The sequence below is a fragment of the uncultured Schumannella sp. genome (assembly GCF_905479755.1).
In the GTDB taxonomy this organism is placed as follows: domain Bacteria; phylum Actinomycetota; class Actinomycetes; order Actinomycetales; family Microbacteriaceae; genus DCRR01.
This window is the reverse complement of record NZ_CAJQNT010000004.1, coordinates 1-53,742: the sequence shown is the minus strand read 5'-3', so window position 1 is coordinate 53,742 and position 53,742 is coordinate 1. Positions and strand designations below refer to the sequence as shown.

The window sequence follows — 53,742 nt, the reverse complement described above, 5'->3', positions numbered from 1 at the left end:
GGGTCTCCTCGTCGACCAGCCGCGCCCGGTCGATCGTGAAGTGGGCCAAGGCGATGAAGACGGCGCAGAACATGAACGAGTACAGGCCGTCCTGGATCCCGGCGACGAAGCCGCTCATGTCCGGGCCCCGCGTGCGCGAGGCGATCACGATGATCGAAATCAGGGCGTTGTACATCCAGCCGAGGCTGCGTGGCGCCGCGAGGGCGACCGCCGAGGTCGCGGCGGCGGTGTTGTTGAGCACCCACTGCGTTTCGGGAACGGGGAGCGGGTCGACGAGGAACAAGGAACTGAAAGCCGCGGCGAGGTAGCCGGTGCCTGCAACCGCGAGCAGGATGCGCGCCGCCCGAAGCGAGGCGACCGGCATGGCGAGCGCGGCGAGGACGGGAAGTTCGAACACCGCGATCGCGGCAGCCACGGTCCACCAGGCCGGAGCAAAGTCCTGTTGCACCCGGATCGACCCGATCGCGAGGAGCGCATACAGTGCCGCGCCGATCGCCACGACGACCGCCATGCTGCGGACCAGCCGCAACTCGGCGCTGTCCGCCGTCACTCGCGCCTCGCGCCCGGCCCCGCGACGTAGCCGTCTTCGACCGCGCGCTTGTAGAGGTCGACGCGGGAGGCGGCCGGCCGCCCGACGGCCGCGTACTTCATCCGAATCCGGCGAACGTATTCGGCGACCGTCTTCTCGGACAGGCCGGCGGCGTATGCCACGCTTACGGACTTCTCGCCCGAGGCGTAGAGGGCGAGGACTTCGCGCTCCTTGGGGCTCAGTCGGGCGTCGCTGAGTCGCGGGTCGGCGTCGATCGCCGCGGCCCACTCGATGGTCGCAACGGCGTCGCCACTGGCGGCGGCGCGAAGCGCGGCGAGCAGCACGTCGGAGGTGTCGGTCTTGCGGACGATCCCGAGCGCGCCGGCGGCGGCCGCGTCGCGCACCCCGTCGGCGTCCTCCGCTCCCGTGAAGCACAGCGCGGGCAGGCCGGCGGCGTGGAGTCGATTCAGGTTGCTCGTGATGCCCGAACCGTCGGCGAGGCGGATGTCGAGGACGACGAGATCGATCTCGGCCGATGCCTCGAGCACCGGCTCGATCGTCGCGGCGGACACGACCAGGCGGAAGTCGGGGTGATCGTCGAGGATCGCGGCGAGCCCGCGGCGCATCGCCTCGTGATCGTCGACGTGCGCCAGGCGCACGGGGCGGAGCGGGGCGTCCATCCGCGTCTCTCCCTTGGCATCCCGATCGGTGTGGCGCTCGAAGTCGGTTTGAGCCTACCGGCCACGGGGTTCGGCCGTCCGCATCCTGGGGGACGCCGAGCCGATTTTGTCCCCCAAACGGGTGTCAGGAAAGCGACGACTGGGGCGAACGGTCTGTGTCGCCCACACTGTTAGTCACAAAGCTTGACTAATTCGCCCGCGCTCAGGGGAGCAGACATGATTGTGCACCGCGACCTCATCTCGACGATTGCCGATGAGTGGAGTGCGTCCGCCGGGGACGCCTTCGACGCCGTGACCGGCGGAGTGATGTGCCGCGGATGCGCGACCTCCGACCTGGTGTCCGAACTGGGTGCCGCGGTGTGGCCGCACGGGGCCCTGCACCGACTGCTCGCGCCGATCGAAGAGGTCCTGGACTCGGCGGTTGAGACGTACATCGCGACCTCGCCCGACCGCGAGGCGACGCTGCACCTCGTCGACGCGTATCGCACCGAACTCCGATCAACCGCGCGCTCGGTCGTTGACCAGGCGCTGTTGCGAGGCAACTTTCTCGGCGCCGTTCCGGTCTAGGCCACCCGGAGGAAACCCGCCCGTCGCGCCTGGGGGTCAACTTGGTAGAGTGACCCCGAGACGTGAAGGAGACCTCCATGGCTGACGACTCCGAAGGACAGAAGCGCTCAACGCCGACCGCGGCGGACGGCGCCGAGAAGACGTTGTCTGACGCCGTCGAACTCGACCGTGACGGTCTCGCCGGCGCCGACGAGGTCGAACCGTTGACCGACGTCGAGACCGCGGCCGAGGCGGAGGTCGAGGTCGCCGAACCCGCAGAAAGCGGGGGCGAGGCTCCGGCTCGCGTCGTCTTCGTCGAGACGCCCGCCCCGCCAAGGAACCGCGGCAATCGCGTCGCGGGCGCGGCGCTGGCGCTGTTGGGCGCCGTGGTCTACGCGCTCGTGTACGCGCTCGCCGTCTTCATCCTGATTTTCGCCACCGAGCCCTCGGAGTTCGTCGCTGCGACGTTCTCCGCCTTCCTGAGCGGTGCTGCGCTCTGGATTCCGGTGCTGTTCTTCGCCCTGAGCTTCCTGCTCGCCGTGCTGGTGCTCAACCGCGCCGGCTGGTGGGTGCACATCGTGGTGAGTCTCATCGTGGGCGCCGCGACCTACTTCGGATCGATCGGCCTGCTGCTGGTGGTCGACAACGTCGTGTTGATGTCGCCCAGCGAGGCGAGCGATGCGTTCGTGGCGCTGGCGCTGGATCCGCGGGTCATCATCGCGGCGCTTGCGGCGCGTGAGGTGTCGATCTGGATCGGTCTGGCCGTCGCCGCACGTGGTCGGCGCGTGAAAGCGCGCAACCTCGAGCGTCGCGCCGCCTTCGAGCTCGAACTCGCCGAGAAGAAGGCGGAGCGTGAGCGGGCCGCGGCCAGCTCGACCTGAGTTCTTCCTGGCGCTGCTCACGACGGTCTTGTGGGCAGCGAGCACATTCGCGGCGATCGGGGTGCTGGCGTTCGCGCTTGACCGTGAACCGGTCATGCGACCGGTCGGTCCCGCCTACGCCTTCCTCGCCCTCGCCGGGGCCGGCGGATACCTCTGGCTGCTCACGGCGTTGGCCGTCCGAGCCACGAAACCGTGGCTCGCGATGGGGGCGGCGGGGGTGGGGGTGTACCTGGCGATCGTCGCGACGGCGTTCGTCGTTGATTTCGGGCTGCTGATCGAGCAGGCGACGAGCGTATTCGTCGTCACCGCCGCCCTCCTGGCGCCGCCGACGACCGCGCTCGCCTGGGGGCTCGCGACCGTCCGGGCCCCCCGGACGCGGGACTAGTACCGCTCGGATGCCCGGGATAGCCTGACGACCACAGAGCAGACGAGTCGGAGAACTTCCGGCGTCGCATCCGCTCTGGCACTGGCCGATTCGGGGGGAACGACCAGAGCAGTGAGCCCGTAGGGGGTGACATGGCCTCCCTTTCCGAGATTCTCATCATCCGTGGGCTGATGCCGATCCAGAGCCTGGATCAGGTGACCGGCGATCCCGCGCGTGATGATCAGCACGTCCGCGAGCTCATCGACAGCGGCATCGTGACCGAGAGCCAGGTGGCCTCGGCCCGCGCGGCGCAGCTCGGGCTGCCGTTCGTGGACCTGACCGAGTATCCGGTCGACCGTGCCGCCGTTGCGCTCGTGCCGATCCCCGTTCTGCGCCGATACAACGTCCTGCCGATCGGTCGTGACGCCGACCGCCTGCTGCTGGCGATGTCCGACCCGAGCAACGTCCTCGCGATCGACGATGTGCGCGCCGCGGTGCGGATGCAGGTGCGGCCGGTCATGGCCGAAGCCTCCGATCTGGCCGCTGCCCTCGATCGTTTCGTGCGCTCCGACGGCGAACTCGACGAGTTGAGCACCGCGATCGTTGAGGAGTCGAGCTCGTCGACCGATGTCGCGGTCAACGAGCCGGTCGAAGACGATGCGCCGATCGTGCGGTTCGTGAATCTGTTGATCAGCCAGGCGATTCAGGATCACGCCTCCGACATCCACATCGAGCCGGCCGAGAACGATCTCAACGTTCGCTACCGCATCGACGGCGTGCTGCACGAGATGAATCGGGCGCCCAAGAACATCCAGAACGGCGTGATCTCGCGACTCAAGATCATGTCCGATATCGACATCGCCGAGCGGCGCAAGCCGCAGGACGGCCGGATGTCGGTCATGCACTCCGGCCGGCGCATCGACCTGCGCGTCGCGACGCTGCCCACGGTGTACGGCGAAAAGGTCGTCATGCGTATCCTCGACAACTCGTCGACGGGGCTCGGCATGGACCAGCTGCGTCTGCTCGGCCGCAACGCCGAGGTGTACAAGAGGTCGTACACCAAGCCCTACGGAATGATTCTGGTCACGGGGCCGACCGGCTCCGGAAAGTCGACGACGCTCTACACGACGCTCAATGAGGTTTCGCGGCCGGAGATCAACGTGATCACCGTCGAGGATCCGGTCGAGTACCGTCTTGCCGGCATCAACCAGGTGCAGGTCAACCCGAAGGCCGGACTGACCTTCGCGAGCGCACTGCGGTCGATCCTGCGATCGGACCCCGACGTGGTGCTCATCGGTGAGATCCGTGACCACGAGACCGCACAGATTGCGATCGAGGCCTCGCTCACCGGCCACCTCGTCCTGTCGACGCTGCACACGAATGACGCCCCGAGCGCCATCACCCGACTCATCGAGATGGAGATCGAACCGTTCCTCGTCGGCTCCGCGATCGACTGCGTCGTCGCGCAACGACTGGCTCGTCGCCTGTGCGACCGTTGCAAAGAGCCGTACCAGCACGACGCGGCGGAGCTCGAGCACATGCGCTTCGGCTTCAACCCGATGGCCGGGGCGCCGACCCTGTACCGCGCGGTCGGCTGCGCGGCATGCTCGAAGACCGGCTACCGGGGGCGAATCGGCCTGCACGAAGTGATGCCGGTCACCGAAGAGATCGAACGCCTCGCCGTGTCGCGGGCGTCGGCTGCCGAGATCGGCCGCACCGCCGAGCAGCAGGGCATGATCACGCTTCGCCAAGACGGGTGGGCCAAGGTGCAACTCGGCCTCACTTCCATCGAAGAGATTCTGCGAGTCGTTGCCTGAGGCGACGAGCTCGCGTGCGAAAAGGAGGGGCCATGGACAAGCCCATTTACGAACTTCCGGTCACTGACGAGGGCGCGCCGCCATTCGGCGCACCCGGAGCCGGCGGGGCGACGCAGCCTCGGCACGGCGCGGTGCCGAACCAGATGTCGGGGCCGACAACGATCGACTACTCGCAACTCCCGCCCCCCGCGGACGCGCCTGTCGCATCGTACTTGTCGGCCCCGGCGCCGACCGCAGGCCCCGCGCCGGCCGCGGCAGCCCCGCACGGGGCGAGCCAGGGTGGCGCCCCGGTTCCGCCGCCCGGAACCGCGTCGGTCGGAGCCCCGACCGGCCCGATGGAGCCCGGGGCCTCGGGCTTCGCGCCGCCGCTTCCCGGATTCACCCCGGCGCCCGCGGCGATGTCCGCGCCCCCGGAGGCGAGGACGGCCGCTGCGCCTCCGGGCTACACGCCCGCTCCTGAGTCGACGCCCGGCTTCGAGCCCGCCTCGGGTGCCATGCCCGGGTTCACGCCGGCTCCGCAGGCTGCCGCTCTTCCGGTTCCGGAATTCCAGGAGGCCCCGAGCCTGAACTCGGCGCTGCTGCCGGACGCTCCCGCGTTCATCGACGACGAGTTCACCGCTGCCGCGCGGCAGACGGTCGACGCCGACCTGATCTCGGCGATGCAGCAGGTCCTCATGCTCGGTGCGTCCGACCTCCACGTCTCCGCCGGCAGTCCGCCGATGCTCCGCATCGACGGGGCGCTCCGGCCGGTCGAGAACGCCGAAGTCTGGGATCGCGTCCGGGTCTCCGAGGCCCTGCGATCGCTGCTCACCGACGCGCAAACCGAGCAGTTCGAGCGGGTGCTCGAACTCGACTTCGCGTTCACCCTGTCGGCCAATGCGCGGTTCCGCGTCAACTTCTACCAGCAGCGCGGCGCCATCGGAGCGGCGTTCCGACTCATCCCGACCGAGATCAAGCAGTTGGCTCAGCTCGGGGTCCCCGACAAGGTTGGCGACTTCGCCAAGCTCCCCCGCGGGCTCGTGCTCGTGACCGGGCCTACCGGATCGGGGAAGTCGACGACGCTCGCGGCGCTCATCGATCTCGTGAACCAGACGCGCACGGACCACATCGTGACGGTCGAAGACCCGATCGAGTTCTTGCATCGCAACCGGCGTTCGCTCGTCAATCAGCGCGAGGTCGGTCACGACACGCACGACTTCGGGAGTGCCTTGAAGCACGTGCTGCGTCAAGACCCCGATGTGATCCTCATCGGTGAGCTGCGAGACCTGGAGACGATCTCGGTCGCGCTCACCGCGGCCGAGACCGGCCACCTCGTCTTCGCGACCTTGCACACGCAGGACGCCGCGCAGACGATCGACCGTGTGATCGACGTGTTCCCGCCGCATCAGCAGGCGCAGGTGCGGGCCCAATTGGCGAGCACGCTTCAGGGCGTCGTGTGTCAGACGCTCGTCAAGCGCGCGAGTGGAACCGGGCGCGCGGTGGCCACCGAACTTCTGGTGACGACCTCGGCGATCGCCAACCTCATCCGCGAGGGCAAGACCTACCAGGTGCGCTCGGCGCTGCAGGCGGGCCGCGGGCTCGGGATGCACACGATGGACCAGCATCTCGCTGAACTCGTCAACACCGGCCAGGTCAGTTTCGGCGCCGCGGTCGAGAAGGCTCAAGATCTCGAAGACTTCAAGCGGCTCGTCAACCGTTCGGGTGAAGCCGACGCGGGCGCCCCGACGTTCTCGAGCCAGATGTGACTCGGAAGGACCAGACATGTCGAACACATTGACCTACGCGTACAAGGGTCGCGACGCCGCGGGCAAGCTCGTCAAGGGACGCGTCGAAGCCCCGAGCGAAGCCGCGGTGGTGAGCCGTCTGCGCACGATGTCGATCGCGCCGATCGAGATCAGCCAGTCCGCCGCGGCAACCGGCCTCCAGATGGAGCTGAGCTTCGGCAGTCGCGACAAGAAGATCAATCTGAAGGATCTCGCGGTCATGTCGCGCCAGTTGGCCACCATGATCGCGGCAGGTCTGTCGCTGTTGAAAGCGCTCACCATCCTGTCGGAGCAGACCGATAACAAGGCGCTCGCGCGCTCGCTCGGCGCCGTGCGCCAGCAGGTCGAGACCGGGAGTTCGTTCTCGGACGCCCTCGCACGCCAGGGCCGGGTGTTCCCGCCGCTCATGATCCACCTGGTGCGCGCAGGCGAGACGGGCGGCTTCCTCGATCAGTCCCTCGAGTCGACCGCCCACACCTTCGAAAAGGACGTGCAGCTGCGTCAGACGATCAAGTCGGCCATGACGTACCCGGTCGTCGTCCTCGTGATGGCGATCGTGGCCGTGATCGGAATGCTGCTGTTCGTTGTTCCGGTTTTCAAGACGATGTTCGCCGACCTCGGGGGAGAGCTGCCGCTTCCGACGCAGATTCTCGTCGTGCTGTCCGAGAACATGTACTGGATTCTGCCGATCGTGCTCGCGGCCGGCGGTGCGGGTGCCTGGTGGTGGAGCAAGAACAAGTATGAAGACAAGGTGCGCTCGGTCGTCGACCCGTGGCGTCTCAAGATCCCGGTGTTCGGCGAGCTCTTCCGCAAGGTGGCGATCGCCCGCTTCGCGCGCAACTTCGCCACGATGACGCGGTCAGGGGTTCCGATTCTTCAGTCGCTCGCGATCGTCGGCGACACCTCGGGCAACTGGGTGATCGAGGAGGCGCTGCGCAAGATCCAGGACTCGGTCCGCTCGGGCAAGTCGGTGTCCGGCCCGATGGGGCAGGAGGCGGTGTTTCCGCCGATGGTGGTCCAGATGGTCGCCGTCGGCGAGGACTCGGGGTCGATGGAGCAGATGCTGGGCAAGATCGCGGACTTCTACGAAGACGAGGTCCAGTCGATGACCGAACAGCTCACGGCACTCATCGAGCCGCTCATGATCGCCTTCATCGGCGTCATCATCGGCGGCATCATCCTGGCGCTCTACATGCCGATGTTCGCGCTGTACGACCAGATCGGCGCGTCGTAGGCCCCCGTACTGGGGCCGGGATTCGACCAGTCTCCCCCCGTTCGCGGGATTCCGGAGGCGAACTCGATAACTGAACATTGTTGTGGGGGGTCAAGCACCATGGGGGGCCGCCCATCCAAATCTCGATAACTCGAACAGGATGGCAAAGAAATGATGTCTGCAATTCACAAGTCGATCGCCGCGAAGCGCGACGCGATCAAGAACGACGAAAAGGGCTTCACGCTCATCGAGCTCCTCGTCGTCGTCCTCATCATCGGAATCCTGACCGCGATCGCCGTTCCGGTGTTCATCGGTCAGCAGGACCAGGCCAAGGACGCCGCGGCGAAGTCGGACCTCGGGGTCGCCAAGGTGGCGCTCGTGTCGTACTTCACCGCGAACCCGAGCGCCGCGACGCCGGCTGCCGGCGATCTGGCCACCTACGGCTACGTCGCGTCGTCCGGTGTCGGCACGATCGCGATCACCGCGGGTTCGACCTCGTCGGACTTCTGCATCTCGGCCGCCTCGGCCACCGGCACCACGTACTACATCTCTGAGAGCGCTGCGGTGAGCACCACCGCGTGCTCCGTCGGCTAAGTCCCGACCACGCTGTGGGGCGTCGGAGGATCTCCGGCGCCCCACAGCATCAGCATCACGATCCGAGAGGGGGGCTCGATCGCATGGACAACGCAACTCGCACCGAGACTCGTCTCGGCACCGGAAACACCACCGGCGACGACCAGGGCTTCGGCCTGGTGGAGATCGTCGTCTCGATGTTCGTGTTGGCAGCGCTCTCGCTCGCCTTCATTCCCCTGCTCGTGCAGGGACTCAAACTTTCCGCCGAGAACACGTCGCTCGCGACCGCCAATCAGCTCGTCAACGAGCAACTGGCTCTGGTTCAAGATGCGGGTCCGTATTGTGACGCGGTTCAGGTGCTCGCCGGCGAGGCCGACACGGTCGACCCGCGCGGCGTCACGATCCGCATTACCACCGTGATCGATGCCTGTCCGACGTCCGCCGTCGGGACGGTCAAGGCGAACGTGACCGCGACGCGCATGGACTCCGGCGAGACGGTCGTCTCGGCGGCGACTCTGGTGTACGTGACGACATGATCCGACTCCGCCTTCGCCGTGATGACGGCTTCACCCTGACCGAGATGATCGCCGCAGCGGCTATCTTCTCGCTCGTCTCTCTCGCGCTCGGCGGCGTGATGATCAGCATCACGAACGCCCAGGCGCAGGTGACGACCTCGACCTCGGCGACAAGCATGGCGCAGGCGACCGCCGACAGCATCGACTCCGGGGTGCGCAACGCCTCGGCGCTGAACCTGGAGGCGTCCGGCAGCGATCAGCTGCTCGTCGCCAAGGTGGCTGGCGCGGGCACCACGCTCACGTGGCACTGCCGGGGTTGGTTCTACTCGAGCTCTGATGGCGGCAAGATCTGGATGACCCAGACCGCGGACGGGACCAAGATCACGGTTCCCGATGCCGCAGAGCTCGCCAGTTGGACGCTGTTGGTCGACGGCGTGACGCCGAGCTCGGGGAGCACGGTGTTCACGCGATCCGGATCCAGCGTTGAGGTCGGTTTTCTCGTTGCCGTGACGGGGACAAGTCCCGTTCAGATGGACTTCACGACGACATCGCTGCTGGGTGTATCGGAGGACGCATCATGCTTTTGACTCGTGTGAATTCTCGGCTGGCCGCGTGGCGCGATGAGGAGCGCGGCGCGGCGATGGCGTCCGTGATGGCGCTGCTCGCCGTGTCGTTGCTGCTGTCGACGCTTGTTGCCAGCTCGGTGGTGACGGCGACCGGCGTGACGTCGAGCGCCCGAGCCAACGTCCAGTCGCAGGCGGCCGCGGAGGCGGGCGTCGCCGCGGCGAGGGCCGGTCTGGTCGCTGGCACCTGCTCCGCCTCGGGCAACCAGTACGCGAGTGCGTCGGGCGCGACTCCGAGCTACCTGGCGACGATCTGGGTGCCGCTCGGCTCCGGCTGGACGCGAGGATGCCCGGCGAGCCTCACCACTCAGGTGCGCATCCTCTCGACGGGGTATGCCTCGGCCGAAGGCGTCGCGGGCAACTCGGCTCACGACTCCAGCCATCTCGAAGTGGTGCTGTCGAACGCGACGACGTCGGCCCAGATCAACGCGACCGGGCCGGCCGTCTACGCGTTCAGCGCGACCGGGTTCTCCGGCGGCGGCTCCTTGGTCGGTGTCGACGGCTCGAACCCCGCGATCTTGATCAAGACCGGCGACGTGGACTGCACGGGTGGCGCCGACGGCGAAACCGATATCGTCGTCGCCAACGGTGACCTGAAAGTCGCCGGCGGATGCCTGATCACGGGGAATGCGTGGGCGACCGGCGTCATCACCATGCCGGGTGGCCCAGACATCGGCGGCAACGCCGTGGCGACCGCCATCTCGATCACGGGAGGTAGTTCGGTCGGCGGGAGCGTGTGGGTCACCAACGACGTCAGCATGTCGGGCGGAGCGACGGTCGGCGGCAACGTCTCGGCGGCAAGCATCGACTTCTCCAACGGCGGCACCGTCGCCGGAAATGTGCAGGTCACCGGCCTCGCGAACTTCAAGAACTCGGGAACGGTCGGCGGCAACCTCACCGCGGGCACGCTGACGTTCAAGAGTGGCGGCCTCGTGAAGGGCCACGCCTGGGTCTACGGTGCGACCACCCTCGACTGGGGTTCGAAGATCGAGAAGAACCTTCGTACGGCGTCGCTGTCGCAGCCGAGGAACTCGAGCGGCCTCGTCGGCGGCACCACGACGGTGGCCTCGAGCTCGGCGAACTCGAGCCCGTACGCGACGAATCCGTCGGCGCCCACGGCGCCGCTCGTGCCCGACTGGGTTGACTTCGACTACGACCCGAGCGAGTGGGACGGCTTCACCGTCAAGACCATCACGGGATCGTCGTGCTCGTACTCTCAGGTGGTTTCCGCGATCAACAGCGCCGCCGGCAGCAAGGTCCTCATCAACGCGCTCGGGTGCTCGAAGGGCATCTCGATCGGGGGAAGCGACGTGGTGACCCTGACGGCCGACACCGCGATTTTCACCAACAAGCTGAGCCTGAGCGGCGGCGGCGGGTTCACCGCGAGCAGCGCCAAGCGGCTGTGGTTGGTCACTCCCGACGAGACCGACAACGATCAGCCCACGTGCACGAGCGGCAACAACTCGTACAGCATCTCCGGCGGGTTCAGCTTCAGCACCAACCTGAGCGTCATGATGTACACCCCGTGCGACGTGTCGCTCGGGTCCAGCACGACCTTCCGGGGCCAGGTGTTCTCGGGCCAGGCGGGGATCTCCGGAGGGGCGACCCTCGGATACGTCGCGGTCGGGCTTCCCGGCGTCGACTTGAACACGGGCCAAGAGACGACCGTCTCCGCGACTGAACTCGATCGCACCGTGGTCTCGTCTCGAAACGTGAGCGTCGGCAATTGACGATCTCGCTCGTGGCAGGTGCGTTCGGGGCGCTGATCGGATCGTTCCTGAATGTCGTCGTCTATCGCGTGCCGGCCCGTCGGTCCATCGTGTCGCCGCCGAGCGCGTGCGGCGCGTGCGGTCACGCGATTCGGCCGTACGACAACATCCCCGTCGTCTCCTGGCTGGTGCTCCGCGGTCGGTGTCGCGACTGCCAGGCGGCGATCTCGCCGCGCTACCCGCTCGTCGAACTCGCGACCGCGGTGTTCTTCGCCGTCGTGGCGTGGGTCTTCGCCCCCGACATCGTCGACGCGACCTCGCCGGCCGCGCTCGCCGCAGGGATCGTGCAGTTCATTGCCTATCTCTATCTTGCGGCGATCAGCATTGCCTTGGCGCTCATCGATCTCGACACCCGACGCCTCCCGAATGTGCTGGTGTTGCCGGCCTACGCCGTCGGCGGGCTTCTGCTCACGACGGTCGCGGCGCTGAGGGGCGACTGGGGCGCGCTGGCCACTGCCGGGCTGGGGCTCGTGATCTGGGGTGGCCTGTACTTCGCGCTCGCGCTCGCCTGGCCCGGCGGAATGGGCTTCGGCGATGTCAAACTCGCGGGCGCCCTGGGCCTGTTCTTGGGCTTCCTCGGCTGGCCGACTCTCGGCGTCGGCATCGTCGCGGGGTTCCTCGCCGGTGGCATCTTCGGCATTGCGCTCATGTTGGCCGGGCGCGGGCGCAAGGCTGCGATAGCGTTCGGGCCGTGGATGCTCCTCGGTGCGTGGGTGGGAATCCTCGGTGGTCCCGCGATCTTCCATGGCTACCTCGGACTATTCGGACTAGCGCTCTAGAGCGACGAAACACAGGGAGACAGCGATGAGTGGCACAGTGGTCGGCGTCGACATCGGCAGTGCGTCGATTCGCGCCGTCGAGGTGCGGGACTTCGACACCGCGAAGCCCGTGCTGGTGCGCGCGCATGAAGTCCCGGTGCCCGACACCTCGGTGCGGCGCGGCGAAGTGATCGAGGTCGCGACGGTCGCGACCGCGCTCCGCCGGCTGTGGGCCACCGGTCGGTTTAGCTCGAAGCGGGTGATCCTCGGAATCGGCGGTACGCGCGTGTTCGCGCGTGACCTCGTGGTCCCGCGGGCGCCGTTGGACCAGATCCGCGAGTCGCTACCGTTCCTCGTCCAGGATCTGCTGCCGGTGCCGGTCGCCGAGGCCGTCCTCGATTACTACCCGATCGCGGAGTCGGAGTCGGAGTCCAATGCCGAGGTGTCCGGGCTGCTCGTCGCAGCGGTCAAAGAGGCCGTGAACGCTAACGTGACGGCCGCGATCAGCGCCGGACTCGACCCGATCCACGTTGATCTCATTCCCTTCGCGCTGGTGCGGGCGATGACGCCGCAGCGCACCTCGCGAGGGCGCGAAGTCGTGGTCTCGCTCGGCGCGAACACGACCAACGTCGTGGTGGTCGAGGATGGGGTGCCGCAGTTCGTGCGCATCATTCCGAACGGCGCCGACGACATCACCCGTGCGCTCGCGACCCGACTGCAGTGGGCGCCGGAACGCGCCGAGCAGACCAAGCGATCCCTGGGGATGGGTGCGGCCATGCTGCGTCCCGAGGACCGGCCCGCCATCGAGATCATCTACGAGGTCGTGGGGGAGCTGCTGTCGAGCGTGCGCAACACCTTGAGCTATTACGCCAACGCGAAGCCGAACGAGCCGGTCAGCCGAATCCTGCTGTCGGGCGGCGGAGCGCTGATGTCCGGCGTCCCGAACGCGCTCGCTGACCTCACCGGGCTGCCGGTCGCGCTCGCCGAACCGTTGGAGCGGGTGGCGTCGAAGGTGCGTGAGCGGCGCACGGCCGCCGAGAACGACCGCTTCGTCGTCGCGTTCGGTCTGGCACGAGGGAGTCACCGATGAGCGGCACGACGAACAAGAAGCTGGTGCTTTCCGGTGAGCCGAGCGTTCAGCTCCTTCCCCCGATGGTGCGCGAACGCGCCAAGGTGCGGGAGTCGCGGCGGATCATGGTCCTGCTCATGGTGCTCGCCGTCGTGGTGGTCGCGGGCGGGGTGACCTTCGCGTTCACGCAATCGGTGGCCTCTCAGGTCGCGCTCGCGGACGCGCAGGCGAAGACGGACGCGTTGCTGGCGGAGCAGTTGACCTACGCGGAGGCGGCGGCGGTTGCCGACCTCGTCGAGGCGACCAAGGCGGCGCAGCTGGTGGTGACGGCGACCGAAGCGGACTGGGCCAGTATCTACTCCGAGGTCTCCCGGCGACTCGCCTCGGAGTCGAGCATCGACGCGGGCGTCATCGCGGCGCCGGCGCCGTGGGACGGGATCGTCGCGACGACCACCGACATCGACAACGTTGACGGACTGATCTCGGTCTCGGTCGTTGTCCAGTCGAAGAAAATCATCACCGCCGCGGAGATCGCCGATCGGCTGCACACGATGACCGGCTACGCCTCGTCGTGGATTGCGAGCACCGAGTACGACGACGGGGACCACGTGTACATGACCAGTGTCGTGGTGACGCTGAACGCTGAGGCGTTGACGCACCGTTTCGCGGAAACCACGGACGAGGAGTCGGCCGACGGCGACGCGACCGAGGAAACCGAGGAGACCGACGGTTCCGAGGATCCGTCTGCCGAACCGACCGAGGAGGCGACACCGTGAATGCCCAACGACTCTGGGGGTTGATGACCGCCGTGATCATCGTCGCCGTGCTGGGTCTCGGCTGGTTGCTCGGCGTCGCTCCGCTGCTGGCGGTCGCACGCGACGCCGACGAGCAGCGCGAGGCGGCCGAGGCGACGAATCTGGCGCAAGAGGCGACGCTCGTGGAGCTGCGCGCGAAGTTCGACAACGTGGATGAGTACCGTCTGGAGCTCGAGGAGCTGCGCGAGACGCTGCCCGCGAGCTCCGATATCGAGGCCTTCTACGCCCAGCTCTCGCGAACGGCGGACGATGTCGAGGTGCTGATCACGGGGATCACCACGGGTCAGCCTCGGCTCTACGGGACCAACGACGACGGCAGCGCCGTCACGATCCCGGAGGGGTCGGCCGCGGCGGCTCCCGCGCTGACCGGACGTGCCGCCGAAGCGCTGTACGTCGTGCCGGTCAGCATCACCTTGCAGAACAAGCCGAACGAGGTGGTGGACTTCGTCGGCGCGCTCCAGCGGAGCACGCGCGTGATCCTGGTCACGAACGTCGCGTTCGTCGGCGGCTACTCGGGCGCTCCCAGCGGCACGATCACGGCCTACATCTTCGTCATGCACGATCCGAGCTATGATCCGGACGCGCCGAAGGTCGAGGAGACGCCCGCCCCGGAGCCGACCGAAAGCGCGACGGCGACGCCGTCCCCGACGCCCACGCCATAGTCGGGGGAGGCGGCGCGAAGTCCGGCGCGACATTGCGCCGCATTACTCACCCGACTATCATCGAGTGCGTGTGTGCTCTGTGCACACGATTCCCCGTGTCTGCGCAACTGCGGTTGCGCGAGGCGGGGGTCGGATGAGTCGAGCACACCACGAGGGTCACGCCCGTCGAAGAGATTCGACGCGGGTGGCCCCCACGGCATATCCATCACACACACGCGAGTCGGTTCCGGGTTGCGGATGGATCCCGATGGACGATTTACCACCCATCAGCCGCTGTCACCGTGCAGCGATTATTGAGGAGCACTTTTGCCCACCATTCAACAGCTGGTCCGCAAGGGCCGGACGCCGAAGGTCGTCAAGACCAAGGCGCCGGCGCTGAAGGCCAATCCCCAGCAGCGCGGGGTTTGCACCCGCGTCTACACGACCACCCCGAAGAAGCCGAACTCGGCGCTTCGCAAGGTCGCTCGCGTCAAGCTTTCCAACGGCACCGAGGTCACCGCCTACATTCCCGGCGAGGGCCACAACCTGCAGGAGCACTCGATGGTGCTCGTCCGCGGCGGTCGTGTGAAGGACCTCCCCGGCGTGCGCTACAAGATCGTGCGCGGCGCGCTCGACACCCAGGCCGTCAAGAACCGTCAGCAGGCGCGTAGCCGCTACGGCGCGAAGAAGGACAAGAAGTAATGCCTCGTAAGGGTCCCGCCCCGAAGCGTCCCGTCGTCGCCGATCCGGTGTACGGCGCGCAGGTCGTCAGCCAGCTCGTCAACAAGATCCTCCTCGACGGAAAGAAGGACCTCGCTCAGCGCATCGTGTACGGCGCGCTCGACGGTGTCGCTCAGAAGTCCGGTCAGGATGCCGTCCAGGTTCTCAAGAAGGCGCTCGACAACGTGCGCCCGACCCTCGAGGTCAAGAGCCGTCGTGTCGGTGGATCGACGTACCAGGTTCCGGTCGAGGTCAAGCCGCACCGCGCGAACACTCTCGCGCTGCGCTGGTTGACCAGCTACGCCAAGTCGCGTCGTGAAAAGACGATGACCGAGCGCCTGACCAACGAGATCCTCGACGCGTCGAATGGTCTCGGCGCGGCCGTCAAGCGCCGCGAAGACACTCACAAGATGGCCGAAGCGAACAAGGCCTTCGCGCACTACCGCTGGTAGCACGCAGTCGGTCGAGGAGCGCGCGAGCGCGGATCGGGACTCCGGTTTCGATCCCGCGCGTCGCGCCTCCTCGACCGGCGAACAACATTCACTTCTAACGATAGGAACTGCCCGTGGCACAGGACGTGCTCACCGACCTGACGAAGGTCCGCAACATCGGCATCATGGCTCACATCGATGCGGGAAAGACCACGACGACCGAGCGCATCCTGTTCTACACGGGCATCACCCACAAGATCGGTGAAGTCCACGACGGCGCGGCCACCATGGACTGGATGGCGCAGGAGCAAGAGCGCGGCATCACCATCACCTCGGCGGCGACGACGTGTTTCTGGGACAAGCACCAGATCAACATCATCGACACCCCCGGTCACGTCGACTTCACCGTCGAGGTGGAGCGTTCGCTCCGCGTCCTCGACGGCGCGGTCGCGGTGTTCGACGGCAAGGAGGGCGTTGAGCCCCAGTCGGAGACCGTGTGGCGTCAGGCCGACAAGTACGACGTTCCGCGCATCTGCTTCGTCAACAAGATGGACAAGCTCGGCGCCGACTTCTACTACACGGTCGACACGATCATCAAGCGCCTCGGCGCCAAGCCGCTCGTGCTGCAGATCCCGATCGGTTTCGAGAACACCTTCGAAGGTGTCGTCGACCTGGTCGAGATGCGCGCGCTGACCTGGCGTGGCGACTCCAAGGGTGACGTCCAGATGGGCGCCAAGTACGAGATCGAAGAGATCCCGGCCGACCTGGTCGACAAGGCCAACGAGTACCGCCAGCTGCTGCTCGAGACCGTCGCCGAAAGCGACGACGCGCTGCTCGAGAAGTTCTTCGCGGGCGAAGAGCTCACCGTCGCCGAGATCAAGGGCGCGATCCGCAAGATGACGATCGCGAGCGAGCTCTACCCGGTGCTGTGCGGTTCCGCGTTCAAGAACCGCGGCGTGCAGCCGATGCTCGACGCGGTGGTGGACTACCTCCCCAGCCCGCTGGATGTGCCCGACATGATCGCGCACGACCCGCGTGACGAGGAGAAGGAGATCGTTCGCAAGCCGTCCTCGAGCGAGCCGTTCTCGGCGCTCGCGTTCAAGGTTGCGGTGCACCCGTTCTTCGGCCGCCTCACCTACATCCGCGTCTACTCGGGCACGATCGAGTCCGGTTCGCAGGTTGCCAACTCGACCAAGGGCAAGAAGGAGCGCATCGGGAAGATCTTCCAGATGCACGCCAACAAGGAGAACCCGGTCGACAGCGTCAGCGCCGGCCACATCTACGCCGTGATCGGTCTGAAGGACACCACCACCGGTGACACCCTCTCCGACATGCAGGAGCAGGTCGTCCTCGAGTCGATGACCTTCCCCGAGCCGGTCATCGAGGTCGCGATCGAGCCCAAGACCAAGGCGGACCAGGAGAAGCTGGGAACGGCCATCCAGAAGCTCGCCGAGGAAGACCCGACGTTCCGCACCGAGCAGAACCAGGAGACGGGTCAGACCGTCATCAAGGGAATGGGCGAGCTCCACCTCGACATCCTGGTCGACCGCATGAAGCGGGAGTTCAACGTCGAGGCCAACGTGGGCAAGCCGCAGGTCGCCTACCGCGAGACCATTCGCAAGACGATCGAGAAGTTCGACTACACCCACAAGAAGCAGACGGGTGGATCGGGTCAGTTCGCGAAGATCCAGATCAAGCTCGAGCCGCTCGAGGTCACTCCCGAGACGACCTACGAATTCGAGAACGCCGTGACGGGTGGTCGCGTTCCGCGCGAGTACATCCCCTCGGTGGATCACGGAATCCAGGATGCGATGCAGGTCGGCGTGCTCGCCGGCTTCCCGACGGTGGGCGTCAAGGCGACGCTGCTCGACGGTGCCTCGCACGACGTCGACTCTTCGGAGATGGCGTTCAAGATCGCCGGATCGATGGCCTACAAGGAGGCCGCGCGCAAGGCGAGTCCCGTTCTGCTCGAGCCGCTGATGGCGGTCGAGGTGCGTACGCCCGAGGAGTACATGGGCGACGTCATCGGCGACCTCAACTCGCGGCGCGGTCAGATCCAGTCCATGGAGGACGCCACCGGCGTGAAGGTCGTGTCGGCAAAGGTTCCGCTGTCCGAGATGTTCGGATACGTTGGCGACCTGCGCTCGAAGACCTCCGGTCGCGCGGTGTACTCGATGACGTTCGACTCCTACGCTGAGGTCCCCAAGGCCGTGGCCGACGAGATCGTCCAGAAGAGCAAGGGCGAGTGACCTTTCAGGTCTCTCGTCTGCGAACCCCACTAAAGTAACCAAGTACCCAAACAGCGGAGCATCCGGAAACCATCCGGGTCCCGCGCCGAGTCCTGAGGAGGACCCAAGTGGCTAAGGCCAAGTTCGAGCGGACCAAGCCGCACGTCAACATCGGAACGATCGGTCACGTCGACCACGGAAAGACGACGCTCACCGCTGCCATCTCGAAGGTGCTCGCAGAGAAGTACCCCTCGGATGTCAACAAGCTGCGCGACTTCGCCTCGATCGACTCGGCGCCGGAAGAGCGCCAGCGTGGTATCACGATCAACATCTCGCACGTCGAGTACGAGACCCCGAAGCGCCACTACGCGCACGTCGACGCCCCCGGTCACGCCGACTACATCAAGAACATGATCACCGGTGCGGCCCAGATGGACGGCGCGATCCTCGTGGTTGCGGCGACCGACGGCCCGATGGCGCAGACGCGCGAGCACGTGCTGCTCGCCAAGCAGGTCGGCGTGCCGTACCTGCTGGTCGCGCTCAACAAGTCCGACATGGTCGACGACGAGGAAATCCTCGAGCTCGTCGAGCTCGAGGTGCGCGAGCTCCTCTCCAGCCAGGACTTCGACGGCGACAACGCGCCGGTCGTGCGCGTCTCGGGCCTCAAGGCTCTCGAGGGCGACGCCGAGTGGAGCGAGAAGATCGTCGAGCTCATGCAGGCCGTTGACGACAACATCCCCGACCCGGTGCGTGACAAGGACAAGCCGTTCCTCATGCCCATCGAGGACGTCTTCACCATCACCGGTCGTGGAACCGTCGTGACGGGTCGCGCCGAGCGCGGCACCCTCGCGATCAACTCCGAGGTCGAGATCGTCGGCATCCGCCCGACGCAGAAGACCACGGTCACCGGTATCGAGATGTTCCACAAGCAGCTCGACGAGGCCTGGGCCGGCGAGAACTGTGGTCTGCTCCTTCGCGGTACCAAGCGCGAAGACGTCGAGCGCGGCCAGGTCGTCGTGAAGCCGGGTTCGGTCACGCCGCACACCAACTTCGAGGGCACGGCGTACATCCTGTCCAAGGACGAGGGTGGGCGTCACAACCCGTTCTACGGCAACTACCGCCCGCAGTTCTACTTCCGCACCACCGACGTCACCGGCGTCATCACGCTGCCCGAGGGCACCGAGATGGTCATGCCCGGCGACACCACCGACATGACGGTTGAGCTGATCCAGCCCATCGCCATGGAGGAGGGCCTCGGCTTCGCCATCCGTGAGGGTGGCCGTACCGTGGGCGCCGGCAAGGTCACGAAGATCAACAAGTAAGTACTTTCGTACTTTCCCGAACGGGGTCGAGCCGCACGGCTCGGCCCCGTTTGGTGTTCGCGGACGCATCTCGGCCGTGAGGGTTGCCGGCATCGTGGCGAGACCGAAGAATGGAAGGACGCGCGGAGAGCTTCTCCGCGACCGGACGGAGGACTCATGGGATTCGATCTCGGCGACATCGGCGACAAGGCCAAGGACTTCCTCGAGAGCGATCAGGTCAAGGATGCGCTCGACAGCGACCAGGCCGAGGACATCAGCGACAACGTCCTCGACAAGCTGGAGGACGTCGTCGATGACGTCACCGGCGGCAAGTTCAGCGACCAGATCTCGGATGCGCGCGACGCGGCCGACGACGCGGTCGGCAACGACTAGTCGGCCCGCTCTCCGAAGGCCCGGTGCACCCGCTGCGCCGGGCCTTTCGCACGCGCGGAGCGCGCGACGCCGCAGGAGCGGCGGCGTCGCCAATAAGCACGACACGCCCGGGTTGCAGCAAATGCCGGGGTGTGGCAAACTCTTCTAGTTCGACATTCCGCGCTTCGGTGCGCGGATCACTGCCAGGCAGTGCATAGCCGCCGGAACTACGGTTCTGACGCAGGCTAGGCCGCGGGGAGCAGAACAAAGCTTCAATCGAATCCAATCCTTGCTGGGAATCCGTGCGTTCGCGCGCGCTCGCCAGCGAGTGGCCGGGATTGACAGAAGAACAGTGGTGCGTCAGCACGAAAGGTTCGTGAAGAACCGGACGTTGTTGCGCGATGCCTCGCAACGCGAGGTGTGAGACAGAGAAGAGAGATGCACATGGCGGGACAGAAGATCCGCATCCGGCTGAAGTCGTACGACCACGCTGGCCTCGACGCCTCGGCGCGCAAGATCGTTGACACGGTCACCCGTGCGGGTGCCACCGTGGTCGGCCCGGTTCCGCTTCCGACGGAGAAGAACGTGGTCACCGTGATCCGTTCTCCCCACAAGTACAAGGACAGCCGCGAGCACTTCGAGAAGCGCACCCACAAGCGTTTGATCGACATCATCGACCCCACTCCCAAGGCGGTCGACTCGCTCATGCGCCTGGACCTCCCCGCCGACGTCAACATCGAGATCAAGCTCTAGTCCCCGCGACTGGCGCTCAGAAATCAAGGAAACTCCAATGTCTGCAGTCAAGACGACCAAGGGTCTGCTCGGCACCAAGCTCGGCATGACCCAGGTCTGGGATGAGAACAACAAGCTCGTTCCGGTGACCGTCGTCCAGATCTCCCCGAATGTCGTGACCCAGGTCCGCTCGGTGGAGAAGGACGGCTACGCCGCGGTTCAGATCGCCTACGGGCAGATCGACCCCCGCAAGGTCAACAAGCCCGCCGCTGGCCACTTCGAGAAGGCCGGCGTCACGCCGCGCCGCCACCTGACCGAGGTTCGGACGGCCGACGCTGCCGAGTACACCCCGGGCCAGGAGCTCGCCGTGGACATCTTCGAAGCCGGCCAGTTCGTCGACGTCGTCGGCACGAGCAAGGGCAAGGGCTTCGCCGGTGTCATGAAGCGCCACAACTTCAAGGGCGTCTCCGCCTCGCACGGTGCGCACCGCAACCACCGCAAGCCCGGCTCGATCGGTGCGTCCTCGACGCCCAGCCGCGTCTTCAAGGGCATGCGCATGGCCGGTCGGATGGGTGGCGACCGCGTCACCGTCCAGGGCCTCAAGGTCCACGCCGTGGATGCCGAAAAGGGCCTCCTGCTGGTCAAGGGCGCCGTTCCCGGCGCGCGTGGCCGCATCGTGTTCGTCCGCAACGCCGTGAAGGGTGCGTGATCGCCATGGCTAACGCCACTGTCGACGTCATCGACGCGAAGGGAAAGAAGTCCGGCTCGGTCGAGCTGCCCGCTTCGATCTTCGACGTCCAGACCAACGTCCCGCTGATCCACCAGGTGGTGACCGCGCAGCTCGCGGCCGCCCGCCAGGGAACGCACAAGGTCAAGGGTCGCGGCGAGGTGTCGGGTTCCGGCACCAAGCCGTTCAAGCAGAAGGGCACCGGTCGTGCCCGTCAGGGCTCGATCCGCATGCCGCAGCACCGCGGTGGTGGCATCGTCCACGGACCGGTCCCGCGTGACTACTCGCAGCGCACCCCCAAGAAGATGATCGCCGCGGCTCTGCTCGGCGTCATCTCGGACCGCGCGCGCGGCGAGCGTCTTCACGTCGTGGAGAGCTTCGGCCTGGCCGAGGTGCCCAGCACGAAGACCGCGATCGCTCTGCTGACGCAGGTCGCGACGAGCAAGAACGTGCTCGTCGTGCTGGAGCGCAGCGACGAGGTCAGCGCGAAGAGCGTCCGGAACCTCGGCAACGTGCACGTGCTGTTCGCCGACCAGCTCAACGCCTACGACGTGGTCGTCAGCGACGACATCGTCTTCACCAAGGGTGCCTTCGAGTCGTTCGTCGCCTCGAAGTCGAACAAGGAAGAGGCCAGCGCATGAGCGGCTACAACAAGGACCCGCGCGACATCATCCTCGCGCCCGTCGTGAGCGAGAAGAGCTACAGCCTGATCGATGACGGGAAGTACACCTTCGAGGTGGACCCCCGCTCGAACAAGACCGAGATCAAGCTCGCGATCGAAAAGATCTTCAACGTGAAGGTCGCTTCGGTGAACACCCTCAACCGCAACGGCAAGACCCGTCGTACGCGTTTCGGTGCCGGTAAGCGCAAGGACACCAAGCGCGCGATCGTCACCCTCAAGTCCGGTTCGATCGACATCTTCACGGCTGTCGGCTAGGACCTCAGGAGACCATCATGGCAATTCGCAAGTACAAGCCGACGACTCCCGGTCGTCGTGGCTCGTCGGTCGCCGATTTCGCGGAGATCACGCGCTCGACGCCCGAGAAGTCGCTCGTTCGCCCGCTGCCCAAGACGGGTGGCCGCAACAACACCGGACGCATCACGACGCGTCACATCGGTGGCGGTCACAAGCGTCAGTACCGACTCATCGACTTCCGTCGCAATGACAAGGACGGCGTCGACGCGAAGGTCGCGCACATCGAGTACGACCCGAACCGCACCGCGCGCATCGCGCTGCTGCACTTCGTGGACGGCACCAAGCGCTACATCCTCGCGCCGAACAAGCTGTCGCAGGGTGACATCGTCGAGTCGGGTCCGTCGGCTGACATCAAGCCCGGCAACAACCTGCCGCTGAAGAACATCCCGGTCGGTACCGTCATTCACGCGATCGAGCTGCGCCCCGGTGGCGGAGCGAAGATGGCCCGTTCGGCTGGTGCCTCGGTCCGTCTCGTCGCCAAGGACGGCCCCTACGCCCAGCTGCGTCTGCCCTCGGGTGAGATCCGCAACGTCGACCTGCGCTGCCGCGCGACGATCGGCGAGGTCGGCAACGCCGAGCAGTCGAACATCAACTGGGGCAAGGCCGGCCGTCTGCGCTGGAAGGGCGTTCGCCCGACCGTCCGTGGTGTCGCCATGAACCCGATCGACCACCCGCACGGTGGTGGTGAGGGCAAGACCTCCGGTGGACGCCACCCGGTCAGCCCGTGGGGTCAGAAGGAGGGCCGTACGCGCCGTCCGAACAAGGAAAGCGACAAGCTCATCGTCCGTCGTCGTACCGTCGGCAAGAAGCGCAAGTAGAGGTAGAAGAAGATGCCGCGCAGTCTCAAGAAGGGTCCCTTCGTCGACGACCACCTGTTCCGCAAGGTTCAGGTTCAGAACGATGCTGGCTCCAAGAACGTGATCAAGACCTGGTCGCGCCGTTCGATGATCGTCCCCGCCATGCTGGGACACACCATCGCCGTGCACGACGGTCGCAAGCACATCCCGGTCTTCGTGACCGAGACCATGGTCGGGCACAAGCTCGGCGAATTCGCGCCCACGCGGACGTTCCGCGGGCACGAGAAGGATGACAAGAAGGGACGGCGTCGCTGATGGTTGAGTCGATCGCCCGCGTGAAGCACATTCGCGTTACCCCGATGAAGGCCCGCCGCATGGTGGATTTGATCCGCGGCAAGCAGGCTCAGGAGGCTCTTGCCATCCTGAAGTTCGCCCCGCAGAGCGCCAGCGAGCCGATCTACAAGCTCGTGGCCTCGGCCATGGCGAACGCACGTGTCAAGGCGGATGCCTCGAACACCTTCCTCGACGAGCAGGACCTGGTCATCGCCAAGGCCTACGTCGACGAGGGAACGACGCTCAAGCGCTTCCGGCCGCGTGCCCAGGGCCGCGCCTTCAAGATCCTGAAGCGCACGAGCCACATCACCGTCGTGCTGGCGACGCCGGACGAGCTCGTCTCGAACGCCGCGCCGACGCAGAAGGCAGGGAAGAAGTAATGGGCCAGAAGGTCAACCCGTACGGTTTCCGTCTCGGCATCACCACCGACCACGTGTCGCGGTGGTTCGCCGACTCGACCAAGCCCGGTCAGCGTTACGCCGACTTCGTGGCCGAGGACATCAAGATCCGCAACCTGCTCAAGACGAGCCTGGACCGCGCTGGTGTTGCTCGCATCGAGATCGAGCGCACCCGTGACCGTGTGCGTGTGGACATCCACACCGCGCGTCCCGGCATCGTGATCGGTCGTCGCGGCGCCGAGGCCGAGCGCATCCGCGCCGACCTCGAAAAGCTCACCAAGAAGCAGATCCAGCTCAACATCCTCGAGGTCAAGAACCCCGAGGCCGAGGCTCAGCTGGTCGCGCAGGGAATCGCCGAGCAGCTGTCTGCTCGTGTCGCCTTCCGTCGCGCGATGCGCAAGGGTCTGCAGGGCGCTCAGCGCGCCGGCGCCAAGGGTGTTCGCATCCAGGTGTCGGGTCGTCTGGGTGGCGCCGAAATGAGCCGCTCGGAGTTCTACCGCGAGGGTCGTGTGCCGCTGCACACGCTGCGCGCGAACATCGACTACGGCTTCTACGAGGCCCGCACCACCTTTGGCCGCATCGGCGTCAAGGTGTGGATCTACAAGGGTGACATCACCAACAAGGAACTTGCTCGTGAGCAGGCGGCTCAGAAGTCGTCGCGCCCCGAGCGTCGTGACGGCGGCCCGCGCGGCCGTGGCCCCCGTGCCGAAGCCGCGCCCGCCACCGCAGGAGCCGAGGCGTAATCATGCTTATTCCCCGCAAGGTCAAGTACCGCAAGCAGCACCACCCCGGCCGTGACGGCCAGGCCACCGGTGGCACCAAGGTGTCGTTCGGTGACTACGGGATCCAGGCGCTGACTCCCGCGTACGTCACCAACCGTCAGATCGAGTCCGCTCGTATCGCGATGACCCGTCACATCAAGCGTGGTGGAAAGGTGTGGATCAACATCTACCCCGACCGTCCGCTGACGAAGAAGCCGGCCGAAACCCGCATGGGTTCCGGTAAGGGTTCGCCGGAGTGGTGGGTCGCCAACGTCAAGCCGGGTCGCGTCCTCTTCGAGGTCGCCGGCGTTGACGAGGAGCTCGCCCGCGAGGCGCTGCTCCGTGCAATTCACAAGCTGCCCCTCAAGGCACGCATCATCAAGCGCGAGGAGGGCGACGCGTAATGGCCGTCGGATCCAAGGAGCTCGCCCCGATCGAGCTCGACACCTACGAAGACGAGCGACTCGTCGAAGAGCTGAAGAAGGCCAAGGAAGAGCTGTTCAACCTGCGCTTCCAGTCGGCCACCGGTCAGCTCGAAAGCCACGGACGCTTGCGTGCCGTGAAGCGCGACATCGCTCGCATCTACACCGTCATCCGTGAGCGCGAGCTCGGCATCCGGGCCACGCCCGCGCCGCTCGAGGTTCCCGCGAAGGCGCCCAAAAAGTCCGCCAAGAAGTCGGAGGCCGCTGAGGCTCCCGAGGCCGAGGCTGCTGACACCGCCGAGGAGGCGAGCAAGTAATGGCACAGGTCAAGAAGGCCGAGGCCGGACACGAATCCGCCGCCCACGACGTTCGCGACGAGAGCGCGCGTGGCTACCGCAAGGTTCGCCGCGGCTACGTGACGAGCGACAAGATGAACAAGACCATCGTGGTTGAGGTCGAAGACCGCGTGAAGCACCCGCTTTACGGCAAGGTCATCCGCCGCACCTCGAAGATCAAGGCTCACGACGAGAACAACACCGCCGGCATCGGCGACCTCGTCACGATCACGGAGACTCGCCCGCTGAGCGCCACCAAGCGCTGGCGTCTGGTCGAGATCAACGAGAAGGCGAAGTAGGCCATGCTGCAGCAAGAATCTCGAGTCAAGGTCGCCGACAACACCGGCGCCAAGGAGCTCCTGACGATTCGCGTGCTCGGTGGTTCAGGCCGTCGCTATGCCGGTCTCGGCGATGTCATCGTCGCGACCGTCAAGGACGCGATCCCGGGCGGCAACGTCAAGAAGGGCGACGTCGTCAAGGCCGTCATCGTGCGCACGATCAAGCAGACGCGTCGTCCCGATGGCTCCTACATCAAATTTGACGAGAACGCCGCCGTCATCCTGAAGGCTGATGGGGACCCCCGTGGGACCCGCATCTTCGGACCGGTCGGCCGCGAACTGCGCGACAAGAAGTTCATGAAGATCATCTCGCTCGCGCCGGAGGTGCTCTAACCATGGGCCGCAACATCAAGAAGGGCGACCTCGTCCAGATCATTAGTGGTCCCTCGCAGGACCGCGGCGGTGACCGGGGCAAGCAGGGTCGCGTGATCGAGGTTCTCTCCGAGAAGAACCGCGTCATCGTCGAGGGCGTCAACTACGTCACGAAGCACGTCAAGGTCGGGCAGTCGCAGCGCGGCACCAAGACCGGCGGCATCGAGACGCACGAGGCGCCGATCCACATCTCGAATGTGGCGCTCGTCGACCCCAAGACCAAGACGCCGACCCGCGTCGGTTTCCGTGAGGAGACCGTCGAGAAGGACGGCGTCAAGAAGACCGTTCGCGTGCGCTACGCGAAGAAGTCCGGAGAAGTGATCTGATGGCCGCGACGACTGAGGCTGGCACAATCCAGCCCCGACTCAAGTCGAAGTACCGCACCGAGATTGTCAAGACTCTCAGCGAAGAGTTCGGGTACACCAACCCGCACCAGGTTCCTGGTCTTGTCAAGATCGTGGTGAACACCGGCGTCGGTGAAGCTGCGCGCGACTCGAAGGTGATCGAGGGGGCCATCAAGGACCTCACGCTCATCACGGGCCAGAAGCCGCAGGTGACGCTGGCGCGCAAGTCCATCGCGCAGTTCAAGCTGCGTGAGGGCATGCCGATCGGCGCCCACGTGACGCTGCGCGGCGACCGCGCCTGGGAGTTCCTGGACCGTCTGCTGTCGCTCGCGCTTCCGCGCATCCGCGACTTCCGTGGCCTCAGCCCCAAGCAGTTCGACGGCAACGGCAACTACACCTTCGGTCTCTCGGAGCAGAGCATGTTCCACGAGATCGATCAGGACAAGATCGACCGCGTCCGCGGATTCGACATCACGGTCGTCACCACCGCCAAGACGGATGACGAGGGTCGCGCCCTGCTGCGCGCGCTCGGCTTCCCGTTCAAGTCGGCGGAGAACGCCCAGTAACACCCGACGGGGCAACCGCCCCGCCGACCATCAACCAGGTCGGCATCCGGTCAGTGCTCTTGAGGAGCTAGCGGATGTCGAAACCGGCTGAACGAAGGAAACACACACCATGACGATGACAGACCCGGTCGCGGACATGCTGACCCGTCTGCGCAACGCGAACCGTGCGTACCACGACACGGTTTCGCTGCCGAACAGCAAGCTCAAGACCCACATCGCCGAGATCCTCCAGAAGGAGGGCTACATCGCCGGTTGGAAGGTCGAAGAGGCACGCGTGGGCTCGACGCTCACGATCGACCTCAAGTACGGCCCCAACCGCGAGCGGTCGATCGCGGGCATCAAGCGCGTGTCGAAGCCTGGCCTTCGCGTGTACGCCAAGTCGACGGAGATCCCTCACGTCCTCGGCGGACTCGGCGTGGCCATCCTGTCCACCTCCTCGGGGCTCCTCACGGACCGCGAGGCGACCAAGAAGGGCGTGGGTGGGGAAGTCCTCGCCTACGTGTGGTGATCTGACATGTCGCGTATTGGACGTCTTCCCATCGACGTGCCCGCCGGCGTGACCGTGACGATCGACGGCCAGGCCGTCGCCGTCAAGGGACCGAAGGGCGAGCTGTCGCTCACCGTCAAGAGCCCGATCGAGGTCAAGCTCGAAGAGGGTCAGGTGCTCGTCACCCGTCCGGACGACGAGCGCGAGTCGCGTTCGCTGCACGGGCTCACCCGCACGCTGATCGCCAACCAGATCGTCGGCGTGACCGAGGGCTACTCCAAGAGCCTCGAGGTCGTCGGCACCGGTTACCGCGTGGCGTCGAAGGGCAGCTCGGTCGAGTTCGCTCTCGGCTACTCGCACTCGATCACCGTGGACCCGCCCGCCGGCATCTCGTTCGAGGTCGAGGGCAACAACAAGCTGACCGTCAAGGGCATCGATAAGCAAGCCGTTGGCGAGGTCGCGGCGAACATTCGCAAGCTGCGCAAGCCCGAGCCCTACAAGGGCAAGGGTGTGCGTTACGCCGGCGAGGTTGTTCGTCGCAAGGCCGGAAAGAGTGGTAAGTGATCATGGCTGGAATCGTCAAGCGTTCGGATTCGAAGTCCGCGCAGCGCGCCCGTCGTCATACCCGTGTGCGCAAGCGCATCGTCGGCACGGAAGAGCGTCCGCGACTCGTCGTCACCCGCTCGGCCCGTCACGTCTTCGTGCAGGTCGTGGATGACAGCAAGGGCCACACCGTGGCGTCGGCTTCGACTCTCGAAGCTGACCTGCGCGCCTTCGATGGCGACAAGACCGCAAAGGCCCGCAAGGTCGGCGAACTCGTCGCCGAACGTGCCAAGAAGGCCGGCATTGCCGCGGTCGTGTTCGACCGCGGTGGCAACCGCTACGCAGGACGCGTGGCCGCGATCGCCGAGGGCGCTCGCGAGGGAGGGCTGGAGCTGTGACCGAGGCTACGGAAAACCAGGACAAGATCAACGCAACCGACGACACGACTGTCGCCGCTGGCAAGGTCGTGGAGACGGCCGCCGGCACGGCGCCGTCGACCGAGCCTCGCGAGGCTCGTCGCGGCGGCCGTGAGCGCAGCCCGCGCAACGACCGCGGAGCACGTGGCGGCCGCGAGGAGAGCCAGTTCCTCGAGCGCGTCGTGACGATCAACCGCGTGTCGAAGGTCGTCAAGGGCGGCCGTCGCTTCAGCTTCACGGCGCTCGTCGTCGTGGGTGACGGCAACGGCATGGTCGGCGTCGGCTACGGCAAGGCGCGCGAAGTGCCGCTCGCGATCAGCAAGGGTGTCGAGGAGGCGAAGAAGAACTTCTTCCGCGTTCCGCGTACCGGCGCCACCATCCCGCACCCGGTGCAGGGTGAGGCCGCTGCCGGTGTCGTGCTGCTGCGTCCCGCGGGCCCCGGTACCGGTGTTATCGCCGGTGGTCCGGTTCGCGCGGTGCTCGAGTGCGCCGGTATCCACGACGTCCTGAGCAAGTCGCTCGGCTCGTCGAACACGATCAACATCGTTCACGCGACCGTCGCGGCGCTGCAGCAGCTCGAAGAGCCGCGTGCCGTCGCCGCACGTCGTGGCCTCGACTTCGAAGCCGTTGCCCCGGAGCGCCTCGTGCGCGCCGAGGCCGACGCTCGGGCCGCGGCAAGTGCAAAGGCAGGTTCATGATGGCTGCGCGCCTCAAGGTGACCCAGATCAAGTCCGTTATCAGCGAGAAGCAGAACCAGCGCGACACGCTGCGGAGCTTGGGCCTCAAGCGCATCGGCGACGTCGTCGTGCGTGAGGACACCCAGGCCAACCGCGGCTACGTCCGCACGGTCGCCCACCTCGTGAAGGTCGAGGAGATTGACTAATGGCTGAGGAAGACAAGAAGGAGACCGCTGCGGCGGCTCCCAAGAAGGCTCCGGCGAAGAAGGCTCCGGCGAAGGCCGCTGCCGACAAGCCGGCCGCCGAGAAGGCTCCGGCCAAGAAGGCTCCGGCTAAGACGACGGCTGCGAAGTCGACGGCTGCCAAGGCTCCGGCCAAGGCCGCTGCCGACAAGCCGGCCGCCGAGAAGGCGCCCGCGAAGAAGGCTCCGGCCAAGTCGACGGCTGCCAAGGCTCCGGCCGCTGCTGAGTCGGCTCCGGCCGAGAAGGCTCCGGCGGCGAAGGCCGCCGCGAAGCCGGCCGCCAAGAAGGCTGCGGCGCCCTCCGAGGCGCGCCCGCAGATCCTCAAGGCGCACCACCTCCGCCCGGCGGCGGGTGCCAAGAAGGCCAAGACTCGCGTGGGTCGCGGTGAGGGCTCGAAGGGTAAGACCGCGGGCCGCGGAACCAAGGGCACGAAGGCTCGCTACCAGGTGGCGGCCGGGCTCGAGGGCGGAAACCTCAACTCGATCATGCGTGCGCCGAAGCTGCGCGGGTTCAAGAACCCGTTCCGCGTCGAGTACCAGGTCGTCAACCTCGAGAAGCTTGCCGAGCTCTACCCGAAGGGCGGCGACGTGACCGTCGTCGACCTCGTGGCCAAGGGCGCCGTTCGCAAGAACGAGAAGGTCAAGGTCCTCGGTGGCGGCGACATCGCCGTCAAGTTGAACGTGTCGGTTGACAAGGTCTCGAGCTCCGCGGAGCAGAAGATCGTCGCCGCCGGCGGTTCGGTCAAGTAGTTTCTGACGGCGGCTCCCCGATGTGGGGAGCCGCCGTCTCTGCGACCGGGTAAGGTCGCACTGTCCCAAAAACTTCTGGAGGCGTCGTGTTCAGTGCCGTCGCGCGGATCTTCCGCACGCCCGACCTGCGTCGCAAAATCGGGTTCACACTCGGCATCGTCGCGCTCTTCCGCCTGGGGTCGTTCATCCCAGCGCCGTTCGTGCAGTTCGAGAACGTCCAAGCCTGTCTTGCGGGGAACTCCACCGCGGGGAGCCTGTACGACCTGGTCAACCTGTTCAGCGGCGGGGCTCTCCTGCAGCTGTCGATCTTTGCGCTCGGAATCATGCCGTACATCACGGCGTCGATCATCGTGCAGCTGCTGCGCGTGGTCATCCCCCACTTCGACACCCTCTACAAGGAGGGCCAGTCGGGCCAGGCGAAGCTCACGCAGTACACGCGCTACCTGACGATCGCGCTCGGCGTTCTGCAGTCGACCACCCTCATCACGGTCGCACGCTCGGGTGCGCTGTTCCCGACGGGGTCGGTCGCGGAGTGCTCCGACCTCATCGCGAACGACGCCTGGTACGCGATTCTGCTCATGGTCATCACGATGACCGCCGGCACCGGCGTCATCATGTGGATGGGTGAGCTCGTCACCGAGCGCGGCATCGGCAACGGCATGTCGCTGCTGATCTTCACCTCGATCGCGGCGACCTTCCCGACCTCGCTCGGCGTCATCGCGACGACCAAGGGCATCGAGATCTTCATCCTGGTGCTTGCCATCGGCGTGCTCATCATGGTGGCGGTCATCTTCGTCGAGCAGTCGCAGCGACGGATCCCGGTGCAGTACGCGAAGCGCATGGTCGGTCGACGCACCTACGGCGGCAACAACACGTACATCCCGATCAAGGTCAACATGGCGGGCGTCGTCCCGGTCATCTTCGCCTCGTCGTTGCTGTACCTCCCGGCGCTCATCGCTCAGTTCAACCAGCCGGCCTCGGGCGAAGCGCCCGCCGCCTGGGTGAGCTGGATCTCCGACACGCTGACCGCGGGGGACCACCCGCTGTACATGCTCACGTACTTCCTGCTCATCGTCGGGTTCACCTACTTCTACGTCGCGATCACGTTCAACCCGGACGAGGTCGCCGACAACATGAAGAAGTACGGCGGGTTCATCCCCGGCATCCGCGCCGGTCGTCCGACCGCGGAGTACCTCGACTACGTGCTGACGCGCGTCACGCTGCCGGGCTCCGTCTACCTCGGTCTCGTTGCCCTGATCCCGCTTATCGCGCTCGTGCTCGTGGGCGCCAACCAGAACTTCCCGTTCGGTGGCACGAGCATCCTGATCATGGTCGGTGTCGGCCTCGAGACGGTCAAGCAGATCGACTCGCAGCTTCAGCAGCGCCACTATGAGGGGCTGTTGAAGTGACCCGATTGCTGATCGTCGGCCCCCCGGGGGCCGGCAAGGGTACTCAGGCGGCGCGCATTGCGGAGAAGTACCGGATCCCGACCATTTCGACGGGCGACATCTTCCGGTTCAACATCGCGAACGAGACCGAACTCGGCAAGCAGGTGAAGGCGATCGTCGACTCCGGTGACTACGTTCCGGACTCGCTCACCAACGCCCTCGTCACCGATCGACTCAACGAGGCGGATGCCCAGGGCGGGTTCCTGCTCGACGGCTACCCGCGCACTCCCGACCAGGTGCGCTACCTCGACGAGCTACTGGCCTCGCACGGTCACGCCCTCGACGGCGTCGTGCGGCTTGCCGCCGACCAGGAAGAGGTCGTCCGGCGGTTGCGCCAGCGCTCGGTCGAGCAGGGTCGCGTGGATGACTCGGAAGAGGCCATCCGTCACCGCCAAGAGGTGTACCAGCGCGAGACGGCGCCGTTGCTCGAGATGTTCCACGAGCGCGGTCTGCTGATCGAGGTCGACGGGCTCGGCGAGATCGACGACGTCACCGCCCGCATCTTCGCCGCGCTCGACGCGCGCGATCTGGGCGCGGCGTAGCGCACAACCCCGCTGCGCCCGGCATCCGTGTCGGCGTGTGGCGAAACCGCCCCGAATGGGCTAGGCTCGATCTTTGGTGCCGTGTGCCTTCGGGCGTGCCTGCATCACCCATCCACCGCACGACCAGTAGTACACACGTGAGCGCTTGAGAGGTTATGGCCAAGAAAGACGGAGTCATCGAGATCGAGGGATCGGTGGTCGAAGCTCTTCCCAACGCGATGTTTCGCGTTGAGCTGAGCAACGGACACAAGGTTCTCGCCCACATTTCGGGCAAGATGCGTCAGCACTACATTCGTATCCTCCCCGAGGATCGAGTGATCGTAGAGCTGAGCCCCTACGACCTGACTCGCGGCCGAATCGTTTACCGCTACAAGTAGGTACTGCTGGAAAGTAACGGCCGGGCGCCTGACGGCGTCCGTGCACGATGACAGCGAGAGAGAACAATGAAGGTCAACCCCAGCGTCAAGCCCATCTGCGACCACTGCAAGGTCATTCGCCGCAACGGTCGCGTCATGGTCATCTGCAAGTCCAACCCGCGTCACAAGCAGCGCCAGGGCTAGCAGCCAGCTTCACAACTGAATATCTGAACTAGCGCCGTCAGAACCTCGCGAAGAGGGGACACCCCGGGTCGGAGGCCCGGGCACCGACGGTGTGTCACACCTCCGAATGACTCCCAGGAGAAGCCACCATGGCACGTCTCGCCGGCGTCGACATCCCGCGCGAAAAGCGCGTGGAGGTCGCACTGACGTACATCTACGGTGTGGGCCGCACGCGCGCCCTCGCCACGCTCAAGGAAACCGGAATCTCCGGTGACATCCGCGTGAAGGATCTGACCGACGACCAGCTCGTCGCCCTTCGCGACTACATCGAGGGCACCTACAAGGTTGAGGGTGACCTGCGCCGCGAGGTGCAGGCCGACATCCGCCGCAAGGTCGAGATCGGCTCGTACGAAGGCATCCGCCACCGTCGCGGCCTTCCCGTGCGCGGACAGCGCACCAAGACCAACGCCCGCACCCGCAAGGGCCCGAAGCGCACCGTCGCCGGTAAGAAGAAGGCAGGCAAGAAGTAATGGCTACCCCGAAGTCGGCCGCGCGCAAGCCCCGCCGCAAGGAAAAGAAGAACATCGCCGTGGGCCAGGCCCACATCAAGTCGACGTTCAACAACACCATCGTCTCGATCACCGACCCCTCGGGTGCGGTCATCGCCTGGGCCTCCGGCGGCGACGTCGGCTTCAAGGGCTCGCGCAAGTCGACCCCGTACGCGGCCGGGATGGCCGCCGAGGCCGCCGCGCGCAAGGCGCAGGAGAACGGCATGAAGAAGGTCGACGTCTTCGTCAAGGGCCCGGGTTCGGGTCGCGAGACCGCGATCCGTTCGCTGCAGTCGGCGGGCCTCGAGGTCGGCACGATCAACGATGTGACGCCCCAGGCTCACAACGGTGTTCGTCCGCCGAAGCGTCGCCGCGTCTAACTCTCAGACGCCGCGCTGACAAGGTCACGTGGCGTGGTTGGGTGCGCTTCGCGCGCGGAGCGCACCCGACACACCCGCGGAACCGCGGCGCAGTTCTGACAATTCAATAACCCGGCGGACCAGCCACCCGCCGTCTTCCCGTGAGCGTCATATGGCGGACGCTCTCGCCGAAAGGAAACACCACCGTGCTGATTGCACAGCGTCCCACTCTGTCCGAGGAGAACATCTCGGAGTTCCGTTCGCGCTTCATCATCGAGCCCCTCGAGCCCGGCTTCGGCTACACGCTCGGCAACTCGCTGCGTCGCACGCTGCTCTCGTCGATCCCGGGTGCTGCGGTCACGAGCATCCGTCTCGACGGCATCCAGCACGAGTTCTCCACCGTTCCCGGTGTGAAGGAAGACGTCGTCGAGATCGTTCTGAACATCAAGAACCTCGTCGTCTCGAGCGAGCACGACGAGCCGATCACGGCGTACCTGCGCAAGCAGGGTGCCGGCCAGGTCACGGCCGCCGACATCTCGGCGCCGGCCGGGGTTGAGATCCACAACCCCGAGCTCGTCATCGCGACGCTCAACGACAAGGCGAAGTTCGACCTCGAACTCACCATCGAGCGCGGCCGCGGCTACGTCTCGGCGACCCAGAACCGCAGCGAGTTCAGCGAAGCGGGCCAGATCCCGATCGACTCGATCTACTCGCCCGTGCTCAAGGTCACCTACCGCGTGGAGGCCACGCGTGCCGGTGAGCGCACCGACTTCGACCGCCTGGTCGTCGACGTCGAGACGAAGCCGGCGATCAGCCCGCGCGACGCGATCGCGTCGGCCGGTCGCACCCTCACCGAGCTGTTCGGCCTCGCTCGCGAGCTGAACACCGCGGCCGAGGGCATCGAGATCGGCCCGGCCCCGGCCGAAGCCGTTCTCTCGAGCGAGCTCAGCATGCCGATCGAGGACCTCGACCTGTCGGTGCGCAGCTACAACTGCCTCAAGCGCGAGGGCATCAACACGGTGAGTGAGCTCGTGGCGCTCTCCGAGACGCAGCTGATGAACATTCGCAACTTCGGCCAGAAGTCGGTCGATGAGGTGAAGGACAAGCTCGTTGAGATGGGCCTTTCGCTCAAGGACAGCGTGCCCGGCTTTGACGGCGCACACTTCTACGGCGGATACGACGAGGAAGAGAACCTCTAAAGCCGGCCGCCCCGCCGCTTCTGAGCTAGGAAACCAAGGAAAAACGACATGCCTAAGCCCACGAAGGGACCCCGCCTCGGAGGCGGACCCGCCCACGAGCGTCTGCTCCTCGCGAACCTCGCGGCGGCGCTCTTCACTCACAAGAGCATCCAGACGACCGAGACGAAGGCCAAGCGCCTGCGTCCGCTCGCGGAGCGTCTCATCACGTTCGCCAAGCGCGGCGACCTGCACGCGCGCCGTCGCGTGCTGTCGATCATCTCGGACAAGGGGGTCGTGCACGAGCTCTTCACCGAGATCGCGCCGCTCGTTGCCGAGCGTGAGGGCGGCTACACCCGCATCACGAAGACCGGCTACCGCAAGGGCGACAACGCGCCGATGGCCGTGATCGAGCTCGTTCTTGAGCCCGTCACCAAGAAGGCCAAGCCGGCGAAGGCCGCGCCCGCCAAGGCGGAGGCGCCCGTTGAGGAAGCCCCCGTTGAGGAGGCCCCCGTTGAGGAGGCCGCCGCGGCGGATGCTCCCGCCGAGGACGCGCCCGTTGAGGATGCTGCCGCGGAGAGCGACGAGAAGTAGTCGAACGTTTCGACACGCAATGGGGGCCCCGCGGGGCCCCCATTGTTGTCTCGCCGTGGCACCGCCGCGCGAGTACATTCGAGCCATGACGAGCAGTTCGCTGCGTGACCGCCTCGGGGCGGTCGACGAACCACGGCCGCCCGCCGATAGCGCAGGCATCACCTGGCGCCCCGCGACGCACGACGACGTGCGCGCCGTGGTCGACTTTTACGGCGCCCTCGCGGCGGCCGACCATCCGGAATGGGTCGAGACCCTCGAGGAGGTCGCCGAGGAGTTCGCGCATCCCTGGGTCGATCTGAAACGCGACACCCTGATCGGCGAGAGCGCCGACGGGTTCGTGGCGTTTGGTCACGTGCTCGCGCCGCCGGACCCCGAAACGATCGTGCGGTCCATCCTGTTCGGCGGGGTGCACCCGGAGCACCGCGGCCGGGGTCTCGGCCGTCAGCTGCTCGCCTGGCAGCGCCAGCGGGCGCGTCAGCAGCTTGCCGGCTCCGACGAGGCGATGCCCGGATGGATCATGGCGTACACCGAGGAGCGCGCGCCGGATGCCTCGCGCCTGTTCGAACGCGCCGGCATGCCGCTCGTGCGCTGGTTCTCGCAGCTTCGACGGGACCTCACCGAGCCCATCCCCGACCTCGAGGTTCCCGAGGGTCTGCGGCTCGCCGTTCCGCGCGACGAGGATCGTGACGCGGTGCGCGAGGCCAAGAACGACGCGTTTCGCGACCACTGGGGGAGCCAACCGACGACGGCGGAGCAGTGGGAGTCGGGCTGGAACCTGCCGACGCGTGCGCCGGAGCTGTCCCTGCTGGCGTGGGACGGCGATCGCGTGATCGGCTTCGTCACAACGGAAGTCAACCCCGACGACTTCGCACGACAGGGCTACGTCGGCGGCTACATCGGGCTCGTCGGTGTCGTGCGTGACTGGCGCCGACGGGGAGTCGCGCCGGTGCTACTCGCCGAGGTGATGCGCGCCGCGCGAGCCGCCGGGCACGAAAGGATTGCGCTCGACGTCGACAGCGAGAACCCGAGCGGTGCGTTGGGGCTGTACACGGGGATGGGCTTCACCGCGACCTCGCGCTCGGTGGCGCACGTCGAGGAGGTCTAGCCGCACTGCAGGGTTGACCGCGCGGAAGCGGGCGCGGCCTAGACTCTCAGGGTGAATTTCCCGGATGCCTCCGCGCCCTCCGTGCGCGTGCGCCTGGATCTCGCCTACGACGGCACCGACTTTCACGGCTGGGCCAAGCAGCCCGGGCTCCGCACGGTGCAGGGGGAGCTCGAGGCTGCCCTCGCGACGCTGTTCTCTCGGCACCTGCCTGCGCCGACCCTGGTCGTCGCGGGGCGCACCGACGTGGGGGTGCACGCCACGGGGCAGGTGGCGCATCTCGAGCTCACGCCGGCGCAACTCGGCCGGTTGCGCGTCGCCCGGCGCGGGGTCCGCTCGACCGACGACCCCGCGGTGGCGATCTCCTCGCTCGTGCGGCGCCTCAACGGGCTCGCGGGTGCCGCGGGAGACCTGTACGTCGCGCGGGCGACCCCCGCGGCCCCCGGTTTCGATGCGCGGTTCTCGGCGAGCTGGCGACGCTACGAGTACCGCATCGCCGATCTGCTCGCCGCGAAAGACCCGCGCCTACGGCGCTCGACCCTGTGGACGCTCGACGAACTCGACGTGGAGCGGATGAACGAGGCCGCACGCATGCTCCTCGGCCTGCGCGACTTCGCGAGCTTCTGCAAACCGCGCCCGGGGGCGACCACCATTCGCACGCTCCAGCAGTTCGAGTGGCGCCGTGACGAGCACGGCGTCATCGTCGCCGAGGTGCGAGCGGACGCGTTCTGCCACAGCATGGTGCGCGCTCTGGTGGGGGCCGCCACCGCATCCGGCGCGCACAAGCTCGAGACGGCGGAGCTCGTCGACCTCCGCGACGCCGCGACCCGAACCTCGGCGTTCAAGGTGCTCCCCGCCCACGGGCTCACGCTCGTGGAGGTGGGCTACCCCGACGAGGCGGAGCTGGCGGCGCGCGCCGAGCAGACGCGCGCCCGGCGCGCGCTCGAGGAGTGACAGCCCCACGGTTTGACCGCGCCGGGCGAGATCGACTACTCTTACGAAGTTGTGTCTGCACCCGCGGCCACAATTGAGCCCTCCACCGCTGGGTTCCCCGTGATCCACGAGGAACGCACACCGGAGTGGGATTCACGAACACCTCGACAGAAAGCAGTCATTCCGTGACGCGTACGTTCAGCCCCACGCCGGCGGACATCAAGCGCGAGTGGGTCGTCATCGACGCGACCGACATCGTGCTCGGACGTCTTGCCAGCCACGCCGCCGCGATCCTTCGTGGCAAGCACAAGCCCACCTTTGCTCCGCACATGGACATGGGTGACTTCGTGATCATCGTCAACGCCGAGAAGGTGGCCCTCACCGGCCAGAAGCTCGAGAAGAAGTTGGCCTACCGCCACTCGGGCTACCCGGGCGGCCTCACCGCGACGACCTACGTGGAGATGCTCGAGAAGCACCCCACGCGCGCCGTGGAGAAGGCCATCCGCGGAATGCTTCCGAAGAACTCGCTGGGCCGCGCCCAGATCAAGAAGCTGAAGGTCTACGCCGGTGCCGAGCACCCGCACGCCGCGCAGCAGCCCAAGACCTACACCCTGACCCAGGTCGCGCAGTAGCGCCGGCCGGACGATTTCAAGGATTCACGACACCATGGCGAAGATCGAAGATTCCCTGGCCCCGGAGCTCGCCCAGAGCTACAGCACCGAGACCCCTGCCGAGGCGGCTGCGGCCCCCGTGCGCGCACCCCTCAACGTTCCCGGCGCGGCCGTCGGCCGACGCAAGGAAGCGATCGCGCGCGTGCGCCTCGTTCCCGGCGGCGGCTCGTTCACGGTCAACGGACGCACGTTCGAGGAGTACTTCCCGAACAAGCTCCACCAGCAGCTCATCAACGACCCGTTCAAGGTCCTCGAGCTCCTCGGCAGCTACGACGTGATCGCGAAGATCACCGGCGGTGGCCCCTCGGGTCAGGCCGGTGCGCTGCGTCTCGCGATCGCTCGCGCGCTCAACGAGATCGACCGCGACAACAACCGCCCGGCGCTCAAGAAGGCGGGCTTCCTGACCCGCGACGCGCGCGTCATCGAGCGCAAGAAGGCCGGTCTCAAGAAGGCCCGCAAGGCGTCGCAGTTCTCGAAGCGTTAATCCCACTTCGGGAGGAACGCGATGTCGCGTCTCTTCGGTACTGACGGGGTCCGAGGGCTTGCCAACGGTGAGGTGATCACCGCCGGGCTCGCCCTCGGCCTCGCTCAGGCCGCCGCGGTCGTCCTCACCCAGGGGCGGCACGCGGACGAGCTGAAAGCGCAGGGTCTGCGCTCGAAAGCCGTCCTCGCGCGCGATCCGCGCGTCTCGGGCGAGTTCATCGGCGCGGCCGTCGCCGCGGGGCTCGCCAGTTCGGGCATCGACGTGCTCGACGCGGGCGTCATTCCGACGCCAGCCTGCGCGTTTCTGGTCGACGACGTCGGCGCCGACTTCGGTGTCATGGTGTCGGCCTCGCACAACCCGGCGGCCGACAACGGCATCAAGTTCTTCGCGCTCGGGGGAGTGAAGCTTCCCGACGAGGTCGAAGACCGCATCGAGCGAGCGCTCGACCGCCCCAAGCTGACGCCCACCGGCGGCGGGGTCGGACGCATCCGCCGGTTCGCCGACGCGGAAGACCGCTACGTCGTGCATCTGCTCGGCACGCTCGGCACCACCCGGCTGAACGGTCTGCACGTCGTCATCGACTGCGCCCACGGCGCGGCGGCCGGCATTTCACCCCGGGTGTTCGCGGATGCGGGCGCCCAGGTCACGGTGATCGGCAGCGACCCCGACGGCCTCAACATCAACGACGGCGTCGGCTCCACCTACCTGGAGACGGTCGCGGCGGCGGTGCGCGAGCACGGCGCCGACATCGGGATCGCGCACGACGGCGACGCCGATCGCTGCCTCGCGGTCGACGCCGACGGGAACGTCGTCGACGGCGACCAGATCATGGCGATCCTCGCCACCGCGATGCACGAGCGCGGTGAACTCGCCGACGACACCCTGGTGGCGACGGTGATGAGCAACCTCGGGTTGCGCGTCGCGATGCGCGAGCGCGGCATCACCATGATCGAGACAGCCGTCGGCGACCGCTACGTGCTCGAAGAGCTCAGCGCACGCGGGCTGTCGCTCGGCGGCGAGCAGTCGGGCCACGTCATCTTCCGCCACCATGCGACCACGGGCGACGGCATCCTCACCGGACTGCAACTGGCCGCCGAAATGGCGCGCAGCGGCAAGACGCTCGCCGAACTGGCGCGGGTGATGACGGTGTTCCCCCAGGTGCTCATCAACGTGCGTGGCGTCAACCACCGCGGCCTTGGCGCCGACGCCGCCATCGCGGATGCGGTGGCCGCCGCGGAGGCGGAACTCGGTGAGACCGGGCGGGTCCTGTTGCGTCCCTCCGGCACCGAACCCCTGGTTCGTGTCATGGTGGAGGCGGCCGAACAGGCCACCGCGGAACGGATTGCGGAACAACTCGCCGAGGTTGTCCGCACGAGCCTGGGCGCCGACGACTGAACTCCGCGTCGCCCGACGAGGAGGAATCATGCCCCTGACCGGCGAGTACGCACCGAGCACCTCAGAGTGGGCGCGCGAGCAGGCCGAGCGCTACGAGCGATCGGGCGGGACCGACGCGAACGAGCTGCGCGGTCGGCCGGTGATCGTGCTGACGACCGTGGGGGCCAAGTCGGGGATGCTCCGCAAGACCGCGCTCATGCGGATCGAGCACGAGGGCTCCTACGCGGTGGTGGCCTCCCTGGGGGGCGCCCCGAAGCATCCGGTCTGGTACTGGAACATCGTGAAGACCCCGCATGTCGAGCTGCAGGACGGTCCGGTCAAAAAGGACTATCGCGCCCGTGAGGTGAGCGGCGAGGAGCGCGCACTCTGGTGGCAGCGCGCCGTCGCCACCTGGCCCGACTATGCGGAATACGCGACCAAGACGGACCGCGTGATCCCGATCTTCGTGCTGGAGCCCTTCGAGGCCTAGATCTTGCGCAGCAGCACGCTCGACACGGTGTGATCGGCGGCCTTGCGCAGCACCAGGTCGGCGCGCGCGCGCGTCGGCAGCACGTTGTGTTCGAGGTTCGGACCATTGATCTCGGCCCAGATCGAGCGGGCCGTCGCCACGGCCTCGTCCTCGGCGAGGTCGGCGTAGCGGTGGAAGTAAGAGTCGGGGTCGGCGAACGCGCCGCGTTGCAACCGCAGGAAGCGCTCGACGTACCAGCGCTCGATGTCGGCGGTGCGGGCATCCACGTAGACCGAGAAGTCGAACAGGTCGCTCACGGCGAGGCGGGCGCCGCCGGAGGGTGGCTGTAGCACGTTGAGCCCCTCCACGATCAGCACGTCGGGGCGCCGCACGGTGATCTGCTCGCCGGCGACGATGTCGTAGACGAGGTGCGAGTAGACGGGGGCGTGAACCTCGGCCACTCCGCTCTTCACGAGGGAGACGAAGCGCAGCAGCGCGCGCCGGTCGTAGCTCTCGGGGAACCCTTTGCGACGCAATAGGCCGCGGCGTTCGAGTTCGGCGTTCGGGTAGAGGAACCCGTCGGTGGTCACGAGTTCGACGCGGGGAGTGCCCACCCAACCGGCGAGTAGCTCGCGAAGCAATCGCGCGGTGGTCGACTTGCCGACCGCGACCGAACCGGCGACCCCGATTACGAACGGGGTGTGCTGCGGGGTCTGGCGCAGGAATCCGGCGACGTCGGTGCGCAGCGAGCGCGAATTCGTGGCGTACAGGTTCAGCAGCCCGCTGAGCGGCGCGTAGACCTCGGCGACTTCGGCCACATCGAGGCGCTCGCCGATTCCGGCGATCTTCGCGAGCTCGTCGGGGCGGAACGGCTGCGAGGTGCGCGGCGCGAGAGCGGCCCAGTCCCCGCGATCGAGCTCCAGGAACGGAGTCGCCCCGTTGCCGGAGGAATGGGCGTCGGACATCCCCCTCAGGATAGTGCCGCTTCGCCCGCCTAGAATCGACAGCATGTGTGGCATCGTGGGGTACGTCGGGCCGGGTAGCAGTGTCAAGGTGCTGCTGGGCGGCCTGAAGCGGCTCGAGTATCGCGGGTACGACTCCGCGGGCGTCGCGGTGCTCGACGACGCGGGGGTGCTGGGCACGCGCAAGCGCGCGGGCAAGCTCGGCGTGCTCGTCGACGACCTCGAGGCGGCGAACCTCAGCGATGGTCACACCGGCATCGGCCACACGCGCTGGGCGACGCACGGCGGGCCCACCGACGGCAACGCGCATCCGCACCTCGGTGACGACGGCAAGCTGGCGCTGATCCACAACGGCATCATCGAGAACTTCTCCGAGCTGAAGCAGGAGCTGCTGGATGCGGGAGATTCCTTCACGAGTGAGACCGACTCCGAGGTCGCCGCTCTTCTGGTCGGACGCGCCTACCGCGAGACCGGCGACCTGACGGCGGCGCTGCGCGCGGTCGCGGTTCGCCTCGAGGGCGCCTTCACCCTGCTGGTGGTGCACCAGGACGAGCCCGGCGTGGTGGTCGGCGCTCGCCGCAACTCGCCGCTCGTGATCGGGCTCGGCGACGGCGAGAACTTCCTCGGCTCCGACGTCGCGGCCTTCGTCGAGCACACGCGTCGGGCGATGGAGATCGGGCAGGACGAGGTCGTGACGATCCGACCGGATTCGGTGGTCGTCACCGATTTCGCGGGCGCGCCGGTGGAGGCGAAGGAGTTCGAGATCTCGTGGGACGCGTCCGCGGCCGAAAAGGGCGGCTGGTCGAGCTTCATGAAGAAGGAGATCAGCGAAGAGCCGGAGGCGGTCGAGAAGACGCTGCTCGGTCGCGTGCACGACGGCGTCGTCACACTGCCCGAGCTGGACCCCCTCGCCGACATGCTCGCCGAAGTCAATCGCGTGATCGTGATCGCCTGCGGCACCGCCGCCTACGCGGGAATGGTCGGTAAGTACGCGATCGAGGCCTGGGCGCGCGTTCCCGTCGATGTCGAGTTGAGCCATGAGTTCCGCTACCGCGAGCCGGTGCTGGATGAGCGCACGCTCGTCGTGTCGGTGAGCCAGTCGGGCGAGACGATGGACACGCTGATGGCCGTCAAGTACGCGCGCGAACGCGGCGCGCGGACGCTGTCGATCTGCAACACGCAAGGGGCGACGATTCCACGCGAGTCGGATGCGGTGCTCTACACGCACGCGGGACCCGAGGTGGCGGTGGCCTCGACGAAGGCCTTCGTCGCGCAGGTGACGGCGCTCTACCTGCTCGGGCTGGACCTGGCCGCCCGGCGCGGCACGCTGAGCCCGGAGGGCATCGCCGAGAACGTCGCCGAACTGCAGGCGGTGCCGGAGAAGCTCGCCGAGGTCGTGGCGAGCGGTTCGGAGCGGATCGCCGACTTCGCGCGCTGGATGGGCGACACCCAGTCGGTGCTCTTCCTCGGTCGCCACGTCGGGTATCCGATCGCGCTCGAGGGGGCGCTGAAGCTCAAGGAGCTCGCGTACATCCACGCCGAGGGCTTCGCCGCGGGGGAGCTCAAGCACGGACCGATCGCGCTGATCGAACCGGGTCAGATCGTCTTCGTCGTGGTGCCGAGTCCGCGCGACCCCGGGTCGTTGCACAAGAAGGTCGTGTCGAACATTCAGGAGATCCGCGCGCGCGGCGCTCGGGTGATCGCGATCGCCGAGCTCGGCGACGTTGAGGTGGTGGCGCACGCCGATGAGGTGATCCGCATCCCGCTCGCGGCTCCCATGTTCGAGCCGCTGCTCGCGGTCGCGCCGCTGCACATCTTCGGCATGGAATTGGCGAGCGCCAAGGGGCTCGACGTGGACCAGCCGCGCAACCTGGCCAAGTCGGTCACGGTCGAGTAGGCGCCAGACGATGATCGCGGGGATCGGGATCGACATCGTCGACCTCGCCCGCTTCGAGCGGGCGGTCGATCGCACCCCGCGCCTGCGCGCCCGCTTGTTCGCTGAGAGCGAACTTGTGCACGAGGGGCGCGAGCTGCCGCTGCGCTCACTCGCGGGGCGCTTCGCCGCGAAAGAGGCGCTCATGAAGGCGCTCGGCGAGACGGACGGCGTCGCCTGGCACGACATGGAGGTCGTGCGCGACACCGAGGGCAATCCCTCCTTCCGTGTCGGCGGGGCCGTCTCGCAGATCATGGAGCGCCGAGGCATCACGGCGCTGCACCTCACGATGTCGCACGACGCCGGCATCGCGATCGCCCAGGTGATCGCCGAGGCTTCCGCGTGACCTCGCCCGTGCGCGAGGCGCGCATCGACCTCGAGGCGGTGCGCGAGAACATCCGCGTGCTGCGTGAGCTCGTGGCCCCCGCGCGCGTGCTCGCCGTCGTGAAGGCGGAAGGCTACGGACACGGTGCCGAACTAGTGGCGCGCGCCGCGGTCGAGGCCGGGGCGGACTGGCTCGGCGTCGCCGACGTCGAGGAGGCGCTCGCGCTGCGCGCGGCGGGCCTCGACGTGCCGCTGCTCGCCTGGCTTCACGGCCCCGAGGCCGACATGACCGGCGCGGTCGCGGCCGGCATCGATCTCGGCGTCAGCTCGCTCGCCCAGCTCGACCGGGTCGCCGCACACGACGGCGGACGCGTGCATCTCAAGATCGACACCGGCCTCAGCCGCAACGGCTGCGCCCCCGAGGACTGGATCGAACTCGTCGCGCGCGCGGCCGAGCTCGAACGTGCCGGCCGGCTGGTCGTGCGCGGAATCTTCTCTCACCTGTCCAACACGAGCGCCGACGAGGATGCGCTGCAGCGAGCCCGGTTCACCGCCTCGGTGGACCTGGCGCGCGCCGCCGGCCTCGCCCCCGAGTTGTGTCACCTCGCGGCGAGCCAGGCGGCCATCACGACCCCCGAGGCGCGGTTCGACATGGTGCGCGTGGGCATCGCCATGTACGGGCAGGCTCCGGATCCGAGCGTCGACATCGCCGCGCTGGGGCTTCGCCCCGTGATGGAGCTGGCCGGGAGCGTGGCCGCCGTCCGCCGAGTCCCCCAAGGAGCGGGGGTGTCCTACGGCTACACCTATCGCACGCCGGCGCCGACGACGCTCGCGCTTATTCCGCTCGGCTACGCCGACGGGGTGCCGCGCAGCGCCTCCAACCGCGGGGCCGAGGTCGCGATCGCGGGGGTGCGGTATCCGGTCGTCGGGCGGATCGCGATGGACCAGTTCTTGGTCGATGTCGGCGAGGCCGCCGTACAGGTCGGCGACCGCGCGGTGCTGTGGGGCGACCCCGCCGCGGGGGCGCCGAGCGCCGACGAGTGGGCCGAGTGGGCCGGCACCATCAACTACGAGATCGTGACCCGGGTCGGACCGCGCGTCACGCGAACACCGGTCGGGGAGCTCGATGTTTGATCTGATCATCCCGGATGCCGAGGCGATGGAGTCGTTCGGCGCCCGCCTGGCGCCGCTGCTGCGGGCCGGCGACCTGGTGCGCCTGGACGGCGAACTCGGCGCGGGCAAGACGACCTTCACGCGGGGCTTGGGCGCGGCGCTCGGCGCGCGCGGAGCCATCACGAGCCCGACATTCGTGCTCGCACGCGAACACCCCACCGCGAGCGGTGTGCCCCTCGTGCATGTCGACGCTTACCGCTTGAGCTCGGGACGCGACGTCGACGATCTCGATCTCGATCTCGACGGCTCGATCGTCGTCGTCGAGTGGGGCGCCGGAAAACTCGACGACATCGAGGCGTGGCTGGGGATCGAGATCGAGCGGCCGCACGGCGGCGCCGACGTCGTTGATGCCGACGCCGACCCCGAGCTGGCCGATGAGCCGCGCGCCGTGCGGGTGATCGGGGTGGGCGAACGGGGCCGCGAACTCGAGGGCGCGCTCTACGCTGCGCTCGACGCGGATCCGTCGAACTAGGCTCGATCCGTGCTTCTCGCCATCGACACCTCCACGGGCACGAGCGTGGCGCTCGTGGACCCGGATCGCGGGGTGCTCGCCGAGCACACCGTCGTCGATACTCGACGTCACGCCGAGGTGATCGGCACGCTCATCGAGCGCGTGTTCGCCGAGACGGGCATCGCCCCCAGAGAGCTGAGCGGCGTCGTGGCGGGCATGGGCCCGGGGCCCTTCACGGGTCTGCGCGTCGGGATCGCCGCCGCGCGCGCGTTCGCCCTCGGGATCGATCGTCCCGTGTTGCCCGTCGCCTCGCACGACGCCGTCGCCTTTGCCGCCGCGCAGGCCGGCACGGCGCGACCGCTCCTCGTCGTGACCGATGCGCGTCGACGCGAACTGGCGTGGTCGAGCTACGACCTGCCGGATGCGGACGGGCTCCCCGTGCGGCTGGCGGGCCCGGCGCTCATCCTCGCGGCCGAGTTGGGTGAGGCCGGCCCGCCGTCCGCGGGGCTGCCGAACAACTTCGTGCGGATCGACGCCGCCGAGATCCCCGCCGGAGCGCTCGGGCTGGTGGCCGCCGCCCGGCGCGCGCGGGGTGAGGGCTCTGGCGCCGCCGAGCCGTTGTACTTGCGGGCGCCCGACGTCACGCTGTCGACCCCGAAGCGGGTGACCGGATGACCGACACCGTGCGCCGCGCGCGCGCCGACGACCTCGACGCGATCATGAATCTCGAGACGGAGCTCTTTCCCGGCGACGCCTGGTCGCGAGGCCAGATGGCCGAGGAACTCGCCTCGCCCCACGGCTACTACGTCGTCGCCGAGACCGGAACCACCGTGGACGGTTACGCCGGTCTCCGCGCCCCGCGAGGCACCGAACAGGGCGACATTCAGACGATCGGGGTGGCGCCGCACGCGCGACGTCGAGGACTCGGTCGCCGCCTGCTGGGCATCCTGTTGGCCGAGGCCCGAGACCGCGGGATGCGCGAGGTGTTTCTCGAAGTGCGGGACGACAACCCTGCCGCGCAGGCGCTCTACCGCGCGCACGGCTTCGACGCGATCGCCGTGCGCCCGCGCTATTACCAACCCGACGACGTCGATGCGATCGTGATGCGACTCGTCTTCACCGACCCCGAGGTGGTGCCCGCATGAGCGACCCACTCGTTCTCGGCATCGAGACCAGCTGCGACGAAACCGGCGTCGGGATCGTGCGCGGCCAGACGCTGCTCGCCAACGTCATCGCGTCCTCGATGGACGAGCACGCGCGGTTCGGCGGAGTGGTGCCGGAGATCGCCGCGCGGGCGCACCTCGAGGCGCTCGAGCCGACCATCCGCGCGGCGCTCGCCGAGGCGGACGTCGCCCTCGGCGACCTCGACGCGATCGCCGTGACCAACGGCCCCGGGCTCGCCGGAGCGCTCATGGTCGGGGTCGGTGCGGCGAAGGCGCTCGCGGTCGCGCTCGATCGACCGCTCTACGCCGTCAACCACCTCGTCGGGCATGTGGGCGCCGACCTCCTCGGCGGCACCGGCGACGAACCTCTCGAACTGCCGACCATCGCCCTGCTGGTCTCGGGTGGGCACACCTCGCTACTGCTGGTGCGCGACCTCGTGAGCGACGTCGAACTGCTCGGCGAGACGATCGACGACGCCGCCGGCGAGGCCTTCGACAAGGTCGCGCGTCTGCTCGGACTGCCCTACCCCGGCGGCCCGCAGATCGATCGTGCGGCGGCGGCCGGCGACGCGACCGCGATCCGGTTCCCGCGCGGCCTCACCGCGCCGAAGGATCAGGCGAAGCATCGCTACGACTTCTCGTTCTCCGGGCTCAAGACCTCGGTTGCGCGTTACGTTGAGGCGGCCCACGATCGCGGCGACGACCCGGCGATCGCCGACGTCGCCGCGAGCTTCCGTGAGGCGGTGGTCGACGTGCTGATCACGAAGGCGCTGGATGCGTGCGCGGTTCACGGCATCCCGCGCCTGCTGCTCGGGGGTGGCGTAGTCGCCAACGCACGATTGCGCGAGGTGGCAACCGCGCGCTGTGCCGAGGCGGGCGTCGCGCTGCGCATCCCGCCCCTGTCGCTGTGCACCGACAATGGGGCGATGATCGCGGCGCTCGGGGCGCAACTGATCGCGGCCGGACATTCCCCGTCGAGCCTTCAGATCGGGGCCGATTCGACGCTGCCGGTGACGACGATCCAGTCCTGACGGGCGCTGACGCAGGTCGCGGCGCGCCGCACGTTCCGTTGACAGCCTCCGGGAGCACTGGAAGCATTGATGCGCTGGGACACCAGTGCATATCAAAAGGAGACCTCCATGACTGACAGCACCACGCCCCCGCCCGCGGCCCCGGCCCCCGCGCCCGGTCCGGCCCAGACGCTGAGCCTGATCTCGTTCATCGTCGGGCTCGCGAGCTTCCTGTTCGCGCTCATCCCGGTCCTCGGATTCCTCGGCGGTCTCGCCGCGGTGATCCTCGGATTCATGGGCAAGAAGAAGGAACTCGCCGCCCCGAAGTGGATGTGGCTCGTCGGCATCATCGCCGGATTCGTCGCGATCGCGATCAACATCATCTTCGTGATCGTGTCGATCATCCTGCCGCTCATCTTGGTGGCGAGCTACGGCACGTACGGCTACTAAGCACTGATCGACGGCGGGGGAGGCAGCAGCCGCCCCCGCCGTCATCGTGTTCGGGAACGTCCGCTCAGACGCGCTCGGCGAGGAGCGCGACGCGTTCGCCCGCGACGCGCGTGAGGATGAGGGTCGCGCTCTCCGGCCCCGCAAGGGAGAGCCGCACCCGGAACTCGGCGGGGTCGATGTCGACCCCGCGCTTCTTGATCTCGAGCGTTCCGATCTTGCGCGCCGCGAGTTCGCGCTTGAGCGTCTTGACGTCGAGCGGGAAGCGCTCGCGCACCCGGAAAACCTGACCGAACGGGGTCTCGGGTGCGGTGTCGGTCGTGATCCAGGCGATCGTCTCGTCGAGCATCCCGCCGTCGAGTGCGCGCGCGAGATCGCCGATCAGCCGCGCCCGGATGACCGCCCCGTCGGGTTCCACGACGAACTCGCCGAGCGCTCGCACCTCGGCATCGGCGCTGTCGCCGGGCGCGGTGAGCTCGGCGGCGCCGTGCGCACCGAGCACGAGCGCCGCGCGACGAACGCCGTCGCGGGCGAGTGCGCCCGACCAGAGCACCAGTTCGACCACCTCGTGATCGGCCGAGATCCATTGCGCCTCGACGTCCTCGGGAATCAGCTCGCGATCCAGGCCCGGGGCCAGCTTGATCCCCGTCGGAAGCTCGCGGGCTCTCGCGAACGCCCAGTCGAGCGAAGGCGACCAATCCGACGGGTCGGTGAAGCGACGAGCGCCGGATCGCCTCGCGGGATCGATCCACAGGCCTCCCACCCCCGCGAGGTCGACCTCGGTCGCGTCGCCGTGCTCCACCCGCGCCGAGGCGAACGGGGCGAGGTTGTAGGCGGCGAGAGCGGCCGTCACCTCATCGCGCTCCACCGCGACCACGCCGAGGTCGAGGGCGGCCAGGGCGAGACTGTCGGCGCCGATGCCGCAGCCGAGGTCGGCCACCACATCGACTCCGGCGCCCGCGAACCGCCCCGCGTGCACCGAGGCGACCCGCAGCCTCGTCGCCTGTTCCAGGCCTTCCGGGGTGAACAGCATCCGGTCGGCGAAGTCGCCGAACTTCGCGCTCGCCTTGGCGCGCAGTCGCGCCTGGCCGAGCACGGCCGCCACGCGCCCGGGTGCATGGCCCGCCTTGCGCAGCCGTGCCACGGTGCTCACGATGTCGGTGGTGGAGTCGATCGGGCCGACCTCATCGAGCAGGCGCAACCCCTCCGGGGTCAGCAGCTCGCGCAGTTCGGCGACATCCATGCGCCCCACGCTACCGGGCGGAGACCCGCGATTGGCACTCGCGTTGATCGACTGCTAATCAGGCCCTATAGTGGGTCTGGCACTCTCAGTGGGAGTGTGCCAACCATGAGTTTCAGAAAGAGGTCACACGTGTCGGTCTCCATCAAGCCGCTCGAGGATCGCATCGTCATCAAGCAGGTCGAAGCTGAGCAGGTCACCGCGTCGGGTCTCGTGATCCCCGACACCGCGAAGGAGAAGCCCCAGGAGGGTGAAGTCGTGGCAGTCGGACCGGGTCGCATCGACGACAACGGCAACCGCGTTCCGCTCGACGTCGCCGTCGGCGACAAGGTCATCTACTCGAAGTACGGTGGCACCGAAGTGAAGTACGGCGGCGAGGACTACCTCGTGCTGTCGGCTCGCGACGTGCTCGCGGTCGTCGGCTCCTAGTCGACGAGAATCCGCCGAAAGGCCCCGTGGCTCCGCCATCGGGGCCTTTCGCGTTTCCGGAGGACGTACGCTGACCGTTGTGTCGTCCGTCTCCGCGTCCCGTGCGCCCCGGCGCCAAGGGGCCGGGCTCGTCTTCGTCATCTCGGCGTACGCGCTCTGGGGGGCCTTCCCGCTCTACTTCCTGCTCCTCGCGCCCGCGACGCCATTCGAAGTCGTCGCGTTCCGGGTCGTGCTCTCGCTGGTCTTCTGTGTCCTCGTGATCACAGTCCTCCGGCGGTGGCGCGCGATCGTCGGGCTGCTTCGCCAACCTCGCGTCGTCGCCACCATGGCGTTCGCGGGTGCGCTGATCTACGTCAACTGGCTCTTCTACGTGCTGGCCGTGTTCGAGGACCGTGTCGTCGAAGCCGCACTCGGCTACTTCATCAACCCCATCGGAACCGTGCTGCTCGGCGTGATCGTGCTGCGCGAAAAGCTGCGACCCGCGCAGTGGGTCGCGGTCGGGATATCGGCGATCGCGGTGCTGGTCATCGCCATCGGGTACGGCACGTTCCCGATCATCGCGGTCGTCCTCGCGACCTCGTTCGGGCTCTACGGCTACGTCAAAAACCGCGTCGGTGCGCAAGTGGATGCCCTGAGCGGCCTGACCATCGAAACCGCCGCCATCGCGCCCCTCGCGGTCGCCCAGCTCGTGATCGTGTCACTCGTGGCGGGGCTCGAATTCGGCGAGAACGGGGCCGGGCACACGCTCGCGATGCTGTCCGCGGGAGTCGTCACCGCCATCCCGCTGCTGCTGTTCGCCGCCGGCACGCGCCGACTGCCCCTGGTCGCGGTCGGGCTCGCCCAATATCTGACCCCGATCCTGCAGTTCGTGATCGGCGTCGCCGTCCTCCACGAACCGATGCCGCTGGAGCGGTGGATCGGGTTCGCGCTTGTGTGGCTGGCGCTGCTGATCCTCTCGGTCGATATGGTGCGCGCGGGGCGCGCAAGCCGTCGCGCCTCCCCGCCTCCGCTCTGAGGCCGAGGTACAGTCGCCTCATTCGCCGAAAGGAGCCTGGATGCCGCGCGGTCTCGCCCGACTCGGTGCCGTGACGGCGCTCGTCCTCGCCGGCACGCTGCTTTCGGCGTGCGCCGAAGAGCGCGTCGCGATGCCGACGCCGACCCCGACGCCGAGCGCGACGGCCCTCGGCGACGGCGTCCTGCGCATCGGCACCCTGTTCCCGACCTCCGGTGATCTGGAATACCTCGGCGACGGCCAGGTCGCCGGTGTCAACGCCGCTGTCCGCCAGATCAACGACGAAGGCGGTGTACTCGGCGCCAAGGTCGAGGTCGTTCACCGCGATTCCTCCGACGCGGGAGAGAAGAAGCTCGAGAAGAGCTTCGCCGAACTCGTCGACAAGGGTGTCGACGTGATCATCGGGCCGTCGACCTCCGTCTTGACGCTGCGCCTCCTCCCGCTCGCCGCGGAGGCGGGGATACCGATCATCACGCCCGCCGCGACGTCGCCCCAGCTGACGAGCTTCGACACCGCCAACTGGGTGTTCCGCACCATCGCCAGCTACGACCACCAGGGCGTCGTGCTCGGTTCGCTACTGCCGGAGCGCGAGCAGGAGCGCGTGGCACTGATCTACGTCGACGGCCCCTACGGGCAGTCGCTGGTGTCGCCCCTGGCGACCTCGTTGGAGGAGTCGGGGGGCGAACTCGTCGCCAGCATCCGCATCACGAGTGATTCCAAGGTGGACGACGTGATCGACGAGATCCAAGCATCCGAGCCGGACGCCGTCGTGCTCGCGACCACCGACAACGGCAAGGTCACGCGGAGCTACATCACGGCGCTCACCAAGGCGAAGCTCGGCGGCTCGAAGCTCTGGCTCACGAGTCTCAACATGGCCGACTACTCGCAGTCGCTCGACTCCGGAACGCTGAAAGGCGCCAACGCCATCCTCGAGGGAGCGCCCGGCGACAAGGCGTTCAGCGCCCTCATCAAGCGCGAAGACCCCAAGGTCAGCGAGTACCGCTACTCGGTCGAGGCGTTCGACGCGACCGTGCTCGCGGCGCTTGCCGCCGTCACCGCCGGGAGCGACGACTCCCTGGCGCTGCGCGCCGCGCTCATCGACGCGAGCGTCGGCGGCATCAAGTGCACGAGCTTCGGGGAGTGCGCCTCGGTGCTTCGCACCGAACCGGATGCCGACTACGACGGCCTGAGCGGGGTGCTGAATCTCGACGAGAACGGTGACCCGACCCGCGGCTCCTACGGCATCTACCAGTACGGCTCCGACAACAAGTTCACCCGGAAGAGCACCGAAATCGGTTGATCGCGACGAAATTCGTCGAATATAACGATTCGGACCGTGTTACACGGTTGTAACAGTGATGAATTGTTCGTTGTTGCTGCGCCCCGTAGCGTGAAACCCACGCAGTGCTGCTCTCGCGGCACCGCCCTGTCCTGAACACGATGAGGAGCAACATGACCAGCACGAAGGCTCACGCCATTCGTTCACGGTCGCTGAAGGCATCGATCGGTGGTGTCGCAATTCTGGCGACGACCGCCCTCGTGCTCAGCGGCTGCGCCCCGACCGACGAGGGGTCGACCCCGGCCGGAGACCTGACGCTCAAGATTGGTACCGCGCTTCCGCAGACCGGTAACCTTGCGTTCCTCGGCCCGCCGGAAGAAGCCGGCGTCGCGTACGCGGCCTCCCAGGTGTCGGCCTACGCCGAGACCACCGGCCTCAGCCTCGAGATCGTCTACGGCGACTCGGGCGACACCGACAACAAGGCCTACGAGACCGAAATCCCCCGCCTCCTCGGCGAGGACGTCTCGGCGATTCTCGGTGCGGCATCCTCGGGTGTCTCGCTTCAGTTCATCGACCAGGTGACGGGTGCTGGCGTGATCCAGTTCTCGCCGGCCAACACCTCGGACGCCTTCTCGACCTACGACGACAACGGGCTCTACTTCCGTACCGCCCCGTCGGACGTCCTGCAGGGTGAGGTGCTCGGAAACCTGATCGCGGAAGACGGCAACCAGACGCTCGGCATGATCGTGCTGAACGACTCGTACGGCACCGGCCTCGCGAAGTACGTCACGGAGGCCTTCGAGGCCGCCGGTGGCGAGGTTGTCGCGGCCCCGACCTACAACACGGGTGACACGACCTTCGACGCGCAGATCTCGGAGGTGCTCGCGGCGGACCCCGACGCGATCGCCCTGATCACGTTCGCCGAAGTTTCGACGATCATCCCGAACGTCGTGAGCGACTTCCCCGCGGAGAAGCTCTACTTCGTTGACGGCAACCTCGCCAACTTCGGTGACGAGTTCGCTGCCGGCACCCTCACGGGCGCCAAGGGCACGCTGCCCGGCCTCAGCGTCGACACCCTGGGTGACTTCACCTCGGCACTCGACGCCTTCCTCGCGGAAGAGGGCTCGGACGCGCTCGACGAGTACAGCTACGCGGCCGAGTCCTACGACGCCGTCATCCTCCTCTCGCTCGCCGCTCTCGCGGCCGGCTCGACCGAGGGTGCCGATGTCGCGGCGAAGCTGCAGGAAGTCTCCGGTGGATCCGGTGACGGAGAGAAGTGCACGACCTTCGAGGCGTGCGCCGACATCATCCTCGGAGGCGGCGTTGCCGACTACGACGGTGTCTCCGGCCCGATCACGTTCGACGAGGTCGGCGACCCGACCGAGGCGTCGATCGGCATCTACATCTACGGTGACGACAACACCTACACCGCGTACTAAGCGGTGACGGAAGGGCCCCGGTCTTCGGACCGGGGCCCTTTCGCGTCCCCATCCGCTCGCCGCTTGAGCAGCGCCTGCGCCGCTGTATCGAAACCGCAGGGTTCTGCGGGTTGAGTAGCGCCCTTCGGGCGCGTATCGAAACCGCAAGGTTCCGCGGGTTGAGTAGGCGCCTGCGGCGCTGTATCGAAACCGCAGGGTTCTGCGGGTTGAGTAGCGCCCTTCGGGCGCGTATCGAAACCCAGGCCGCCCTCACTCGCCGCCGAACACCTTCCTGCTGAGCCCGGGCAGCTCATTCCAGCGCGAGTCGATCAGCGCTTCACGCTTCCGCCGCGACCAGCCCTGGAGTTGCTTCTCGCGGGCGTACGCGTCATCGATGCGGTCGAACTCCTGCACGAAGACCAGCTCGACCGGCTGCCGCCGAGCCGTGTACGCGCTGCCGGCACCGGTGGAGTGCTGCCAGAGCCGATGCTCGATGTTGCGGGAGCTTCCGACGTAATAGCTGCCGTCGCCGCAACGCAGGATGTAGACGCCCATCATCCCCGGATGATGACGCGGTGAGGGCGTCGGGCGCGGGCGCGATCCACAGGAGACGTGGGTTTCGATACGCCGCTTTCGCGGCTACTCAACCGGCGGGGACGTGGGTTTCGATACGCCGCTTTCGCGGCTACTCAACCCGCGGGGGCGCGGTTTCGATACGGCCTGCGGCCTACTCAACCGGCGGGGAGCTTGGCGGTCGAGTAGTCGCGTCGCGACGTATCGAGGCCCCGGGTGGGGCGCGGTTTCGATACGGCCTGCGGCCTACTCAACCGGCGGGGAGCT

Annotated in this window: 70 protein-coding genes (1 of these 70 only partly in view); 65 read left to right on the top strand and 5 right to left on the bottom strand. The window is 67.3% G+C overall.

The window, feature by feature from the left end; translation table 11 throughout:
- Positions 1-550, bottom strand: partial view of an ATP-binding protein gene (locus QZ258_RS01580; protein ID WP_294178398.1) — the 5' end (the start) only. 608 nt of this gene lie to the left of the window's left edge; only the first 550 of its 1,158 coding nucleotides appear in the window; its start codon is at positions 548-550; its stop codon lies beyond the left edge, outside the window.
- A complete protein-coding gene (locus tag QZ258_RS01575) occupies positions 547-1,209 on the bottom strand; it encodes a response regulator transcription factor (protein ID WP_294178396.1) in 663 nt (220 codons plus the stop codon). The genes QZ258_RS01580 and QZ258_RS01575 overlap by 4 nt, the downstream gene beginning before the upstream one ends.
- A 216-nt stretch (positions 1,210-1,425) precedes the next feature.
- On the opposite strand from QZ258_RS01575, the gene QZ258_RS01570 reads away from it, so the two are divergent.
- The 53 genes from QZ258_RS01570 to QZ258_RS01310 all read left to right on the top strand — a co-directional run bounded on the left by QZ258_RS01570 (position 1,426) and on the right by QZ258_RS01310 (position 40,082).
- On the top strand, positions 1,426-1,776 hold the full coding sequence (locus QZ258_RS01570) for a hypothetical protein (protein WP_294178395.1): 351 nt from the start codon (positions 1,426-1,428) through the stop codon (positions 1,774-1,776).
- A 77-nt stretch (positions 1,777-1,853) separates the two neighbouring features.
- Positions 1,854-2,636 (top strand): hypothetical protein, encoded by a 783-nt coding sequence (locus QZ258_RS01565; RefSeq protein ID WP_294178394.1) that lies wholly within the window; start codon positions 1,854-1,856, stop codon positions 2,634-2,636.
- On the top strand, positions 2,608-3,021 hold the full coding sequence (locus tag QZ258_RS01560) for a hypothetical protein (RefSeq protein WP_294178393.1): 414 nt from the start codon (positions 2,608-2,610) through the stop codon (positions 3,019-3,021). Before QZ258_RS01565 ends, QZ258_RS01560 begins: the two co-directional genes overlap by 29 nt.
- A 131-nt stretch (positions 3,022-3,152) precedes the next feature.
- A complete protein-coding gene (locus QZ258_RS01555) occupies positions 3,153-4,817 on the top strand; it encodes a GspE/PulE family protein (RefSeq protein ID WP_294178392.1) in 1,665 nt (554 codons plus the stop codon).
- A gap of 32 nt (positions 4,818-4,849) precedes the next feature.
- Positions 4,850-6,562 (top strand): type IV pilus twitching motility protein PilT, encoded by a 1,713-nt coding sequence (locus QZ258_RS01550; protein WP_294178391.1) that lies wholly within the window; start codon positions 4,850-4,852, stop codon positions 6,560-6,562.
- Between the two features lie 16 nt (positions 6,563-6,578).
- Positions 6,579-7,814: a type II secretion system F family protein gene (locus QZ258_RS01545; protein WP_294178390.1), complete on the top strand. Its 1,236-nt coding sequence runs from the start codon at positions 6,579-6,581 to the stop codon at positions 7,812-7,814.
- A 150-nt stretch (positions 7,815-7,964) separates the two neighbouring features.
- Positions 7,965-8,387, top strand: coding sequence for a type IV pilin protein (locus QZ258_RS01540; RefSeq protein WP_294178389.1), 423 nt, complete (start codon positions 7,965-7,967; stop codon positions 8,385-8,387).
- Between the two features lie 83 nt (positions 8,388-8,470).
- On the top strand, positions 8,471-8,902 hold the full coding sequence (locus tag QZ258_RS01535; RefSeq protein WP_294178388.1) for a hypothetical protein: 432 nt from the start codon (positions 8,471-8,473) through the stop codon (positions 8,900-8,902).
- Positions 8,899-9,468: a type II secretion system protein J gene (locus QZ258_RS01530; RefSeq protein WP_294178387.1), complete on the top strand. Its 570-nt coding sequence runs from the start codon at positions 8,899-8,901 to the stop codon at positions 9,466-9,468. The genes QZ258_RS01535 and QZ258_RS01530 overlap by 4 nt, the downstream gene beginning before the upstream one ends.
- Positions 9,459-11,234: a polymer-forming cytoskeletal protein gene (locus tag QZ258_RS01525; protein ID WP_294178386.1), complete on the top strand. Its 1,776-nt coding sequence runs from the start codon at positions 9,459-9,461 to the stop codon at positions 11,232-11,234. The genes QZ258_RS01530 and QZ258_RS01525 overlap by 10 nt, the downstream gene beginning before the upstream one ends.
- Positions 11,231-12,052 (top strand): A24 family peptidase, encoded by an 822-nt coding sequence (locus QZ258_RS01520; RefSeq protein WP_294178385.1) that lies wholly within the window; start codon positions 11,231-11,233, stop codon positions 12,050-12,052. The genes QZ258_RS01525 and QZ258_RS01520 overlap by 4 nt, the downstream gene beginning before the upstream one ends.
- Positions 12,053-12,077: 25 nt before the next feature.
- Complete coding sequence (gene pilM / locus QZ258_RS01515; protein WP_294178384.1) at positions 12,078-13,121, top strand: type IV pilus assembly protein PilM; 1,044 nt, start codon at positions 12,078-12,080, stop codon at positions 13,119-13,121.
- Complete coding sequence (locus QZ258_RS01510) at positions 13,118-13,876, top strand: hypothetical protein (protein WP_294178383.1); 759 nt, start codon at positions 13,118-13,120, stop codon at positions 13,874-13,876. Before pilM ends, QZ258_RS01510 begins: the two co-directional genes overlap by 4 nt.
- A complete protein-coding gene (locus QZ258_RS01505) occupies positions 13,873-14,577 on the top strand; it encodes a hypothetical protein (RefSeq protein ID WP_294178382.1) in 705 nt (234 codons plus the stop codon). Before QZ258_RS01510 ends, QZ258_RS01505 begins: the two co-directional genes overlap by 4 nt.
- A 306-nt stretch (positions 14,578-14,883) precedes the next feature.
- Entirely contained in the window at positions 14,884-15,258 is a 375-nt protein-coding gene (gene rpsL / locus QZ258_RS01500) for a 30S ribosomal protein S12 (RefSeq protein WP_141145283.1), read from the top strand.
- A complete protein-coding gene (rpsG, locus tag QZ258_RS01495; protein ID WP_294178381.1) occupies positions 15,258-15,728 on the top strand; it encodes a 30S ribosomal protein S7 in 471 nt (156 codons plus the stop codon). Before rpsL ends, rpsG begins: the two co-directional genes overlap by 1 nt.
- Positions 15,729-15,841: 113 nt before the next feature.
- On the top strand, positions 15,842-17,956 hold the full coding sequence (gene fusA, locus QZ258_RS01490; RefSeq protein ID WP_294178380.1) for an elongation factor G: 2,115 nt from the start codon (positions 15,842-15,844) through the stop codon (positions 17,954-17,956).
- Between the two features lie 107 nt (positions 17,957-18,063).
- On the top strand, positions 18,064-19,257 hold the full coding sequence (gene tuf / locus QZ258_RS01485; protein ID WP_294178378.1) for an elongation factor Tu: 1,194 nt from the start codon (positions 18,064-18,066) through the stop codon (positions 19,255-19,257).
- Positions 19,258-19,413: 156 nt separating this feature from the next.
- Entirely contained in the window at positions 19,414-19,629 is a 216-nt protein-coding gene (locus QZ258_RS01480) for an antitoxin (protein ID WP_294178376.1), read from the top strand.
- Between the two features lie 423 nt (positions 19,630-20,052).
- Positions 20,053-20,361, top strand: a complete 309-nt coding sequence (gene rpsJ / locus QZ258_RS01475; RefSeq protein WP_294178374.1) for a 30S ribosomal protein S10 — start codon at positions 20,053-20,055, stop codon at positions 20,359-20,361.
- Between the two features lie 37 nt (positions 20,362-20,398).
- A complete protein-coding gene (gene rplC / locus QZ258_RS01470) occupies positions 20,399-21,049 on the top strand; it encodes a 50S ribosomal protein L3 (protein WP_294178371.1) in 651 nt (216 codons plus the stop codon).
- A gap of 5 nt (positions 21,050-21,054) precedes the next feature.
- Positions 21,055-21,708, top strand: coding sequence for a 50S ribosomal protein L4 (gene rplD / locus QZ258_RS01465; protein ID WP_294178369.1), 654 nt, complete (start codon positions 21,055-21,057; stop codon positions 21,706-21,708).
- Positions 21,705-22,004 carry a 50S ribosomal protein L23 gene (rplW, locus tag QZ258_RS01460; RefSeq protein ID WP_294178368.1) on the top strand — a complete coding sequence of 100 codons (300 nt, stop codon included), beginning with the start codon at positions 21,705-21,707 and terminating at the stop codon, positions 22,002-22,004. The genes rplD and rplW overlap by 4 nt, the downstream gene beginning before the upstream one ends.
- Before the next feature lie 17 nt (positions 22,005-22,021).
- Positions 22,022-22,861: a 50S ribosomal protein L2 gene (rplB, locus tag QZ258_RS01455; protein WP_294178367.1), complete on the top strand. Its 840-nt coding sequence runs from the start codon at positions 22,022-22,024 to the stop codon at positions 22,859-22,861.
- A 12-nt stretch (positions 22,862-22,873) separates the two neighbouring features.
- Positions 22,874-23,155 (top strand): 30S ribosomal protein S19, encoded by a 282-nt coding sequence (gene rpsS, locus QZ258_RS01450; protein ID WP_294178366.1) that lies wholly within the window; start codon positions 22,874-22,876, stop codon positions 23,153-23,155.
- Positions 23,155-23,553 (top strand): 50S ribosomal protein L22, encoded by a 399-nt coding sequence (gene rplV / locus QZ258_RS01445; protein ID WP_294178365.1) that lies wholly within the window; start codon positions 23,155-23,157, stop codon positions 23,551-23,553. The genes rpsS and rplV overlap by 1 nt, the downstream gene beginning before the upstream one ends.
- The gene (gene rpsC / locus QZ258_RS01440; RefSeq protein WP_294178363.1) at positions 23,553-24,314 is read left to right on the top strand and encodes a 30S ribosomal protein S3; all 762 of its coding nucleotides are present in this window, start codon (positions 23,553-23,555) and stop codon (positions 24,312-24,314) included. The genes rplV and rpsC overlap by 1 nt, the downstream gene beginning before the upstream one ends.
- 2 nt (positions 24,315-24,316) lie before the next feature.
- Positions 24,317-24,736, top strand: a complete 420-nt coding sequence (rplP, locus tag QZ258_RS01435; RefSeq protein WP_294178362.1) for a 50S ribosomal protein L16 — start codon at positions 24,317-24,319, stop codon at positions 24,734-24,736.
- On the top strand, positions 24,736-25,071 hold the full coding sequence (gene rpmC / locus QZ258_RS01430) for a 50S ribosomal protein L29 (RefSeq protein WP_294178361.1): 336 nt from the start codon (positions 24,736-24,738) through the stop codon (positions 25,069-25,071). The genes rplP and rpmC overlap by 1 nt, the downstream gene beginning before the upstream one ends.
- The gene (gene rpsQ / locus QZ258_RS01425) at positions 25,071-25,388 is read left to right on the top strand and encodes a 30S ribosomal protein S17 (RefSeq protein ID WP_294178360.1); all 318 of its coding nucleotides are present in this window, start codon (positions 25,071-25,073) and stop codon (positions 25,386-25,388) included. Before rpmC ends, rpsQ begins: the two co-directional genes overlap by 1 nt.
- 3 nt (positions 25,389-25,391) lie before the next feature.
- Complete coding sequence (rplN, locus tag QZ258_RS01420; RefSeq protein ID WP_294178358.1) at positions 25,392-25,760, top strand: 50S ribosomal protein L14; 369 nt, start codon at positions 25,392-25,394, stop codon at positions 25,758-25,760.
- Between the two features lie 2 nt (positions 25,761-25,762).
- A complete protein-coding gene (gene rplX / locus QZ258_RS01415; protein WP_294178356.1) occupies positions 25,763-26,125 on the top strand; it encodes a 50S ribosomal protein L24 in 363 nt (120 codons plus the stop codon).
- Positions 26,125-26,709: a 50S ribosomal protein L5 gene (gene rplE, locus QZ258_RS01410; RefSeq protein WP_294178354.1), complete on the top strand. Its 585-nt coding sequence runs from the start codon at positions 26,125-26,127 to the stop codon at positions 26,707-26,709. The genes rplX and rplE overlap by 1 nt, the downstream gene beginning before the upstream one ends.
- A 109-nt stretch (positions 26,710-26,818) precedes the next feature.
- On the top strand, positions 26,819-27,217 hold the full coding sequence (gene rpsH / locus QZ258_RS01405) for a 30S ribosomal protein S8 (protein ID WP_294178352.1): 399 nt from the start codon (positions 26,819-26,821) through the stop codon (positions 27,215-27,217).
- Between the two features lie 6 nt (positions 27,218-27,223).
- Positions 27,224-27,760, top strand: a complete 537-nt coding sequence (gene rplF, locus QZ258_RS01400) for a 50S ribosomal protein L6 (protein WP_294178350.1) — start codon at positions 27,224-27,226, stop codon at positions 27,758-27,760.
- Positions 27,761-27,762: 2 nt separating this feature from the next.
- Positions 27,763-28,137, top strand: a complete 375-nt coding sequence (gene rplR, locus QZ258_RS01395; RefSeq protein ID WP_294178426.1) for a 50S ribosomal protein L18 — start codon at positions 27,763-27,765, stop codon at positions 28,135-28,137.
- 68 nt (positions 28,138-28,205) lie between these two features.
- On the top strand, positions 28,206-28,853 hold the full coding sequence (rpsE, locus tag QZ258_RS01390) for a 30S ribosomal protein S5 (protein WP_294178424.1): 648 nt from the start codon (positions 28,206-28,208) through the stop codon (positions 28,851-28,853).
- A complete protein-coding gene (gene rpmD / locus QZ258_RS01385) occupies positions 28,853-29,038 on the top strand; it encodes a 50S ribosomal protein L30 (RefSeq protein WP_271119459.1) in 186 nt (61 codons plus the stop codon). The genes rpsE and rpmD overlap by 1 nt, the downstream gene beginning before the upstream one ends.
- Positions 29,038-29,823, top strand: a complete 786-nt coding sequence (gene rplO / locus QZ258_RS01380) for a 50S ribosomal protein L15 (RefSeq protein ID WP_294178348.1) — start codon at positions 29,038-29,040, stop codon at positions 29,821-29,823. The genes rpmD and rplO overlap by 1 nt, the downstream gene beginning before the upstream one ends.
- 86 nt (positions 29,824-29,909) lie before the next feature.
- Complete coding sequence (gene secY, locus QZ258_RS01375) at positions 29,910-31,232, top strand: preprotein translocase subunit SecY (RefSeq protein ID WP_294178346.1); 1,323 nt, start codon at positions 29,910-29,912, stop codon at positions 31,230-31,232.
- Positions 31,229-31,813, top strand: coding sequence for an adenylate kinase (locus tag QZ258_RS01370; protein WP_294178345.1), 585 nt, complete (start codon positions 31,229-31,231; stop codon positions 31,811-31,813). The genes secY and QZ258_RS01370 overlap by 4 nt, the downstream gene beginning before the upstream one ends.
- 155 nt (positions 31,814-31,968) lie before the next feature.
- Positions 31,969-32,190, top strand: a complete 222-nt coding sequence (gene infA, locus QZ258_RS01365; RefSeq protein WP_066056559.1) for a translation initiation factor IF-1 — start codon at positions 31,969-31,971, stop codon at positions 32,188-32,190.
- Positions 32,191-32,256: 66 nt separating this feature from the next.
- Positions 32,257-32,373 carry a 50S ribosomal protein L36 gene (rpmJ, locus tag QZ258_RS01360; RefSeq protein WP_055821300.1) on the top strand — a complete coding sequence of 39 codons (117 nt, stop codon included), beginning with the start codon at positions 32,257-32,259 and terminating at the stop codon, positions 32,371-32,373.
- A 128-nt stretch (positions 32,374-32,501) separates the two neighbouring features.
- Positions 32,502-32,882 carry a 30S ribosomal protein S13 gene (gene rpsM, locus QZ258_RS01355; RefSeq protein ID WP_294178336.1) on the top strand — a complete coding sequence of 127 codons (381 nt, stop codon included), beginning with the start codon at positions 32,502-32,504 and terminating at the stop codon, positions 32,880-32,882.
- Positions 32,882-33,280 (top strand): 30S ribosomal protein S11, encoded by a 399-nt coding sequence (gene rpsK / locus QZ258_RS01350; protein WP_294178335.1) that lies wholly within the window; start codon positions 32,882-32,884, stop codon positions 33,278-33,280. The genes rpsM and rpsK overlap by 1 nt, the downstream gene beginning before the upstream one ends.
- A 185-nt stretch (positions 33,281-33,465) precedes the next feature.
- A complete protein-coding gene (locus tag QZ258_RS01345) occupies positions 33,466-34,458 on the top strand; it encodes a DNA-directed RNA polymerase subunit alpha (RefSeq protein ID WP_294178334.1) in 993 nt (330 codons plus the stop codon).
- A gap of 48 nt (positions 34,459-34,506) precedes the next feature.
- The gene (rplQ, locus tag QZ258_RS01340) at positions 34,507-35,028 is read left to right on the top strand and encodes a 50S ribosomal protein L17 (RefSeq protein ID WP_294178333.1); all 522 of its coding nucleotides are present in this window, start codon (positions 34,507-34,509) and stop codon (positions 35,026-35,028) included.
- An 85-nt stretch (positions 35,029-35,113) separates the two neighbouring features.
- Positions 35,114-36,133, top strand: coding sequence for a GNAT family N-acetyltransferase (locus tag QZ258_RS01335; RefSeq protein WP_294178332.1), 1,020 nt, complete (start codon positions 35,114-35,116; stop codon positions 36,131-36,133).
- 51 nt (positions 36,134-36,184) lie between these two features.
- Complete coding sequence (truA, locus tag QZ258_RS01330) at positions 36,185-37,084, top strand: tRNA pseudouridine(38-40) synthase TruA (RefSeq protein WP_294178331.1); 900 nt, start codon at positions 36,185-36,187, stop codon at positions 37,082-37,084.
- A 164-nt stretch (positions 37,085-37,248) separates the two neighbouring features.
- Positions 37,249-37,695: a 50S ribosomal protein L13 gene (gene rplM, locus QZ258_RS01325; protein ID WP_294178330.1), complete on the top strand. Its 447-nt coding sequence runs from the start codon at positions 37,249-37,251 to the stop codon at positions 37,693-37,695.
- 34 nt (positions 37,696-37,729) lie between these two features.
- The gene (gene rpsI / locus QZ258_RS01320; protein ID WP_294178329.1) at positions 37,730-38,218 is read left to right on the top strand and encodes a 30S ribosomal protein S9; all 489 of its coding nucleotides are present in this window, start codon (positions 37,730-37,732) and stop codon (positions 38,216-38,218) included.
- Positions 38,219-38,239: 21 nt separating this feature from the next.
- Positions 38,240-39,613, top strand: coding sequence for a phosphoglucosamine mutase (gene glmM / locus QZ258_RS01315; RefSeq protein WP_294178328.1), 1,374 nt, complete (start codon positions 38,240-38,242; stop codon positions 39,611-39,613).
- 28 nt (positions 39,614-39,641) lie between these two features.
- The gene (locus QZ258_RS01310) at positions 39,642-40,082 is read left to right on the top strand and encodes a nitroreductase family deazaflavin-dependent oxidoreductase (protein ID WP_294178327.1); all 441 of its coding nucleotides are present in this window, start codon (positions 39,642-39,644) and stop codon (positions 40,080-40,082) included.
- Here QZ258_RS01310 and coaA read toward each other — a convergent pair.
- Positions 40,079-41,026 (bottom strand): type I pantothenate kinase, encoded by a 948-nt coding sequence (gene coaA, locus QZ258_RS01305; RefSeq protein WP_294178326.1) that lies wholly within the window; start codon positions 41,024-41,026, stop codon positions 40,079-40,081. The genes QZ258_RS01310 and coaA overlap by 4 nt on opposite strands.
- Positions 41,027-41,069: 43 nt before the next feature.
- Between coaA and glmS the strand changes: the two genes are divergently transcribed.
- The 8 genes from glmS (at position 41,070) to QZ258_RS01265 (ending at position 47,527) form a co-directional block, all read left to right on the top strand.
- Positions 41,070-42,920, top strand: coding sequence for a glutamine--fructose-6-phosphate transaminase (isomerizing) (glmS, locus tag QZ258_RS01300; RefSeq protein ID WP_294178325.1), 1,851 nt, complete (start codon positions 41,070-41,072; stop codon positions 42,918-42,920).
- 10 nt (positions 42,921-42,930) lie between these two features.
- Positions 42,931-43,302, top strand: a complete 372-nt coding sequence (locus tag QZ258_RS01295) for a holo-ACP synthase (protein WP_294178324.1) — start codon at positions 42,931-42,933, stop codon at positions 43,300-43,302.
- Positions 43,299-44,414 carry an alanine racemase gene (gene alr / locus QZ258_RS01290; protein ID WP_294178322.1) on the top strand — a complete coding sequence of 372 codons (1,116 nt, stop codon included), beginning with the start codon at positions 43,299-43,301 and terminating at the stop codon, positions 44,412-44,414. The genes QZ258_RS01295 and alr overlap by 4 nt, the downstream gene beginning before the upstream one ends.
- On the top strand, positions 44,407-44,925 hold the full coding sequence (gene tsaE / locus QZ258_RS01285) for a tRNA (adenosine(37)-N6)-threonylcarbamoyltransferase complex ATPase subunit type 1 TsaE (RefSeq protein WP_294178320.1): 519 nt from the start codon (positions 44,407-44,409) through the stop codon (positions 44,923-44,925). The genes alr and tsaE overlap by 8 nt, the downstream gene beginning before the upstream one ends.
- Positions 44,926-44,934: 9 nt before the next feature.
- Complete coding sequence (gene tsaB, locus QZ258_RS01280) at positions 44,935-45,579, top strand: tRNA (adenosine(37)-N6)-threonylcarbamoyltransferase complex dimerization subunit type 1 TsaB (RefSeq protein ID WP_294178318.1); 645 nt, start codon at positions 44,935-44,937, stop codon at positions 45,577-45,579.
- Positions 45,576-46,049 (top strand): ribosomal protein S18-alanine N-acetyltransferase, encoded by a 474-nt coding sequence (rimI, locus tag QZ258_RS01275; protein WP_294178317.1) that lies wholly within the window; start codon positions 45,576-45,578, stop codon positions 46,047-46,049. The genes tsaB and rimI overlap by 4 nt, the downstream gene beginning before the upstream one ends.
- The gene (gene tsaD / locus QZ258_RS01270; RefSeq protein WP_294178316.1) at positions 46,046-47,098 is read left to right on the top strand and encodes a tRNA (adenosine(37)-N6)-threonylcarbamoyltransferase complex transferase subunit TsaD; all 1,053 of its coding nucleotides are present in this window, start codon (positions 46,046-46,048) and stop codon (positions 47,096-47,098) included. Before rimI ends, tsaD begins: the two co-directional genes overlap by 4 nt.
- A 108-nt stretch (positions 47,099-47,206) precedes the next feature.
- Complete coding sequence (locus QZ258_RS01265; protein ID WP_294178315.1) at positions 47,207-47,527, top strand: hypothetical protein; 321 nt, start codon at positions 47,207-47,209, stop codon at positions 47,525-47,527.
- Between the two features lie 64 nt (positions 47,528-47,591).
- Here the strand turns inward: QZ258_RS01265 and QZ258_RS01260 are convergent, their stop codons facing one another.
- Positions 47,592-48,767, bottom strand: coding sequence for a class I SAM-dependent methyltransferase (locus QZ258_RS01260; RefSeq protein ID WP_294178314.1), 1,176 nt, complete (start codon positions 48,765-48,767; stop codon positions 47,592-47,594).
- Between the two features lie 129 nt (positions 48,768-48,896).
- Between QZ258_RS01260 and groES the strand changes: the two genes are divergently transcribed.
- The 4 genes from groES to QZ258_RS01240 all read left to right on the top strand — a co-directional run bounded on the left by groES (position 48,897) and on the right by QZ258_RS01240 (position 52,923).
- Positions 48,897-49,193: a co-chaperone GroES gene (gene groES / locus QZ258_RS01255; RefSeq protein WP_294178312.1), complete on the top strand. Its 297-nt coding sequence runs from the start codon at positions 48,897-48,899 to the stop codon at positions 49,191-49,193.
- A gap of 79 nt (positions 49,194-49,272) precedes the next feature.
- Positions 49,273-50,208, top strand: coding sequence for an EamA family transporter RarD (gene rarD, locus QZ258_RS01250; protein WP_294178311.1), 936 nt, complete (start codon positions 49,273-49,275; stop codon positions 50,206-50,208).
- Positions 50,209-50,248: 40 nt separating this feature from the next.
- Positions 50,249-51,505: an ABC transporter substrate-binding protein gene (locus QZ258_RS01245; RefSeq protein ID WP_294178310.1), complete on the top strand. Its 1,257-nt coding sequence runs from the start codon at positions 50,249-50,251 to the stop codon at positions 51,503-51,505.
- Between the two features lie 152 nt (positions 51,506-51,657).
- Positions 51,658-52,923: an ABC transporter substrate-binding protein gene (locus tag QZ258_RS01240; RefSeq protein ID WP_294178309.1), complete on the top strand. Its 1,266-nt coding sequence runs from the start codon at positions 51,658-51,660 to the stop codon at positions 52,921-52,923.
- A gap of 249 nt (positions 52,924-53,172) precedes the next feature.
- Here QZ258_RS01240 and QZ258_RS01235 read toward each other — a convergent pair whose 3' ends face one another.
- Positions 53,173-53,460: a GIY-YIG nuclease family protein gene (locus tag QZ258_RS01235; protein ID WP_294178307.1), complete on the bottom strand. Its 288-nt coding sequence runs from the start codon at positions 53,458-53,460 to the stop codon at positions 53,173-53,175.
- Between the last annotated feature and the right edge of the window lie 282 nt (positions 53,461-53,742).

What these genes read in the sequence shown, in the direction of transcription:
- QZ258_RS01525 (WP_294178386.1), top strand. Translation starts at nt 9,459, where the DNA reads ATGCTTTTGACTCGTGTGAATTCTCGGCTGGCCGCGTGGCGCGATGAG.
- QZ258_RS01510 (WP_294178383.1), top strand. Translation starts at nt 13,118, where the DNA reads ATGAGCGGCACGACGAACAAGAAGCTGGTGCTTTCCGGTGAGCCGAGC.
- QZ258_RS01295 (WP_294178324.1), top strand. Translation starts at nt 42,931, where the DNA reads ATGATCGCGGGGATCGGGATCGACATCGTCGACCTCGCCCGCTTCGAG.
- rpsJ (WP_294178374.1), top strand. Translation starts at nt 20,053, where the DNA reads ATGGCGGGACAGAAGATCCGCATCCGGCTGAAGTCGTACGACCACGCT.
- tsaE (WP_294178320.1), top strand. Translation starts at nt 44,407, where the DNA reads ATGTTTGATCTGATCATCCCGGATGCCGAGGCGATGGAGTCGTTCGGC.
- rplD (WP_294178369.1), top strand. Translation starts at nt 21,055, where the DNA reads ATGGCTAACGCCACTGTCGACGTCATCGACGCGAAGGGAAAGAAGTCC.
- QZ258_RS01555 (WP_294178392.1), top strand. Translation starts at nt 3,153, where the DNA reads ATGGCCTCCCTTTCCGAGATTCTCATCATCCGTGGGCTGATGCCGATC.
- coaA (WP_294178326.1), bottom strand. Translation starts at nt 41,026, where the DNA reads ATGTCCGACGCCCATTCCTCCGGCAACGGGGCGACTCCGTTCCTGGAG.
- rplN (WP_294178358.1), top strand. Translation starts at nt 25,392, where the DNA reads ATGCTGCAGCAAGAATCTCGAGTCAAGGTCGCCGACAACACCGGCGCC.
- rplW (WP_294178368.1), top strand. Translation starts at nt 21,705, where the DNA reads ATGAGCGGCTACAACAAGGACCCGCGCGACATCATCCTCGCGCCCGTC.
- tsaD (WP_294178316.1), top strand. Translation starts at nt 46,046, where the DNA reads ATGAGCGACCCACTCGTTCTCGGCATCGAGACCAGCTGCGACGAAACC.
- rpsS (WP_294178366.1), top strand. Translation starts at nt 22,874, where the DNA reads ATGCCGCGCAGTCTCAAGAAGGGTCCCTTCGTCGACGACCACCTGTTC.
- glmM (WP_294178328.1), top strand. Translation starts at nt 38,240, where the DNA reads ATGTCGCGTCTCTTCGGTACTGACGGGGTCCGAGGGCTTGCCAACGGT.
- rplP (WP_294178362.1), top strand. Translation starts at nt 24,317, where the DNA reads ATGCTTATTCCCCGCAAGGTCAAGTACCGCAAGCAGCACCACCCCGGC.
- QZ258_RS01245 (WP_294178310.1), top strand. Translation starts at nt 50,249, where the DNA reads ATGCCGCGCGGTCTCGCCCGACTCGGTGCCGTGACGGCGCTCGTCCTC.
- QZ258_RS01310 (WP_294178327.1), top strand. Translation starts at nt 39,642, where the DNA reads ATGCCCCTGACCGGCGAGTACGCACCGAGCACCTCAGAGTGGGCGCGC.
- infA (WP_066056559.1), top strand. Translation starts at nt 31,969, where the DNA reads ATGGCCAAGAAAGACGGAGTCATCGAGATCGAGGGATCGGTGGTCGAA.
- rpmC (WP_294178361.1), top strand. Translation starts at nt 24,736, where the DNA reads ATGGCCGTCGGATCCAAGGAGCTCGCCCCGATCGAGCTCGACACCTAC.
- rplQ (WP_294178333.1), top strand. Translation starts at nt 34,507, where the DNA reads ATGCCTAAGCCCACGAAGGGACCCCGCCTCGGAGGCGGACCCGCCCAC.
- rplO (WP_294178348.1), top strand. Translation starts at nt 29,038, where the DNA reads ATGGCTGAGGAAGACAAGAAGGAGACCGCTGCGGCGGCTCCCAAGAAG.
- QZ258_RS01535 (WP_294178388.1), top strand. Translation starts at nt 8,471, where the DNA reads ATGGACAACGCAACTCGCACCGAGACTCGTCTCGGCACCGGAAACACC.
- rpsQ (WP_294178360.1), top strand. Translation starts at nt 25,071, where the DNA reads ATGGCACAGGTCAAGAAGGCCGAGGCCGGACACGAATCCGCCGCCCAC.
- pilM (WP_294178384.1), top strand. Translation starts at nt 12,078, where the DNA reads ATGAGTGGCACAGTGGTCGGCGTCGACATCGGCAGTGCGTCGATTCGC.
- QZ258_RS01565 (WP_294178394.1), top strand. Translation starts at nt 1,854, where the DNA reads ATGGCTGACGACTCCGAAGGACAGAAGCGCTCAACGCCGACCGCGGCG.
- rimI (WP_294178317.1), top strand. Translation starts at nt 45,576, where the DNA reads ATGACCGACACCGTGCGCCGCGCGCGCGCCGACGACCTCGACGCGATC.
- QZ258_RS01260 (WP_294178314.1), bottom strand. Translation starts at nt 48,767, where the DNA reads ATGGATGTCGCCGAACTGCGCGAGCTGCTGACCCCGGAGGGGTTGCGC.
- QZ258_RS01550 (WP_294178391.1), top strand. Translation starts at nt 4,850, where the DNA reads ATGGACAAGCCCATTTACGAACTTCCGGTCACTGACGAGGGCGCGCCG.
- rpsG (WP_294178381.1), top strand. Translation starts at nt 15,258, where the DNA reads ATGCCTCGTAAGGGTCCCGCCCCGAAGCGTCCCGTCGTCGCCGATCCG.
- QZ258_RS01545 (WP_294178390.1), top strand. Translation starts at nt 6,579, where the DNA reads ATGTCGAACACATTGACCTACGCGTACAAGGGTCGCGACGCCGCGGGC.
- rpsH (WP_294178352.1), top strand. Translation starts at nt 26,819, where the DNA reads ATGACGATGACAGACCCGGTCGCGGACATGCTGACCCGTCTGCGCAAC.
- rplE (WP_294178354.1), top strand. Translation starts at nt 26,125, where the DNA reads ATGGCCGCGACGACTGAGGCTGGCACAATCCAGCCCCGACTCAAGTCG.
- rpsI (WP_294178329.1), top strand. Translation starts at nt 37,730, where the DNA reads ATGGCGAAGATCGAAGATTCCCTGGCCCCGGAGCTCGCCCAGAGCTAC.
- rpmD (WP_271119459.1), top strand. Translation starts at nt 28,853, where the DNA reads ATGGCTGCGCGCCTCAAGGTGACCCAGATCAAGTCCGTTATCAGCGAG.
- QZ258_RS01570 (WP_294178395.1), top strand. Translation starts at nt 1,426, where the DNA reads ATGATTGTGCACCGCGACCTCATCTCGACGATTGCCGATGAGTGGAGT.
- rplC (WP_294178371.1), top strand. Translation starts at nt 20,399, where the DNA reads ATGTCTGCAGTCAAGACGACCAAGGGTCTGCTCGGCACCAAGCTCGGC.
- rplB (WP_294178367.1), top strand. Translation starts at nt 22,022, where the DNA reads ATGGCAATTCGCAAGTACAAGCCGACGACTCCCGGTCGTCGTGGCTCG.
- QZ258_RS01265 (WP_294178315.1), top strand. Translation starts at nt 47,207, where the DNA reads ATGACTGACAGCACCACGCCCCCGCCCGCGGCCCCGGCCCCCGCGCCC.
- rplF (WP_294178350.1), top strand. Translation starts at nt 27,224, where the DNA reads ATGTCGCGTATTGGACGTCTTCCCATCGACGTGCCCGCCGGCGTGACC.
- rpsK (WP_294178335.1), top strand. Translation starts at nt 32,882, where the DNA reads ATGGCTACCCCGAAGTCGGCCGCGCGCAAGCCCCGCCGCAAGGAAAAG.
- QZ258_RS01240 (WP_294178309.1), top strand. Translation starts at nt 51,658, where the DNA reads ATGACCAGCACGAAGGCTCACGCCATTCGTTCACGGTCGCTGAAGGCA.
- QZ258_RS01335 (WP_294178332.1), top strand. Translation starts at nt 35,114, where the DNA reads ATGACGAGCAGTTCGCTGCGTGACCGCCTCGGGGCGGTCGACGAACCA.
- rpsC (WP_294178363.1), top strand. Translation starts at nt 23,553, where the DNA reads ATGGGCCAGAAGGTCAACCCGTACGGTTTCCGTCTCGGCATCACCACC.
- rplX (WP_294178356.1), top strand. Translation starts at nt 25,763, where the DNA reads ATGGGCCGCAACATCAAGAAGGGCGACCTCGTCCAGATCATTAGTGGT.
- QZ258_RS01540 (WP_294178389.1), top strand. Translation starts at nt 7,965, where the DNA reads ATGATGTCTGCAATTCACAAGTCGATCGCCGCGAAGCGCGACGCGATC.
- rplV (WP_294178365.1), top strand. Translation starts at nt 23,155, where the DNA reads ATGGTTGAGTCGATCGCCCGCGTGAAGCACATTCGCGTTACCCCGATG.
- QZ258_RS01530 (WP_294178387.1), top strand. Translation starts at nt 8,899, where the DNA reads ATGATCCGACTCCGCCTTCGCCGTGATGACGGCTTCACCCTGACCGAG.
- QZ258_RS01480 (WP_294178376.1), top strand. Translation starts at nt 19,414, where the DNA reads ATGGGATTCGATCTCGGCGACATCGGCGACAAGGCCAAGGACTTCCTC.
- QZ258_RS01235 (WP_294178307.1), bottom strand. Translation starts at nt 53,460, where the DNA reads ATGATGGGCGTCTACATCCTGCGTTGCGGCGACGGCAGCTATTACGTC.
- rpsM (WP_294178336.1), top strand. Translation starts at nt 32,502, where the DNA reads ATGGCACGTCTCGCCGGCGTCGACATCCCGCGCGAAAAGCGCGTGGAG.
- QZ258_RS01575 (WP_294178396.1), bottom strand. Translation starts at nt 1,209, where the DNA reads ATGGACGCCCCGCTCCGCCCCGTGCGCCTGGCGCACGTCGACGATCAC.
- rpmJ (WP_055821300.1), top strand. Translation starts at nt 32,257, where the DNA reads ATGAAGGTCAACCCCAGCGTCAAGCCCATCTGCGACCACTGCAAGGTC.
- rplR (WP_294178426.1), top strand. Translation starts at nt 27,763, where the DNA reads ATGGCTGGAATCGTCAAGCGTTCGGATTCGAAGTCCGCGCAGCGCGCC.
- glmS (WP_294178325.1), top strand. Translation starts at nt 41,070, where the DNA reads ATGTGTGGCATCGTGGGGTACGTCGGGCCGGGTAGCAGTGTCAAGGTG.